The sequence below is a fragment of the Streptomyces sp. WZ.A104 genome (genome assembly GCF_002382885.1).
Taxonomy (GTDB): Bacteria; Actinomycetota; Actinomycetes; order Streptomycetales; family Streptomycetaceae; genus Streptomyces.
Genome location: NZ_NWVL01000026.1, coordinates 55,861 through 97,683 on the forward strand (window position 1 = coordinate 55,861; position 41,823 = coordinate 97,683).

The 41,823-nt window shown below is 69.7% G+C and carries 24 protein-coding genes, 1 tRNA gene and 1 riboswitch (1 of these 26 only partly in view); of the genes, 12 read left to right on the forward strand and 13 right to left on the reverse strand.

The features are described from left to right. From CIB93_RS16235 to CIB93_RS16265, 7 genes are all read right to left on the reverse strand, one after another. Positions 1-1,471: the 5' portion of an ATP-binding protein gene (locus tag CIB93_RS16235; RefSeq protein WP_096627551.1), read on the reverse strand. The gene continues 35 nt to the left of window position 1, outside the view; only the first 1,471 of its 1,506 coding nucleotides appear in the window; it begins with the start codon at positions 1,469-1,471; the stop codon falls past the left edge of the window. 19 nt (positions 1,472-1,490) lie between these two features. Continuing rightward, a complete protein-coding gene (locus CIB93_RS16240; RefSeq protein WP_096627552.1) occupies positions 1,491-1,946 on the reverse strand; it encodes a DUF6238 family protein in 456 nt (151 codons plus the stop codon). 43 nt (positions 1,947-1,989) lie between these two features. Continuing rightward, the gene (locus CIB93_RS16245; RefSeq protein WP_096627553.1) at positions 1,990-3,459 is read right to left on the reverse strand and encodes an SCO6880 family protein; all 1,470 of its coding nucleotides are present in this window, start codon (positions 3,457-3,459) and stop codon (positions 1,990-1,992) included. A gap of 89 nt (positions 3,460-3,548) precedes the next feature. After that, positions 3,549-4,919 (reverse strand): ATP-binding protein, encoded by a 1,371-nt coding sequence (locus CIB93_RS16250; RefSeq protein ID WP_096627554.1) that lies wholly within the window; start codon positions 4,917-4,919, stop codon positions 3,549-3,551. Positions 4,920-4,950: 31 nt separating this feature from the next. Beyond that, positions 4,951-5,637, reverse strand: a complete 687-nt coding sequence (locus CIB93_RS16255; RefSeq protein ID WP_096627555.1) for a hypothetical protein — start codon at positions 5,635-5,637, stop codon at positions 4,951-4,953. Further along, positions 5,637-5,945 (reverse strand): DUF6112 family protein, encoded by a 309-nt coding sequence (locus tag CIB93_RS16260; protein WP_039649441.1) that lies wholly within the window; start codon positions 5,943-5,945, stop codon positions 5,637-5,639. Before CIB93_RS16260 ends, CIB93_RS16255 begins: the two co-directional genes overlap by 1 nt. Before the next feature lie 72 nt (positions 5,946-6,017). Next, entirely contained in the window at positions 6,018-7,145 is a 1,128-nt protein-coding gene (locus CIB93_RS16265) for a C40 family peptidase (protein ID WP_257002220.1), read from the reverse strand. Between the two features lie 638 nt (positions 7,146-7,783). Between CIB93_RS16265 and CIB93_RS16270 the strand changes: the two genes are divergently transcribed. Continuing rightward, the gene (locus tag CIB93_RS16270) at positions 7,784-8,545 is read left to right on the forward strand and encodes a site-specific DNA-methyltransferase (RefSeq protein ID WP_096627556.1); all 762 of its coding nucleotides are present in this window, start codon (positions 7,784-7,786) and stop codon (positions 8,543-8,545) included. 153 nt (positions 8,546-8,698) lie between these two features. Continuing rightward, positions 8,699-9,229, forward strand: coding sequence for a proline dehydrogenase (locus tag CIB93_RS16275; RefSeq protein ID WP_096627557.1), 531 nt, complete (start codon positions 8,699-8,701; stop codon positions 9,227-9,229). 86 nt (positions 9,230-9,315) lie between these two features. Here the strand turns inward: CIB93_RS16275 and CIB93_RS16280 are convergent, their stop codons facing one another. Then, positions 9,316-10,230, reverse strand: a complete 915-nt coding sequence (locus CIB93_RS16280; protein WP_096627558.1) for a DUF5655 domain-containing protein — start codon at positions 10,228-10,230, stop codon at positions 9,316-9,318. A 214-nt stretch (positions 10,231-10,444) separates the two neighbouring features. Here CIB93_RS16280 and CIB93_RS16285 point away from each other — a divergent pair, with 214 nt between their 5' ends. The 9 genes from CIB93_RS16285 (at position 10,445) to CIB93_RS16325 (ending at position 32,601) form a co-directional block, all read left to right on the forward strand. After that, positions 10,445-11,512, forward strand: a complete 1,068-nt coding sequence (locus tag CIB93_RS16285; protein ID WP_096627559.1) for a serine/threonine-protein kinase — start codon at positions 10,445-10,447, stop codon at positions 11,510-11,512. Positions 11,513-11,575: 63 nt separating this feature from the next. Further along, entirely contained in the window at positions 11,576-14,515 is a 2,940-nt protein-coding gene (locus CIB93_RS16290) for a DEAD/DEAH box helicase (protein ID WP_096627560.1), read from the forward strand. Between the two features lie 5 nt (positions 14,516-14,520). Further along, positions 14,521-19,440 carry an Eco57I restriction-modification methylase domain-containing protein gene (locus tag CIB93_RS16295; protein WP_096627561.1) on the forward strand — a complete coding sequence of 1,640 codons (4,920 nt, stop codon included), beginning with the start codon at positions 14,521-14,523 and terminating at the stop codon, positions 19,438-19,440. A gap of 8 nt (positions 19,441-19,448) precedes the next feature. Then, entirely contained in the window at positions 19,449-26,054 is a 6,606-nt protein-coding gene (locus tag CIB93_RS16300) for a DEAD/DEAH box helicase (protein WP_096627562.1), read from the forward strand. Beyond that, the gene (locus CIB93_RS16305) at positions 26,054-28,189 is read left to right on the forward strand and encodes a UvrD-helicase domain-containing protein (protein ID WP_096627563.1); all 2,136 of its coding nucleotides are present in this window, start codon (positions 26,054-26,056) and stop codon (positions 28,187-28,189) included. Before CIB93_RS16300 ends, CIB93_RS16305 begins: the two co-directional genes overlap by 1 nt. 543 nt (positions 28,190-28,732) lie before the next feature. After that, positions 28,733-28,806: transfer RNA gene (locus CIB93_RS16310), tRNA-Met, on the forward strand. A gap of 124 nt (positions 28,807-28,930) precedes the next feature. Next, positions 28,931-29,677, forward strand: a complete 747-nt coding sequence (locus CIB93_RS16315) for a MerR family transcriptional regulator (RefSeq protein WP_096627564.1) — start codon at positions 28,931-28,933, stop codon at positions 29,675-29,677. Positions 29,678-29,963: 286 nt separating this feature from the next. Next, complete coding sequence (locus CIB93_RS16320; RefSeq protein ID WP_179500136.1) at positions 29,964-31,193, forward strand: PP2C family protein-serine/threonine phosphatase; 1,230 nt, start codon at positions 29,964-29,966, stop codon at positions 31,191-31,193. Between the two features lie 209 nt (positions 31,194-31,402). After that, a riboswitch (cyclic di-AMP (ydaO/yuaA leader) is annotated at positions 31,403-31,555 on the forward strand. 11 nt (positions 31,556-31,566) lie between these two features. Further along, complete coding sequence (locus tag CIB93_RS16325; RefSeq protein ID WP_096627565.1) at positions 31,567-32,601, forward strand: M23 family metallopeptidase; 1,035 nt, start codon at positions 31,567-31,569, stop codon at positions 32,599-32,601. 51 nt (positions 32,602-32,652) lie between these two features. Here the strand turns inward: CIB93_RS16325 and CIB93_RS16330 are convergent, their stop codons facing one another. From CIB93_RS16330 to CIB93_RS16345, 4 genes are all read right to left on the reverse strand, one after another. Continuing rightward, the gene (locus CIB93_RS16330; RefSeq protein WP_096627572.1) at positions 32,653-34,134 is read right to left on the reverse strand and encodes a PrsW family intramembrane metalloprotease; all 1,482 of its coding nucleotides are present in this window, start codon (positions 34,132-34,134) and stop codon (positions 32,653-32,655) included. Positions 34,135-34,220: 86 nt separating this feature from the next. Then, a complete protein-coding gene (gene trmB / locus CIB93_RS16335; protein ID WP_096627566.1) occupies positions 34,221-35,156 on the reverse strand; it encodes a tRNA (guanosine(46)-N7)-methyltransferase TrmB in 936 nt (311 codons plus the stop codon). Beyond that, entirely contained in the window at positions 35,149-36,405 is a 1,257-nt protein-coding gene (lhgO, locus tag CIB93_RS16340) for an L-2-hydroxyglutarate oxidase (protein WP_096627567.1), read from the reverse strand. Before lhgO ends, trmB begins: the two co-directional genes overlap by 8 nt. Positions 36,406-36,576: 171 nt before the next feature. Beyond that, positions 36,577-38,268, reverse strand: a complete 1,692-nt coding sequence (locus CIB93_RS16345) for a sporulation protein (RefSeq protein ID WP_096627568.1) — start codon at positions 38,266-38,268, stop codon at positions 36,577-36,579. Between the two features lie 913 nt (positions 38,269-39,181). Between CIB93_RS16345 and CIB93_RS16350 the strand changes: the two genes are divergently transcribed. Beyond that, positions 39,182-41,293, forward strand: a complete 2,112-nt coding sequence (locus CIB93_RS16350) for an asparagine synthase-related protein (RefSeq protein ID WP_107470962.1) — start codon at positions 39,182-39,184, stop codon at positions 41,291-41,293. A 37-nt stretch (positions 41,294-41,330) separates the two neighbouring features. Here CIB93_RS16350 and CIB93_RS16355 read toward each other — a convergent pair. After that, on the reverse strand, positions 41,331-41,823 hold a 493-nt coding region (locus tag CIB93_RS16355; protein ID WP_179500137.1), incomplete at its 5' end, for an NPCBM/NEW2 domain-containing protein.

Genomic DNA, 41,823 nt, shown 5'->3' on the forward strand with positions numbered 1-41,823 from the left:
CGCGCTCGTGCGGGTGGAGCAGATGTTGAGTAATGAACGACCGGCCCGCGACCTTCCACAGGCCGCGCCCCTTGGTGAGGGCGGAGACGGCCTGGGTCTCGACGCCGGTGAGGCCCAACAGGGCGGCGGCGGAGCTGAGTTGGTCGGCTTCCTGGCGGTAGATGATGCGGGTGGAGCAGTCGGTGAGCAGACCCTCGGCGAGCGCGCGGCCTCGGGAGCCGGCGTCGCCCGCGGTGAGCAGGTCGCTGAGGCGGTGGATGACCATCATGTTGGCGATGCCGAGCCCTCGGCTGAGCTTCCACTGACTCTGCATGCGTTCCAGCAGGGCGACGTGTCGCATCACACGCCATGCCTCGTCGTAGATCACCCAGCGCCGCCCGCCGGTGGGGTCGGAGAGCGCGGACTCCATCCACGCGGAGGCACAGGTCATCGCCAGGACGAGCGCGGTGTCGTCGCCGGCGCCGCCGAGCCGGGACAGGTCGATGGAGAGCATGGGCGCGGCCGGATCGAACGCGACGGTGCTCGGTGCGTCGAACATGCCGGCCAGGTCGCCGTGCACCAGACGCCGCAGCGCGTGGGCCAGGTCCTCGGCCGCCCGCCCGAGGCGTCCGGACAGGTCACCGAGCGCGGCGTCGAACCGCTCGGGCGAGCCGAGTGCGTACGCGACGTCACCGAGCAGCGGGGTGGTACCGGCAGCTTCGGCGCGTACGACGGCCTGGTCGAGTGCCACGTCGAGGGCGGTGTGCTCCATCGGGTGCAGGTCACGCCGCAGAACGGTCTTCGCGAGCGAGCCGAGGAGCAACAGGCGCCGCTTGCGGACCTCGCCGGCCCAGTCCTCCTCGCTGACGCCGTACGGCCTGGCGGGGGCATCCAGCGGATTCAGCCGGCCGGGAAGACCGGGGCCCAGGGCGATGGTCTGCCCGCCCAGCGCCTGGGCGACCACGGTCCATTCGCCCTTGGGGTCGCACGGCACGTAGATGCGGTAGCCGAAGGCGACGGCGCGCACGGCGAGGGACTTGGCCAGGGCGGACTTGCCCATCCCGATGATCCCGGCGAGCAGGATGTTCGGGTTCGTGAAGCCGTCGAGCCGCCCGTACAGCGCGAACGGGTCGTAGGTGAAGGCGGCCTCCGCGTGCACGTCGCGGCCCACATAGATGCCCTGGGCGCCCAGACCGCCCTCGGCGAGGAAGGGGTAGGCGCCGGACGCGGTGGCGGTGGTCATCCGGTGGGCGGGGAGCTTGAGCCGGCCGCCGCGGGCGGAGGTGGGACCGGGGCGTCCGGCGGCCGGGTAGGTGGCGCGCAGCTCGGGATCGATGCCGGTCGCGGTGCGGCGGGCTTCTGGCCGGGCGGCGTGGCGGGCCTTGTCGCGGGCGGCAGCGAACTGGTCGCGTGCGGCGCGGGCCGTTCGGCGGTCGGTCTTGCGGGGGACGAACAGCGGGCTGGCGCTGGCGCGGGTGGTTCGGGTGGGCATGGCGGTGGTGCTCCGGTGGTCAGTGGCGGGTGAGGCCGGTGAAGGGGTCGCGCAGGTCGGCCGGGGTGTGGTCGCGGCGGACGCGGGTGGCGGTGGCCAGGTGGCGCTGGCACACGGTGAGGTCGGGTGCGCCTTCGGGAAGGCGGGCCCGGCACGCCTCCCGCGTGGGGAGGCGGCCGGTGAGTCGCTGTGGGGCTGCGTGATAGGCGGCGTGGAGGTGCTCGGCTGCCTGCCACAGCCGGACACGGCAGGCCCTCAGGTGATCGCCCTCGACGCCGGCCACCGGGGCGGTCCGCGCGGTGTGCGCATCCAGCAGCCCGTACAGGGCGACCAGGTGGGCGTGCAGGGAGTCCAGTTCGGTGCGGCTGGCGGCGACCGGGGCGACGGGCATGTTGATGGCCCGGTGGAAGTCGAGCGCGGCGGTGGCGAACGGGACAAAGTCCGAAGCCAGTTCGGGCAGGGGCTCGGTCGGCATGGGGTGCCCTTCGGTAGAGCGCGGTCGGTGGTGCTGGGCCGCGCTACGGGCGAGCGAGCGGCAGAGCGGCGTTGGTGAAGGCTTCGGCCTGCTGCCAGGTCAGCAGGCGCAGGTCGATGAGGGCGGCGACGGCCGCGGTCTCGACGGCGGCGCACGCGGCGTTGAGCTCCTCGCGGGTGTCCGCGCTCACGGTGAGCAGGCCGGTGAGGGCGACGTCGGCGTGTCCGGCGATGAGCTGGCGCTCGCGCTGCTTGATGTCGGCGTACTCGACCGAGTCCTCCTCGGAGTCGACCTGGCCCTTGCGGGCCCGCTCGGCGGCGTCCGCGATCACGGTGGCCTTCTTGCGCTGTACGTCCTTCAGGGCGGCGTCCAGCCCCTTGGGCTCGTAGGTCAGCGAGAGGGTGCGGCGCACGCCGGTGGTGAACAGGAGCTGGTGGAGGAAGCCGGGGCTGGTCTCGATGCGCGGCCAGTTCTCGATCCAGAACGTGGCGTGGTGGGCCGAGTCGGTCTGGATACGGTCGGCCTTCTCGACCAGGACGACCGGTCCGGCGGCAGTGGGGTTGGCCTGCGGACGGCCCGAGTCGGACCACCGGTCGAGGCCAGCCGACGCCTTGGGGTCGTACGCGGTACGGATCACGGCGGCGATCTCGCGCGCGGGCAGCCAGCCATTCGGTGTGAGCCCGGAGGTACGGGCGGACTGGTCGAAGGTGGAGGCGAGCTGGGCCAGTACGGCGAAGGCTCCGGTGAGTCCGCCGCCGGCCTGGTTGATCAGGCGGCGGGCGGCCTTGAGGTCGAGGGCGAGGGCGACGTACGCCTCGTGCGGGGCGGCGGCGGGGCCTGCGGCGGCCAGCAGGTCGCCGTAGATCGGACCGGCGAGCGGGGTCTGGGCGTTGCCGTGCTCCTGCCAGTAGCGGTTGAGCGCGTCGCCGGAGTCGGGGACCGTGCGCTCCAGCACCTGGACGCGGGCGATGTGCCCGCTGCGCGAGAGCGCGGCCAGCGTGCGGCCCCAGCCGGAGACGTTGCCGGCCTGGGCGGCCGGGTCGAGCAGGGCGAAGGCGCGGGAGGAGACCTTCACCACGGCCGTGAGGGTGCCGTGGTGCGGATCGTGCACCGCGCCGAGGCGGCCGTCCGATGAGGACACCACCCGCAGGGACGCGGCCGTGCCGGGCAGGTGGAGCAGACCCTCTCGCCGTGGCCGGGTGGACGGCCGGGCGAGCCAGACCAGCTGCCCCCGGAAGCGTCGGAGCGCGTATCGGATCGCGATCGGCGCCCAGTCGGCGAGCGCCCATCCGCGGTGGCGGATGAAGACTGCCGCGAGGACGACGGCCCACAGCGGTACGAGCTGGAGCGCTCCGGTCACACCGGAGGTGAGCAGCACCCCGAGCAGGAGCAGACCGCAGGTCGCGACGACGATCAGCTGAGGGGCCGACAGGCCGAGCAGCACGCCCCGGCGCGAGCGGTGAGGGAACTTGACGGTGGGCGGACCGTCGGGGTGAGAAGCGTCAGAGAGCATGGCGAAGCCGTCCTTGGAACATGAGGAGAAGGAAGAAGAGGAAGACGGGGTGGGCCGGGCGGGCCTCGGCCCACCCCGTCAGCTCCGGGCTACGAGCCCGAGCGGTCCGCTGGCCCGGGATAGATCCACCGCTGCGGGGTGGCGCCACCCTGCGGAGGAGGACCGCTGCGCCGCGGTGCCGGCGGGTCCAGGTGCGTGACCTGCGGCGCAAAGACCGAGGCGCCCTGTGGCGTAGGCCCGGAGAGCGCGGGCGCCGAGTCGGACGCCTCGCTGCCACCGGGGCGCTGGATGAGCGGGACTCCGCGGTCGCCGTCCGTGGGAGGACGGCGGATCAGCGCCCGGCCCTTGTCGCCGGTCGCGTTCGGATCCTCACCGAAGCGGAAGTGGGTCTGCTTCGGCTTGGCCTCACCACCGGATCCGCCCGTCGGGTCGATCCCGGAGGCGACGCCACCGGAGCCCTGGCCTGGCACCTTCGCCGGCCCCTGCGGAGCCCGCATTCCCGTGCCTGCCTGGACCGCGAGCTGCCCCGCGGTCTTCGCTGCGCCTGCGGCGACCGCCATGCCGGCGACACCGGTGCGGTGCAGATCGTCGTGGCCACCGCCGTCGGCCGCCCAGTGCACGAACTTGTACGTGGCGTAGGGGCAGAGCAGCACCAGGACCATCACGACGATGCCCGCGATCGCGTCCGACAGGGCGCTCAGCCCGTCGCTCGCGTCGGTCTTGCCCATGGCGGAGACACCCAGCAGGAACACGATGGTCATCAGGAGCTTGGAGACGATCAGGGTGCTGGTCGCCTCGATCCAGCCGCGCCGCCAGCGCCGCGCGACCTCCCAGCCGCCGCCGGCCCCGGCGAACACGGCCAGGGTGACCAGGACCAGGATGCCGACCTTGCGGGCGACCATCACCGCCCAGTAGAGGAAGGCGCCCACCGCGCAGCCGAGTGCGACGATGGCGGGGACGCCCCAGCCCAGGCCGTACATCGCCCCCAGCTCGTTGACCTTGATGATGCGGCGTACCGCGTCGTCCACGGAGCTGTTGGCGGCCTTGAACAGGCCGGCGCTGAGCGCGTCGACCACAGTGATCGCGACGGTGGTGCAGGCGATGGCGGCGAACGCGAACAGGACGCCGGCCACTGTTCCGTATACCGCCTGAGCGAGGGCGCGTTCGTCCCGGCGCCAGGCGGCGCGGGTGAGCTGGAGGCAGAACGTGCCGACGGTGAGGATGAGGCCGATGGGCAGGATCAGCTCGTAGTTGCTCCTGAACCACTCGGCGTTGAGATCGATGGCCGTGGTCCGGTCGACGGCCTTCGACGCCAGATCCGCTGAGGCCTGGGCCATCTCGCCCATCGACTTGGCGATCCAGGCGCCGATGCCGTCGGTGACGGCTTCGCCAGTCGCGCCGACGACACCGCCGACGGTGTCACAGACCGTACTCATCAGAGGAAGGTCGCAAGCTCCCATGAGGGTGCCTCCTTTCGCAGGTTGAGGGCGATCACGGCGCGACGTTCGGCAGGACGCCGACCAGGGCGCAGTCGCGGTCCGGTCGGCACTGGACGGCGAGGGTCGTCGAGCGGGACTCGGCTCCGGCACCGGAGCCCTTCCAGGCGATGGACTGCTTGCCGGTGACCGTGACGGCGTAGACGTACGCCTCCGTGATCGCACCGGGGTCCTGGGCCAGGGCGGTCTTGAACGCCTGCGGGAAGTGGCCCTCGCCGACCGTGGCGCCGGCGTGCTGCCCGTTGTCGTGCATCCGCGACCACAGCACCGGACTGGGCACCTGGTCCGAGACGGACTTCCAGTCCGCGTACTTCTTCTCGTCGGTCATCCACCGCTTGAGGCCGGCCATGTGCTCGGCCTGCGAGAAGGACCGGGTGTCGTACGTCCACAGGACCTTGGTGGCGGCCTTGGCGAACTCGATCGGATCCGTCGTCCTGGGCGGCGCGACCACCGCCACCCCGGCGTGCGTGGTGGCGGCAGGGGAGGGCGACGTCGAAGAGGACGCTGGCGCGGGGGTGGCCTTCGGCGCGGCCGGGCTCTCCGCACGGGTGACGTACGCGACCAGACCGGCGACGGCCAGCAGGACAGCGAGGACGATGCCGCCGATCGAGGCGCGGCGCAGAACCGAGGACGGGGCTCCGTGCCTCCGCCCCCTGGCGGAAGGGAAACGATTCTTCGGCATCAGTGAACCTGCGTCCCCATCGCCGAGAAGAACGCGACGACGCCGTTGGCCGCGCCGAGCAGGAGGGCGCAGCCGGCGGCGACGACCGTGCCCTTCTTGCCGTTGGCCTCGGCCTGGTGGCCTCCGCTGTGGTGGCCCCAGGCCCAGACGATGGCGGAGATGGCGAGGGCGCCGACCGTGGCGATGATGCCGAAGAGGTTGATGCTGCCCATGACCTTCTTGAGGACGTCGAGGCCGGGCAGGCCGCCCTCGCTCGGTGTGACGCCAGGGTTGTACGCCAGCATCTGGGCGTGCTGAATGAGCTTCATTGGAACTCCAGTACGAACATGGGCGCGCGAAGGCCCGGAAGGGGAGGAGTGAGAGGGGGAGGGGGAGGCCGGTCAGACGATCCGGCGGGCGGCGAGCACGTCCGGCCGCCAGTCAGCGAGGGTCGAGATCTTGACCACGTCACCAGTGCGAGGCGCATGCAGGATCAGGCCGTCACCGATGAACATCCCTACGTGTTCCGGGACTTGGGCCGTGCCGCGGGTGAAGAGGAGATCGCCCGGCTTGAGGGCGTCGACGCTGACCGTCTTGCCCTCCTTGACCTGCGTGTACGTGGTCCGGGAGATCGAGATACCTCCGGCCTTGTACGACATCTGCGTCAGGGACGAGCAGTCACAGCGGCCCATCGGGTCCTGGCCGCGCGGATCGGTACACGTGCCACCCCACTGATACGGAGTGCCGAGCTGGCCCAGCCCCCATCGGATGGCGGTGCGGACCGACGTGGGTGCATCAGCCGGGATCTTGTAGTCCTTGGGGACGGAGCCGGCAGGGATCGGACCGAACCTGGCACCGTCCTCGCCGGTGCCGCACGCGCCGGGCGTCGCATCCGTCGGGTCGGTCTTGTCGCCCGTGTCGGAACTCGACCCTGCGGACAGCGACGTGGCGATGGCCTTCTGCAGAGCCGTGGCCAGCGGCTCCCATTTGGCATACGCGTCGGGGAAGCCGCTCTTCTGGACCGCCTGCGCCGCCTGCGTGACGGTCATGGACTGCCAGCCCGGGACCTTCAGCAGCGCCTCGTAGAACCTCGTCGCGGCGTGCACCGGATCGCGGACCTGCTGGGCCGTCCCCCAGCCCTGGCTGGGACGCTGCTGGAAGAGGCCGAGCGAATCCCTGTCGCCGTAGTCGAGATTCCGCAGCCCCGACTCCTGCAAGGCTGTGGCCAGAGCTACGACCTGGCCCCGGGCCGGCACCTTCATGGCGACGCCGGTGGCCTGGATCGTCTTGGCGTTCGGGATCTGCTCCGAGGGATCGTCCAGCCCCGGGACGGACACTGTGGCCTTGCCGTCGCCCTTGAGGATCGAATCCACCTGCTTGGCGACTGCCGCAGAATCCACAGCCTGTGTATTGCCGTTCGCGCAGGCGGCCTGGGCGCTGGACGCGCCGGCCAGAGCCATCGCGAGCGGGGCGACCAGCAGCAGCGGGCCGAGAGCGACGGCCCCGACTATCGCCGCGCCCGCCTTCACGGCTGAGGGCCGTCCGCCGAACCGAGGGCGCAGGAGCCGGGCTCTGGGGAAGGGCGTGCCTGGGCATGCTGCATCAGCAGCTCCTTACTCGTAGGCAGCGCGGCACCAGCGTTCTCGTCGAAAAGGTCACCGGCACCGCACCGGTCGGAAATTCACAACCCTTGAGATCAGGGAATGGAGGCCCAGGGGTCGGGAGCGGCTAACTCCCGACCCTTGGGCGTCTCTCTACTGGAGGGCGGCAGCCAGCCGCGCTCTTAATCTCACGCGCCACATAGAGAAAACACCTCGCCTAAATATCAGACCGCTTCGCGGATGCTGCCCGTGTCGCCATCTGGACGAGGTAACACGCATCAACACAGCTCAACAGGCGGGAGGGTGACCCCAGTCCGTCGAACACGGCGAGACTGTAGAGACGAATTGCGGCCGCACCAAACGACGCCTTGCACGACGGCCGGGACCCGTGATGTGGCGGCAGAGCGTCATTAGGTGCGGCCGGGAATGGTGGCTACTCTCCAGCCCATCGCTCTCCTCGGGTGGCCTTTTCTTGGGTCTCCGGGAGCGACTTTCGCCGCGTGCGCAGAAATTCCGGGAGCGCGGAATCAGGCGCACGACCGTCTCGCAGAACGAGAGAACCGCACATGTCGTACACCCTGCACCGAGGCGACGCGCTGACCGCGCTCGCTGGCATCCCTGACAACAGCGTCGACGCAGTCATCACCGACCCGCCCTACAACAGCGGCGGCCGAACCAGCAGCGAACGAACCGGTCGCAGCGCCCGCGCGAAGTACACCTCGGGCGACGCCGAGCACGACCTTGCCAACTTCCCCGGCGAGAACCGCGACCAGCGCTCGTACGGCTTCTGGCTCACTCTCCTGCTCACCGAGTCCTACCGGGCGACCGCCGAGTCCGGCGCCGCGCTCGTCTTCACCGACTGGAGGCAACTGCCCACCACCACCGACGCGCTCCAGGCCGCCGGCTGGACCTGGCGCGGCATCGCCTCGTGGCACAAGCCGGTCTCCCGACCGCAGAAGGGCCGACTCAAGCAGTCCTGCGAATACATCGTCTGGGGCACCAAGGGCCCGGTCGACCCCGACCGGAACCCCGTCTACCTGCCCGGCCTCTACACCGCGAGCCAGCCCCGGAAGGACCGCGTGCACATCACGCAGAAGCCCGTGGAAGTGATGCAGGAGTTGGTGCAGATCTGCCCGCCGGGCGGGACCGTCCTCGACCCCTTCACCGGCTCCGGCACGACCGGCGTCGCCGCCCTGCGCGAGGGTCGCAAGTTCGTTGGCGTCGAACTCTCGGAGCATTACGCCAACATCGCCGAAGCACGGCTTCTGGAGACGATGCAACAGGCCGCACGGCGCGAAGACTTCGTTCTCGCTGGACCCGAGGAGTAGGGGCGCCTCGAGCGAACCGAACGTGCCGCCGATGGAGGAGGCCCCCGGACGTGAACGAAACCGTGGCTCAGCGACGGCTTCGATCAGAGTGTTGCGATCACTCCTGCTCCTGATCGAACCTCAACTGAACCTGATCGTAGGCAGAATGAGGCCATGGACGCTGGACTCACCGCGCTGCTTGGCGCCGCCGTAGGCTCACTTGCCACCCTCGGCTCCGCAATGGTCACCGGGCGCGCGGCAGCGCGCTCGCAGTTCGGCCAGTGGCGCCGGCAGCACCGCAGGGACGCCTACGCGAACTACCTGGGCGCGGTTTACGACCGCGATGTCGCCCTGGACGCAGTGCGCGACGCTCTGCGGGCGGACCAGCCGGACCTGCGGGACGTCGACGAGAAGATGGAGCGCTTCGCCGCCCAGGTCCGCGGCGTCCACCGGGCTGCCGAGTTTGTCATCCTCGAAGGTCCGCCTTCGGTGGTGGAGGCGCTCTATGGCGTGGTCCACGCGGCCGACGACCTCGCCGAGGTCATGCGACGGATGGTGCGTGATGCCCACGCGGAGGACACCTCACGCAAGGCGGCGGACACCACGCTCGCCGCCGAGCGGGAGCACCTGCTGTACCAGGCCGTGAAGGGCTTCCGAGCTGCGGCTGCCGACGTCCTCGGCGACAGCCGGATACGCGTTAGCTAGGGACCTGTCCCGGCGGGCGCAGAGCAGAGAAGGGCGGTTGTTCCTCCAGGCAGGCGGAACAACCGCCCCTTCCCATGTGCGGGCAGTCATCCAGCGTCGATGCTCCGCTGGATGAGCTCGGTAGCCCGTGCGAGGTCCTCCCGCGAGCCGATTCGGACCTCGACGCCGCCGCGGATCCCCAGGACCCCCACGCCGCGCATGTCCCGGGAGAAGCCGTCGTGCAGCTCCACGGTGTCCGGATCCAGCTTCAGGTTGACGACGAGCAGCCGGTTGCGCGGCTGCAGACGCACCGTGGCGACGTTGTTGATCCGGCGGTAGGCGATGTAGTGGAGCTGTGGCTCCTTGCGCACGTCCTGGTGCGACAGCAGCAGCTCGTCGAGGTCCGCGTACAGGGCCTTAAGTTCCTCGGGTGACTCGTCGAGGTACTGCTGGACCGACTTCGGCGCCACCGACGCGGCGCGTACGGATCCCGACATCCCGCCCCGCGGAGAGGCGCGGGTCCCGCCGGCCGACGCGATGAGCTGCAGTGTGAGCACGTCCTCAAAGACTCGGTACGTCACGAGGTCGATCCGGTGGCCGATCATCTCTACCGCCACTGTGTCGTGGCGCGTGAAGGCACCAGCGACGCAGACGATCCGAGGAGCACTCCAGTCGATCTCCCCGGCAGTCTGGTCTCCGAGCTTCTCCCGGGTCAGGCTCTCGAACTCGTGATGGTGGTCGTGGAGCCACCACAGGTATGAAAGTCCCTGGCTGATGACGTTCTGGTCGCGGTTCCGCTTGTACTCCACGATGACCGGCGTGCCGTTCTCGTCCAGGCCGAGGGAGTCGATCCGGCCTCCGTGATGGCCGGTTCGGTACTCGGTGGCCAGGAAACGGATGCCGAGCATCGCCTCCATGTTGGCCTCGATCAACCGCTGCAGCTCGACCTCCACCCCCACGGCCGCCCCCGGCACCTCCGTCGCCTGTCGGCCTCTCACCCTGAAGACCTTCAGGTTGCTCATGAGCCTCCCCGCCCCACCTTGATCGCTGGGAAGGAACAATCGAGGTCGGGGGGCGTTTATTCCGGCATGGGTCGGTACTCAAATAGGACTCGGTCGAGATCGCGAGAGGGCACGAGCGGAAGCCCGTGCCGCTGATAGCCTCTCGTTGTTGACTTGTGGTTCTTCGTGTGTTGTGCGTCACGTGTGTGCGCTCGGACACGGAACGGGGGCGAGGGTGTTCGAGCCGCTGCGGGACAAGGACCCCCGAGAGATCGCGGGTTTCCGGTTGACCGGGCGTCTCGGCCAGGGCGCGATGGGTGTCGTCTACCTCGGTTACCGCAGCCCTCGTCCTGTGGCGATCAAGGTCGTGAAGCCCGCGCTGGCGGACCAGCCGTACTTCCGCCAGCGCTTCGCCCAGGAACTGGAGGCCATCCGGCGAGTCGGCGGATTCCATACCGCCGCGCTCGTGGACGCCGATCCCGACGCCGAGCAGCCGTGGATCGCGACCGAGTACATCCATGCACCCTCGCTGGCGAGGCTGCTCGACCAGCATGGGCCGGTCAGTGAGCTCGGAGGCTGGTGGCTGGCCGCGAGCCTGTCCGAGGCGCTGATCCACATCCACTCCGTCCACCTTCTTCACCGCGATCTGAAACCCAGCAACGTACTGGTGACGACCCACGGCACGCGCGTGATCGACTTCGGTGTCTCCCACGTAGGCGGGGCGACCGGGCTCACGTCCGGAGACTCTCCCGTCGGAACGCTCGCGTACATGGCCCCGGAGCAGGCGAAGGACTCCCGTAAGGCGAGTGAGCCGGCCGACGTGTACAGCTTGGGCGCGACGATCGTGCATGCCGCGACAGGGCATCCACCGTTTTACGCTGATATGCCAGTTCAGCGGATGCTTGATACGGATCCTGACCTCTCCGGCCTGCCGGAGAGCCTGCGAGACGTGGTTGTCAGTGCACTGTCCTACGCTCCGGAGGACCGGCCCACGGCCCAGACGGTGCTTGAGGCAGCCATGGACCGGTTGCTGGAGCATGCCGTGACAGTGAGCGGTCCAATGCATCCGCCGCTGCCTGACACGTTCCTCATGGACGTGTTGCAGGTGGAGGGGACTCCTCCCGTGCCGCCGCCAGCGGCGGTGCAGGCTCCAGGGAATCCCGGGGCGGTTGCGGAGGAACCGGATATTCCGGCCTTGCCCGCCGAACCGGCCGCCGCGGGTGCGTCCAGCGGCGGGGGCGAGCCGTGGGCCGACCGCTGGCGTGGGAAGATCCGCGACCGCCGTTCCGACTTCGGCGGCTGAGACCGTCGGCCGCGCAACAGCGCATAACGAGGCAGTGTAAGAGTGAGTGAAGGAGAGAGCCCGGTGACCAGCGTGGTAGGCACCGCCAAGTTCGCCCCGGGCATGCAGGTGCGCGCGAGGGACGAGGACTGGCTGGTCGTCGAGGTGTCCGAGACGGCACAGGACGGGACAAGGCTGGACGTCCGAGGGATCTCCCCGCTCGTACGCGACCAGCGAGCTGTCTTCTTCGCCCACGAGTCGCTGGACAAGGTCACGCCCCTTCGGCCCGAGGACACCGACCTGGTGGTCGACACATCCCCGGAGTGCCGGCGCTCCCGACTGTTCATCGACGCTCTGATCCGCAAGACCCCGCTGCCGCTGGCCGAGCAGCGCCTCGCGACCGTCGGCACGCACTTGGTCGACGACCTCGCGTACCAGAGGGAGCCCGCCAGAGCCGCGCTGAAGGGGCTGCGGCCCAGGTTGCTCATCGCCGATGCGGTCGGGCTGGGCAAGACGCTGGAGGTCGGGCTGCTCCTCTCGGAGCTCATCCGACGGGGGCGGGGCGAGCGCATGCTCGTCGTGACACCCAAGGCGATCTTGGAGCAGTTCCAGCACGAACTGTGGACGCGCTTCGCCATCCCTCTCGTACGCCTGGACTCCAGCGGTATCGAGCGCATCCGGCGGAACATTCCAGCCGGTCGCAATCCCTTCTCGTACTACAAGCGTGCGATCATCTCCATCGACACGCTGCGCTCCGACCGGTGGCGCAGCCACCTCATGCAGGTCACCTGGGACGCCGTCGTCATCGACGAGTCCCACAAGCTGATCAACAAAGGCACGAAGAACAACCGGCTCGCGGGACTGCTCGCACCGAGGACCGATGCTCTGATCCTGGCCAGCGCCACGCCGCACAACGGTGAGCGTGAGTCGTTCGGGGAGTTGCTGAGCCTGCTGGACCCGACCGCCATCCCCGACACCAGCGACTACGACGAGTCGCAACTCGGTCACCTCTACGTGCGTCGGCACAAGATGTCGCCGGATGTGTCGGCGGAGATCGGCCACAAGTGGAAGAGTCGCAAGAAGCCCGAGGCTTTCGACTGCCCCGCGAGCGACGCAGAGCAGAGGATCTTCGAGGAGCTCTACGACGTCTGGATCAACCCTGGGCAGGGCCGGTCGGCTCCGGTGAGCGGCAAGGGTGCCCGCCTCTTCCCCTACACCCTTCTGAAGGCGTTCCTCTCGTCACATAGGGCGCTGGCCGAGACGGTGAAGAACCGGATCGAGGCCATCGACAAGGACATCAAGGAGAACCCGGACAAGCGGGAGCAGCGTGCCGCTGAACGGTCGGCGCTCGTAAACCTGGGCGAGCTCGCTGCCGAGCCCACGGTTCAGGAGGCTGCCAAGTTCCGCCGTCTGGTGGCCGAGCTGAAGGGCCTGGGGGTCGGCCCAGGGTCCGGCACTCGCGTCGTCGTCTTCTCCGAACGCCGTGCCACGCTGAAGATGCTCCACGAGGCCCTGCCTGCAGAACTGGGCTTCGAGGCGAGCACGGAGAGGACCGGCGGCGCGATCCGACAGCTGCACGGAGGGCTGTCCGACGATGAGCAGCAGAGGATCGTCAAGGACTTCGGCCTGGCGGACACCGACCTTCGGATCCTCCTCACTGGCGATATCGCATCCGAGGGCGTCAACCTGCACCGCCAGTGCCACCAGATGATCCACTACGACCTGCCTTGGTCGCTGATCACCATTGAGCAGCGCAACGGCCGCATCGACAGGTATGGGCAGGAAGAGCACCCGGAGATCCGCGCCCTGCTGCTGGTCCGCCAGGACGAGGATCCGGCCGTCCCGTCTGCGGACCGACTAGTGTCGCGCCGACTGCTTGAGCGCGAGTACGAGGTTCACCGCACTCTGGGCGAGGCCGCCTCCATTCTTGGCCTGCGAGATGAGGACGCGGAGGAGGACGCGATCAAGACGGGCCTCGCGGACGGCAAGACGTTCGACGAGATCGTCCCGGCGCAGCCGGACGACCCCTTCGACCTCTTCATGGCCCAGCACACGGTCGACGGGACGGGATCGCATTACCACGTGCCCCAGTTGTTCGCCTCCACGCGGGCCTTCGTGGAAGAGGCGCTCGACGAGGTGTACGACGAGAGCCCCCAGGCGAAGATCGGCATGCAGTGGGCTGAGGACCACCCCGAGATGCTCTCGTTCAGTCCTGATCGTGAGCTGCAGCGGCGGCTCCTCGTGCTGCCCCAGACCTACCTTGACGAGCGCGGCGTTCTTGAGGAGCTTCGGGTCACATTCGACCAGACATTCGCCCAGCAGCGGCTGGAGCGCGCCCGGGAACTGAGCGGTGAACGGCCCAAGGGCACGATCACCAAGCAGACGCGGCGCGAGACGTCCGGATGGCCGGACGTCAGTTTCGTGACCGACCAGCACCCGCTGGTGGAGTGGCTCACCGACAAGGTCCTGGTCCGCCTCACCCGCAACACCGCCCCCGTCATCACGGCCAACGTCGACGGCCCCAAGTTCCTGATGCAGGGCATGTACTCCAACGCCAAGGGCCACCCGACGGTCCTCGCCTGGTCGTGCGTGAGCGGCCTGGAGCACGGAGCCCCCGAGTTCGACGACGACCTGGTCAAGGTGCTGAATGAGGCAGGGGTGGCGCCGAAGATGCTCAACCGCCCCTTCGCGGGAGACCTGGACGTGCTGCGGGCCTTGGTGCCGGACGCTGTCGCGGCCACCCGCCGGCATCTGACCAAGCTGCGTGCCATCCAGGAAGAACCACTCATCGAGCGGTTGGTGGAGTACGAGAAGCGCCTGCAGGCATGGCGCAAGGCGAGCGAGACGGCCTTCGAGCAGCTCACCTTCGGTTTCCGCCGTGACGATGCAGAGCAGCGCGTCGAGAAGACGGCCATAGAGGTCGAGCAGCTCATCGAGGACCTGGCCACGCAGGGCGAGGCGATGGTCCGCGTGATCGGGGTCCTCGTCCCGGCCACTGGGACCGGCGAGAAGAAGGAGGCGTAACCGCCATGGCATTCGAAGCGATCGTCAACCGCGGTGAGTACATCTCCGCCCACTATCTCGCCGAGGTCTTCTCCAAGGACCTCGTGGACCTGCGTAAGCGCTGGACGGCGGCCGACCGGGCAGGGTTGCCCACCTCCCGTTCGGGCATGCGAAACCTAGGGCGCAGCTACTTCAAGGCCAAGGTCCGGATCACTGAGAAGGGCGACTCCGACGGATCCGAGCTGCGTAGCCTCAACGACACACTGCTCGCTGCTCTCGCCTACACCTCCCTTAACAGTGAGCAGCCGCGACGCGACGACACCCACGTCAGGATCTCGCGTGGTGCCTTCGAGGTCCTCCACGCCGACAAGGCCAGGGAAGTACCCGTCGCCTTCGCCGTGAAGGGACCGGGCGGTGTCGAACTCGTCGCCCTGGATGTCACGTGGAGCACGGACGCCGAGCTCGTCGTCTCCGACGTCGAAGACGGAGGCGCCGAACTCCTGACCCCCATTGCGCTGGACGGCAAGCAGGAGATCACCAGCGCAGCGGACGCCGTCACCTTCCTCTTCGGCTGCGACGACGCCTACGCGCCGCGGTTTGTACTGCTCCTCGCCGGCGGGGCCGTGCTGCTCGCTGACCGCACGGCATGGCACGAGGGCCGGTTCCTCGGTGTCAGCGTGGATGCCGCGCTCGACCGAAACCTGGCCGGCGACGGCGGCGAACTGGAAGCCGTCTCCGCGCTGTTCGGCGCCGAGTCTCTGTTGACTGAGGGCGGCGCCGCCGGATTCCTCGATAACTTGGTCGATAACGGCCGCAAGCATGCGGTCGGCGTCTCCAAGGAGCTGCGAGAGGGCCTGCGTGAGTCCGTCGAACTGATCGCCCAGGAAATCCTGAATAGGATCCATGACCACCCTGCGGACCCGGCCGAGCTCGGTGACCGCGACGAACTGGCCACCCGACTCACCCGTGAGTCACTGCGTTACCTCTATCGCATCCTGTTCCTGCTGTATGCCGAAGCCCGCCCGGAACTGGGGATCCTGCCCAGCAAGGACGATGCCTACCAGGACGGATACGGATTGGGGCGACTCGGCGAGCTGGTCTCCTACGACCTGCCCGAGGAGTCCCAGGACAGGTTCCACTTTTACGAATCCCTGGACCTGCTTTTCCGTCTCGTCGACCAGGGCCACCGTGCTCTGGAAGACCGTGAACTGGTCGACCGCGAGACGCTGGACGCCGACGGCATCCGCTTCGAGTCGCTGCGCAGTGACCTGTTCAAGGCCGACGCCACCCCGCTGATCGGCACCGTGCGCATCGATGACGAGAAGGTGGACACCCGGCTGCGCAACAAGGTCCTTTGGCAGGTACTGAACCTGCTGATGCTCAGCCGGGGCAAGAACGGCAAAGGCTTCATCTCGTACGCCCAGCTCGGCATCAACCAGCTGGGAGCGGTGTACGAGGGGCTCATGTCGTACACCGGTTTCTTCGCAGATGAGGACCTGTACGAGGTCGCCAAGCCGGACTCCGACGGCCTGGCCGGCACCTGGGTCGTCCCGCAGAGCGAAGCCGAAAACTATGACGACGACGTCTTCGTCAAGCGCCGCGACCCGATCACGGGCGCGTTGAAGCGCGTCGAACACAAGAAGGGCTCGTTCGTCTACCGTCTCTCGGGCCGTGAGCGCCAGCGCTCCGCCTCCTACTACACCCCCGAAGTTCTCACCCGCAGCACGGTCAAGCACGCCCTGGCCGAACTCCTCGACCAGAATGGCGAGACTACCGCCGCCAGGGACATCCTCGACCTGACCGTGTGCGAGCCGGCTCTCGGCTCGGGGGCCTTCCTCAACGAGGCGATCAACCAGCTCGCGGCTGAGTACCTCAAGCGTCGCATGGACGAACTGACCGTCGAGCGGGGCCAGGAAGTGCAACTCCCGCCGGACCGCTATGAGGCGGAGCTGCAGAAGGTCAAGGCGTACCTGGCTCTGCACAATTCGTACGGCGTGGACCTCAACCAGACCGCCGTAGAACTGGCTGAGGTCTCGCTGTGGCTGAACGCGATGCACGAGGGCCTGAAGGCTCCGTGGTTCGGCCTGCATTTGCGACGCGGCAACTCCCTCATCGGCGCCCGACGGGCGCTGTACGAGAAGGGGGCGCTGAAGCGGAAGGCATGGCTGACCACAGTGCCGATCGACCGACCTCTCCGGGAGGACGCCGAAGACAGTGCCTATCGCGCTGGCGAGGAAATCCACCATTTCCTGCTTCCAGCCAAGGGCTGGGGTGCGGTCGCGGACGCCAAGCAGGCCAAGGAGCTTGTACGGGAGGAGCGGGACAGGCTTGCGGAGTGGCGCAAGAAAGTGGCGACCACTCCGTCCGTGACGCAGACCAAGCGGCTGCTGGCGCTCGCGGGGCGTGTTGAGCGGCTGTGGGAACTGACCAAGCGCCGACTTGTCGTGTCGGAAGCTGAGGTCCGCCGGGAGGTCGACGTGTGGGAGGTCGACGAAGAGCGGCCTCTGCCGCAGTCCTCGGGGGCTGTCTCGCGTGAGCAGGTCGAGCAGGCACTTCAGCAGCCGGGCGCCCCGCGCGGACGGCTGAAACTGGTGATGGACGCGTGGTGCGCTCTCTGGTTCTGGCCCGTGGGACAGCTGAATACCCCGGAACCGCCGACCTTCGAGGAGTGGCTAGAGTTCTGTGAAGCTGTTCTTGGGGTACCTCCAGCGAAGGCGAAAGCGAAAGAGGTGTCAAGCAACGCAGCACGTAAGCGAGGGGTCGCTGCTGGTCTGGAGGACAATCTTGGCCTGTTCGCCGACATTGGAGACTTCGAACAGCTTGCACTAGATGACGACTTCGACCGCGTCATGAGCCAGTGTGCGGACATGCCGACGGTGGCGCTTCGTTTCCCTTGGCTCGGCGAGGTCGACGCGATTGCTCGGCGGGAAGGATTCTTCCACTGGGAGCTGGAGTTCGCACATATCTTTGAGCAGGGTGGGTTTGATCTCCAGGTAGGGAATCCACCTTGGGTCAAGTTCGAGTGGGATGACGACCTTGCGGTCGCTGAGCATGATGCCTGGTTTGGGCTCGCCGATAATGCGCCTGTTCAGGCAAAGGCTGAGCGCAAAGAGAAAGTGCTATCCGAGTCGTCTGCTCTGGGTGCCTACTTGCTTGATCTGGCCTCATGGGCCGGGGTCAGCGAACATCTGGGATCCTCAGTGGACCACGCACTTTTGTCCGGGATGAAAACGAACCTGTACATTAGCTTCATGGAGCGGGCGTGGCGCAACATTCGCCAGCATGGGTCTATCGCGCTGATCCACGAAGAGAATCACTTCACCGTGCCGAGTGGAGGGGCGTTCCGGGCGGCTACATACGCTAGGCTCCGGCGCCATTTCCAATTCGGAAACAACATCCTCTTGTTCGAGGATGTAGATAACAATAAGAACTTTGGCGTTAGTGTCTACGGTCTGCCGAGAGATATCAAGTTCCTGCAGATTGCGCGAGCGGTTCACCCGTCGATCGTCGATCAGTCGTTTGACCACAAGGGGCAAGGCGAGCTGCCGGCGATCCAGTTCCCAGAAGGTGGCTGGGATATGCGACCGCATGTAAAGCGCATCGTGCGAGTGACGCGTGAAACTCTTGCTGACTGGGCGGCGCTGGTGGACCCGCCCGGCACGCCTGCAGAGCAGGCGCGGACGCTCCGTCCTGTAACGGTTGCCGAAAACGAGGTTCTCCGCGCGCTCTCGCGATTTCCGGCGAGGGTGCAGGGGAGGAAGTTCTGGTGGTCGCTGGAGCTCGATGAAGGGAAATCCAAAAAGGATCGCGTGATTGAGTGGAGGACTCGCAGGCCAGATTCTTGGGAAGAGGCGGTGTTGCAGGGGCCGCACTTCTCTGTCGCGACTCCATTTGCCAAACAGCCAAATCGGGAGTGTAAGTCCAATAAGGACTACTCGGTGTGGGACCTGGAGTCGATTCCGGAAACAGTCCTGCCGCGGGTGAACTATGCGCGATCGTGCACTCGCGATGAGTTTCTAGCGGCGCTGCGTTCCTGGGAGGGGACTCCCTCACGTGAGTTCTTCCGTCTTGCCTGGCGGAACATGGTGACATCCAATACGGAACGATCTCTGCATGCTGCTCTGATCCCCCCTGGCCCTACGCATGTTCACACCGTTCACACTCTCGCCTTCGAGTCTAATAGAGGAACGGGTGTTCTGGCTGGACTATGGGCCTCCCTTCCGATGGATTACCTCGTGAAGGTTTCGGGAGCATCAAAGGTCAGCATGGAAATGGCGCGAAGTTTCCCGGCTCCTTTCGAGCATCCCCTCACCGTCCCGCTTCTCCTTCGTACGCTCCGTCTCAATTGCCTGACCCGCGATTACGCGCCCTTGTGGAAAGAGCTGTTCGAGCCCGCCTGGCTCTCGGACCGATGGACGGCCCCTGGGCCGTCTCATCTGAAGATCCAAGGCGTCGAGCCGTCGTGGTCTATGGCGACGCCGCTGCGCACGGAATACGACCGGCGCATGGCGCTGGTCGAGATCGACGCGATCGTCGCGGTGATGCTCGGTCTGACCGCCGAGCAGCTTTGTGCCATGTACCGGTCGCAGTTCGCGGTGCTCCGTAAGTACGAGTGGGAGATGTTCTTTGCCGCGGACGGGCACAAGATTGGTGCGGCGACCCACAACGTCGGGATCCGCCAGACCCCGGAGGAGGCTGCTTTCGTCAAGGCGTGGGTGAAGGCCGCTCGCGCCGACGATCCGACGCCCGAGATGCCCGAAGGCTGGGTGAAGCCCGACCGTGAGGCCGAGATGACCCGCGCCCACGCGGACTTCACGGCCCGGTTGCTCGCTGGCGAGTACGGGGACTACGCCGCGTACGCCGCCGAGCACGGGGATCACGGAAACCTTCTCGGTGAGCCCGAAGCCGAGCAGGCTCCCTCTGACGTTCCGGTAGAAAGCAGGTAAGTCGCGTCATGCTGCCCTCTCTGGTCGCCGAGGACCTGCGTCGAGCCCTGGCCACCTACCTGACGACGAGCTTCGCGCTTGCCGATGACGACGTGCGCGAGGAGCTGGACGCGTTCCTGGAGAGGCCGGAGAGTCGGCTGTTCCGCGGGCCGTATCTGCGGGTTCGTACGCCCTTCCGGGAGGCTACGAAGGGGTGGGAGAAGGCGCTCGACTGGAGCCCGACGGGCCTCACGCCGTACACCCACCAGGCTGCTGCCTGGCAGCGGCTGTCCTCGAAGGCAGGGCGTCAGCCCGAGCCCACCATCGTCACCACGGGTACCGGATCGGGTAAGACCGAGTCGTTCCTCGTGCCGATCCTGGACCACTGCGCACGGGCCCGGGCGGCCGGCCAGCGGGGCGTGAAGGCTCTGCTGCTGTACCCGATGAATGCTCTGGCCGATGACCAGGCCCGTCGTATCGACGAGTACCTCGCCTCCGAGGAGGCGCTGAAGGACGTCACAGCAGGTATCTACATCGGTGGGGCCTCCGGGCCCCGGTCGGGCTCTGACGAAGATGACAACGAGCCTGGCTCGTACGGCCGCGACACCGGATCGACCTCCCTCGCCGGAGACCCGACCGTCACGAAGCTGATCATCGATCGGGACGCGATCCGAGCGGATCCGCCGGACATCCTGCTCACGAACTACAAGATGCTGGATCTCCTGCTGCAGCGGATCCCGGATGTTCCGCTGTGGCAGTCCGGCACCTTGGCGTATGTCGTCCTCGACGAGTTCCACACTTACGACGGTGCCCAGGGCACCGATGTGGCGATGCTGCTGCGCCGCCTCGGCGCGGCGACCGGAGCGGCGCGTGAGGGCCTTCCGCTCGGCGACATCACGCCGGTGGCGACGTCGGCGACGCTGGGCGGTGGAGTGCCCGACGGCCCCGTCGCGGCCGGGCCCGAGCGGTCGGACCGCGAACTCCTGCTGGAGTTCGCGGAGAAGGTCTTCGGCACGCCCTTCCTGGACACCGCGCTCATCGGCGAGGACCGGCTGCTGCCTGGTGAGGTGGTGGACGTACCGGACTTCCTCCTTCCCACACCGACGCCCGTTGATCTGGCGGCGCTTCCCGACCCGCTCGACGACGAGGCGGCTCTCGTGGAACTGGCGCGGGTCATGCTCGGCGAGCCGATCACCGACCCGCTGCGGATCGGCGCCAAGTTGAAGCAGCACATTCTGGTCAAGGCCATCCTTGACGTTGCCGGTAGCATCCCGGTGACGGTCCCGGACATCGCGCGTGAGTTCGCGCAGCGCGGCGGCGGCCCTGCCTGGGACGAGGCCGCGCGAAGCGACTCACGCCTTGTGGAACTCGCGTTCGCGCGGATCCTCGCGCTGATCTCTCACGCTCGCACTCCGCATCCCGAAACGGGAAAGCCCGTCCCTTTCCTGCGTGTTGAGGCGCAGCTTTGGGTGCGCGAGGTCCGGCGCGTCATCCGGGCGGCGACCGCTGAGCCGCACTTCCGCTGGTACGACGACGACGGCCCGACGGGCGACTCTCGGCCGAACCCGGCCAATCTGGCCATCTACCAGCCGACGGAGGTCGACAGCGCGGGTGAGATCGGCGACCGGGAGGACGTGTCGCGCCGTCCTGTGGGCCCGCCGTACAGGCGTCACCTTCCGGCGGTCTACTGCCGTCACTGCGGCCGGTCGGGCTGGGCTGCCTTGTCCACCGAACTGGAGTGGCAGCAGCTCAAGACGAACACGCTGGACATCTACAAGGCTTCCGCGCAGAAGAAGCGGCCGGTGCGCTGGATGCTGCGTGCTCGCCCGGACGAATACCCGGTGCTGCACCTGCACGCGGAAAACGAACGGCTGTTGACCAACCCGGCTGAGGACACTGTCGCGGTGATCACCCCCCAGGGGCCGTTGGCCGTCGGCGCCGATGAGGAGTGCCCCTCGTGCGGTCTCGACGACGGCATGCGGTTCCTCGGCGCGGGCACGGCCACTCTCGCGTCGGTCACTACGACGCAGCTGTTCTCGGAGCGGGGGCTCGCCAAGAGCGAGCGGAAGCTGCTGGTGTTCACCGACGCGGTGCAGGACGCCACACACCGGGCTGCGTTCATCGCGAACCGCAGCTTCGGGTTCACCCTCCGCGGACTGCTGACCAAGCACCTTGTCCCGGGACAGCCGATCGCCGTGCACGATCTCGCGGCCGATGCCGCTGAGGCCGTTGTCATGGCCGCTGGTGGGGGGGAGCGTGAGGAACTCGCCTCGATCGTCCCACCTGACCTGCGCGAGAACCCGGACATCCGGACCCTCCTCGACGAGTCGGACGACTTCAGCGACGCCGGCGCGGAGATGCTCCACAGCCGCCTGGTCTTCCAGACCCTCCTGGAGTTCGGCCTGCGCTCGCGTCTGGGCCGCACCCTGGAACTGACTCGCACGGCCGCCGCCGAGGTCGACCTCAAGGGCCTCCCGGAGCTGTGCGCGGAGTTGCGGGAGCGGCATCAGCGTCTTCCCGGGCAGATCTCCCTGCCAACGGATGACGCGGCGTACGAGGTCTTCCTGCGTGGTCTGGTGGAGCGGCTGCGGCTGCGCGGCGCGCTGTTTCACCCCTGGCTGCAGGAGTACATCCGCCAGGCCGGTGCGAGGCGCTGGCCGATCTGGGGCGGAAGGCCCACCGGCATGCCGGCCTTCCCACGTGGGCTCGCTGCACCCGCCTTCCCGGTAGCCGGCGGCGTACGCACCACCGGCTTCGACTCGCTGACCCGGGACAACACGTGGTTCGCGGACTGGGGGCACCGCACACTTGGCTGTGACCGGCGCGAGGCCCGCGCGGTCACTGAGCTGGCTATGAACTTGCTCGCACAGCGAGAGATCCTGGCCACCTACCACGCCGAAGGTGGGGCGCTCGTCTACGCACTCAAGCCGCGCAATGTGATCGTGTACCGCATCGACGACAGCGCCTCCTCCGACGAGGACGGTGTCAACGCGTGCGGCGTACGCTGCGACACCTGCACCTGGCGGCAGACCGTACCGCCGGGGCGGCGCGCGCAGTGGCTGGGCACCGCGTGCCTGCGGTTCCGCTGCTCGGGGCACTTCGTCGAGGACGACCGCGACTACACATCCGACTACTACCGACGGCTCTACACCTTCGACCGGCCCGGCGACGTGCTGACTGCCGAGCACACGGGGGCACTGAGCCGGGAGCGGCGCGAGCGAGTCGAGGCCGCGTTCAAGAATCGGGCATCGGCCTTCGACCCGAACGTGCTCACCTGCACACCCACACTCGAACTCGGCATCGACATCGGCGACCTCTCGGCAGTGCTACTCGCCTCGATGCCGCCCGGGCCGGCCAACTATGCACAGCGGATCGGCCGGGCGGGACGCAGCACTGGCAACTCCCTAGCGGTCACGTTCGTCCCGCGGGGCGCCCGCAGCCACTACTACCTGCACACCCCGGAGCAGATGCTGGCGGGCAGGATCATTCCGCCGGACTGCTACCTGGACGCCTCCGAGATCCTTCGACGCCAGTACCTGGCCTTCCTCTTCGACCGCGCCGCCGACCGGAGCCTGTGGGAAGGCACGGTGATCCCCGAGCGTCCCATGCCCCCGCGTATCGGTGAGCTGTTCGGGCAGGGGCTGGCCGAAGATGGATGGTTCCGCCGCTTCCTCGACGTCGCCAGCGCCCGCCACGCCGAGCTGTCCCAGGCATTCATCAAGCTCTTCCCGGCGATGAGCCCGGCCGCACGCCAGGGCGTGGAGTCCTTTGCGGCACAGGAGTTGGAGGTGGCCGTCGGGGCCGCCGCGAGCGCGTGGAACAAGCGGGTGGCCGCCCTGCGCGCGAGGATGCGGCAGATCGGCCGGGCCTTCGACGCCCTCGCATCAGCGTCGGGGGATCCGGAACGTGACAAGCAGCGGCGCCAGCTGTTCGCCGAGCAGCGGACCGTACGTAAACGCCGAGATGACCTCGTCGCGGAGAACTCGATCAACGCCCTCGTGCGGCTGGGCCTCCTGCCCAACTACACCCTCCACGATGACGCGACCGTCCTCGACGCCACCTTGTGGTGGCGCGACAGCGACGGCGAGTTCGACGAGAGCTCCACCGACTACGGGCGAGGCTCACGCCTCGCGCTCACCGAACTCGCCCCTGGCAACATCTTCCACACCGACGGTTTCAAGTTCATCGTCAACGGCGTGGACCTCGGCACCGGAACCGGCGGTGGCGAGGACGCCTACGCACTGTGGCGGTTCTGCCCTGAGTGCGGATTCGTCGCAACAGAGGAGACCGGACTCGACGTCACCGCCTGCCCGCGCTGCAAGGCCCCACAGATCGCCGACCCCGGCGCCGTGCACAAGGTACTGGTGCCCGAGCGGGTCCTCGCGCGTGAACGTCGGGAGGACGCCCGCCTCACCGACGAGCGCGACGAGCGCGAACGCCGACAGTTCGACGTGATCACCTTGGTCGACATCGATAAGGACCAGGCCCAGGGGCTCAGGGCGTGGCGTCGCATCAGCAAGACAGTGGAGAAGGCCCCGCCCTTCGGCGTCGAGTTCGCCCGGGTGGCGACCATCCGCACCATCAATCTGGGACCGTCCGCTGCACCGGGCTCGACCCACGTGATCCGCGGCGACGAGCTTCAGGCTCCTGGATTCGAGACCTGCCTGGAGTGCGGGGCGGTGAGAGGCGTGCACCCGCAGGCTTGGGACCCCTCCGCTCAGCGCGTCGGCACCCGGCACGCGTACTGGTGCTCCCACCGCGATGACGGCGTGAACCACGAGCCGACCGAGAAACTGGTCCTGGCCCATGAGCTGACCACACAGGCTCTGCGTATCCTGCTGCCCGTCTCCACGATGGATCTCACTGAGCGCTTGGTCTCCTTCAAGGCGGCGCTGCTACTGGGCATCACGAAGCACTTCGGCGGAGCCCCCGACCACATTCGCGTAGTTACCGACAGCATGCCTGGGGACAGCCGGGAGCTACGTAGGCGCTTCCTCGTCTTGCACGACTCCATGCCCGGCGGCACCGGCTACCTTGAACACCTCGCGGACCCGAAGGTGCTGCACCGCGTCCTGAGCCTTGCCCAGACAGCTCTCCGGGACTGCCCCTGCCACAAGGAGGGACAGCGAACTCCCTGCCACCGCTGCCTGCTGCCCTATGTCTCCAGCAGTGAGCACCCGCACGTCTCCCTTCGCATCGCGAAGGAACTCCTGGACGAGATCCTCAAGGACTGGGACGTCGAGCGCGTAGACACGCTCTCCGGCGTCCGCATCGACCAACTGGTCGACAGCGAGCTGGAGGACCGGTTCGTCCGCACGCTCATCACCTGGGGACGCCGCGAGGAGGAGGACGGCTCGGTCACCGCCAAGGCCGGCCAGCGCGGCATCGAGCACGAGCTGCGTTTCATGAGAGGGGATACAGCCACGCGCTGGCGCATGCGGGATCACGTGCGGATGGACACGGCCGTGCGCTGCGAACCCGACTTCCTCCTGGAACGCACTGATGGCCCTAGCGAACGTGTCGCTGTCTTCCTTGACGGATTTGCCTTCCACGCCAGCGAGCGCGTCAACAGCATCGCCGACGACGCGGCCAAGCGGGCGGCTCTCCGAGCCGAGGGAATCCTGGTCTGGCAACTGACCTGGGGCGACGTGATGGCGTGGGCGACGGCGGTCGGCGGCGCGGTTCAGGGGCAGAAGGTGCGCACCCCGGCTTCGCCCCTGCACGCAGAACAAGCGCTCGGGCGAGCCCGCCAGATCCACCAGAGCCTGGTCGGCGAGGCCCGACCTGACGACACCCTCGACCCCGTGCTGCGCAATCCGGTGGAGACGCTGCTGGAGTTCCTCACGGATCCCGATCGGGCCAAGTGGGCGAGGCGAGCAGCCGGCCTGCTGGGCGGCTTCGGAGCGGTGGCACAGCCGCAGCCCGTGGACCGCGAGGAGATCGGGCGAGCGCTTCATGACATCCTGCGCGGCGCGGATCTGCCTGCCGCACCTGGGACCGCGGAGGCGTTCGGGATCGAGGCCCGCACCACCGGCCAGGTACGGATCATGGGCCTGCTGGACCGTCGGCCAGAACCGCGGACTGGACGGCCGGACATGCGCGCATGGTCCGCGCTGACGGTGCTCGACGATCGGTCGGAGGCCGTCGCCGACGACGACCACAAGAACCGTTGGACGGACTGGCTGCGCTGGTCGAACCTGCTGCAGTTTCTCCAGCCTGCAGCCAGCGACGAATTGCCGCGCTCCTTTCACCAGGTAGCAGTCTCCACCAGCGACCAGGTGGACCCGCACACCGTGGCGTTGCTGACCAGCGCTTTGCCCACGGAAGGCGGGGCCCCTCCGGCACTGCCGCCCCAGTGGGCCGAGGCACTCGAATGGGCATCGAGCAAGGTCGAACACGTCCTGCTCGCCCTGGTCGAGGAAGCCCGCGAGGGACGCATCGATGTGCCCGAGGTCGGCTACGAGTACGGAGACCAGGCGCTGCTGGCTGAGCTTGCCTGGGAGGATGAGAAGGTCGCGATCTTCATCGATGTGGACGAGGCACGGGACGTCGCGTTCGAGAACGCTGGCTGGTACGTGGCCCAGGCCGGCGCCGTGGACGTATCCGAGCTCATCAAGAAGTTGGAGGGGAACTGATGTCCGGCGCCAAGGTGATCATGGCGGACGTCTTCGGGAAGTCCTACGACGCGCTGGACGGCTCTGTCCAACCGCTCGTGCTGCAGTTCATCATGAAGATGCAGCGTGACCCCGACTCCAACGGCCTCAACCTCAAGCCCCCGAAGGGCGCCAAGGACAAGAGAGTCCGCACCGCGCGCGTCACCGACAACTACCGCGCCGTGCTCATGCACTACGCCGACCGCGTCTACTACCTGGTCGCCGTCCTGCCGCACGACGACGCGTACGACTTCGCCGCGAACATCCTCTTCGATATCAACAAGGTCACAGGTGGTATCGAGCTGATCAATTTGGGCAGCCTGTACGGCACCCTCAGCGGGCAGTCGAAGAGTGCGGATAGCAAGGCGGACAAGAAGCCGGCGCTCTTCGAGGGCGTCTCCGACGCCGACTTCGAACGCCTCGGCGTTCACTCCTCGATCGTCCCGGCACTCCGTGAGATCCACAGCGAGGACGCCGTTCTCGGCATCGTCGAGACCCTGCCGAAGCTGGCCCGCGACGTGATCCTGTGTCTCGCCGACGGCATGTCCGTCGAGGAAGTCTGGGAACAGGTCAGCTCCCTTGCCGCAACTGAAGACGAGGTCGATCCCCAGGACTACGACTCCGCCATCGAGCGTCCAGCCACCAAGGAAGCGTTTGTGATCACCGGCGACATCGCCGAGTTCGGGCGCATCCTGACCGAGCCGCTCTCCGCCTGGCGGATCTTCCTCCACCCTGCACAGCGGAACCTGGCTGAACGGAAGACCCCGTACAAGGGCCCTGCGCGCGTCACCGGAGGCCCCGGCACCGGCAAGACCGTGGTGGCGCTGCACAGGGTCAAGGCCCTCGCCGAGCGTCTGCCGCCTGGCCAGGCCATCCTTCTGACCACCTTCACCACCAACCTCGCCAACCTCCTCAAGTCCCAGCTCAAGGACCTTGGCGGAGCCCAGCTGCTGGCCAAGGTCGATGTCCGGAACATCGACAAGGTCGCCTACGGCACGGTGAAGGAGACCTTCGGTCCGGAGGCCCCCAGTCGGCTCAAGGACAGCGACGTCCTCAACCGCTGGATCGAACTCGCCCAGGAGCAGGCCGAACCGCATTTTGACGGCCGCTTCCTCGACGCCGAATGGAAGCAGGTCGTCCTCGCCCAGGACATCCGCAGCCGAGACGAGTACTTCGCTGCTCGACGGGCTGGCCGCGGCCGACGGCTGAACCGGCCCGAGCGCGCCCAAGTCTGGACCCTTATTGAGGAATTCGAGCGCAGACTCGACCGCGAGAAGGCCGCCGGCGTCATCCAGCTGGCCGCCCAGGCGGCCCGGATCGCCTCCGGCTGGTCCGACGAGGAGCGGCCGTACCGGCACATCGTCGTGGATGAGGCGCAGGACCTGCATGCGGCTCACTGGAAGCTGCTGCGCGCCCTGGTCCCCGAAGGTGACGACGACCTCTTCATCGTGGGCGACGCACACCAGAGGATCTACGACAATCGGACATCTCTCAGCGCTCACGGGATCAACATCCGCGGCCGATCCCGCCGGCTCACCCTCAACTACCGGACCACCCGGCAGATCCTCGCCGCCTCTCTGAACCTGCTCGGAAACACGGACTTCGACGACCTCGACGGGAACCCCGAGCAGCTGCGCGGATACCGCTCCGTCCTCTCGGGCTCCACCCCTGAGACGAAGGCGTACCGGACCCCCGGCGCAGAGATGAAGGCGCTGGCGCAGCGCGTCGACGGATGGCAGCGGGAGGGAATCAAGCCGCATGAGATCGCGGTAGTGGCCCGAACCCACGCGATCGCCGACGCCGCCCTTCAAGCCCTGCGCGAGGCCAGGCTCGCGGCCGTGAAGGTCGAGGACTCCCGCGTCCCCGAACCTGACCAGGGCGTCCAGGTCATGACCATGCACCGCATCAAGGGCCTCGAGTACCGAGCCGTCGCGGTCGTCGGGGCCGGCGCGCAGAACATGCCGCTGCCCACCGCCCTCACCCCGGAGACCGAAGACAAGCTGCAGAACGCCGCCGACCTGCGCCGTGAGCAGTCGCTGCTCTTCGTCTCGGCGACCCGTGCCCGGGAACAGCTGTCGATCACGTGGTCGGGTCGGCCCAGTCGGTTCTTGGAGTAAGCCGATGCGTAGTGGAGGGCAGTTGCTGGTGTTGTCCAAAGCTGACAACATCGCTTGAGCCTTCCAGCTGAGGTCGCTGTCCGGGGCTGCAGCGTCACCGGAGGAGACTGGGGGAGCGCAAAGGGAGCGCGGACGCCTTTGGACGGTGCATCACCGGGCATGAGCGGCCGGACGATGACATGTACTCTGATCTGCGAAAACGGGATTTCATGTCATGACGCAGCACAGGGCGTCATGATCCCGAGTGAGCTTTTAATCCGTTGGTTGTGGGTTCGAGTCCCACACGGCCTACCTTTCGGACCCCGCCCCTGGAGTGCCTCCGGGCGGGGTCTGCTGTAGGCGGACGATGCCTCGTATCGCCCCCGCATGGCTCGCAGTTGGAAGAGGCGGCCCACGCTGCCCGGAAAGCCCTGGACGTGCCCTTCGCCGCGGTCCTTCTGCTGTGTGCCGCGGAGGGCGGAGCCGGTCGGCCGGCGGAGGCAGGCGACAGAGCGGCAGGTGGTCGAGTGCGCTCCCCGTATGCCGTAGAGTGGTGTTTACCGACGCGGGGTGGAGCAGCTCGGTAGCTCGCTGGGCTCATAACCCAGAGGTCGCAGGTTCAAATCCTGTCCCCGCTACTGAAGATCCAGGCCCGGCACGCGCACAGCGTGCCGGGCCTGAGTCGTTTCCGGGGAACGGCACCGAACCGCCCGGCCCGGGACGCTTGACCTTGACGCAGCGTAAAGATCTAGCGTTTCCGGCATGGAGTGGTCCATCCAGGAAATCGCCAGAAAAGCCGGCACCACGAGCCGCACGCTCCGGCACTACGGAGACCTCGGTCTCCTCACGCCGAGCCGGGTCGGGAGCAACGGCTACCGCTACTACGACCAGGACGCCCTCGTCCGGTTGCAGCGCATTCTGCTGCTGCGTGAGCTCGGGCTGTCGTTGCCCGCCATCAAGGACGTACTGGAGGGGCAGCGGGACACGGCGGTGGCGCTGCGGGCGCATCTGCGGCTGCTCGAACAGGAGCAGGCGCGCATCGGGCGGCAGATCGCCTCGGTGCGGACCACTCTCCACAAGACCCGGGAGGGGATGGAACTCATGGCTGATGAAGTGTTCGACGGGTTCGACCACACCGTCCACGAGCAGGAGGTGACCGAGCGCTGGGGCCGGAAGGCGTACGAGGAGGGCGACCGGTGGTGGCGTTCGCTCGGGGCGACGGAGAAGAAGGCGTTCCAGGACGAGCAGGAGGCCATCGCGCGCGACTGGGGGCGGGCCAAGGAGGCCGGGCTCGCCCCGGACAGCGAGGAGGCGCAGGACATCGCGCGGCGGCACTGCGCCTGGCTGGCGACGACGAGGGAGCCGAGCCGTTCGTACGTGATCGGGCTCGCCGAGATGTACGTCGCCGATCCGCGCTTCGCGCAGAACTACGACCGCCACGCGGATGACACCGTCACCCTCGTACGGGACGCGCTGACCGTCTACGCGGAGCGCTCGCTCTCCGACTGAGCCGACGGGGCGGGCCAAGCGCCCTGGGCGGGCTGAGCCGGCTGGGAGGGGGCTGGGCGGGCCGGGCCGGCTGAGCGGGCTGGGCCGACTGGGGGGCGGCCTGGGACGGCTGAGTGGGCTTGGACCGCCTGGCCGGCCGTCGGCCGTATCGGTCACCGATGGCCGGTCCTCGTCCGGCTTCCCCCTATTTGGCCGATGAGGAGTCGCCGCCCGGCGCGGCTCCGGGAAGCCTGGACGGGGCGCGGTACCGTCCGCAGCCGTGGGTGGACCGGGCAGGAGTGCACAGGTGGGGTTGGCCGAGGAGCGGCGTGGGCGCGTGGCCGGGAGCGCCGGTGGCCTGAGCCGCGCCGTGCTCGGGTCCCCGGACGGGGCGGTGACGCCCGGTGGCAGGGGCACCCGGCGGTTCGTCCGGCTGCTGCCCGCGCTCCTGATCGTCGGCGGGCTGCTGTTCGACTCGTTGGCTCCGCCCAACTTCACCGCCGTTCCCCTGTTCGTGGCGGCGCCGCTGATCGCCGCGCCGTTCTTCTCCCGGTCCCGGACCGTCCGTACCGGCATCGCCTCGCTCCTGTCCGTCATCGCGATGCGGCTCTCCGACGGGACGTCCACCCAGGTGGTCCCGGTCATCGAGACCATCACCGTGCTGACCGCCGCGGTGCTCGCCCTCGTCATCAACGGGGTCGTGCGGCGCAGCAACGAGCAGCTGGCCTCGGCACGGGTCATCGCGGAGACCGCGATGCGCGCCGTCCTGCCGACACCGGCCGAGCGGATCGGCGGGCTCCAGGTGGCCGCGCGGTACGAGGCGGCCCAGGCGGACGAGTTCGTGGGCGGTGACCTGTTCGCCGTCGCGGACACCCCGTACGGCGTCCGTCTGGTCGTCGGCGACGTGCGCGGCAAGGGGCTGGGTGCCGTCGAGACGGTGGCGGTGATCATCGGGGCGTTCCGGGAGGCCGCCGAGCAGGAGAGGTCCCTGGAGGGCGTCGCCCAGCGGCTGGAGCGGGCGCTGGCGCGGGAGGGGACGCGTCGGTACGGGCTGGATGCCATGGAGGGGTTCATCACCGCCGTACTGGCCGAGATCCCGCCCGGTTCGGCCATCGTGCGGCTGGTCAACCGGGGGCATCCCGAGCCGGTCCTGCTGCACGCGGACGGCGCCCTGGAGGTGCTCGCGCCCTCCGTGCCCGCGCTGCCGCTGGGGATGGACCTGGGGGTGTGGCCGGACCGGTCCGACGAGTGGGCGATGCCCGCCGGCGCCACCCTCCTCGCCTTCACCGACGGCCTGTCCGAGGCCCGGGACGCGAACGGGGTCTTCTACGATCCCGCGGCCCGGCTGCGCGGCCGGATCTTCCCCGGTCCCGAGGAGCTGCTGTCGGCGCTCACCGACGACGTACGGCTGCACACCGGGGGGCGGACCACGGACGACATGGCGCTGCTCGCGGTGGGCCGGCCGGCGGAGGGGCAGCCGGAGCGGCGGACGACGGTGAAGATCGTGGGGCGGGGCGATGACACGGTACGTAACTGAAGCGCGTCGCTCCGCATAACATTTGACGCAACGTCAGAAAGAGGGGTGCGGCTGAGGCGCGGTCAAGTCGCCTGATTTAGCCCACTTCTGCCCTGTAAGTCCCCGTCGAGTTCGTTAATGATTAGCAGGAACAGCTTGGAATCGGGACCGTGTGTCTATTAACGTTCGATAACGCAGCGCGGTCGTCCCAGCCGTCGTCAGGACGGCGCCGCGCGCGAGCGCCGAATCCCGCAAGGGAACCGGGGAACCACCTACATGGGGTGAATCGGACGCCTGCGTCTCGTGAGAGACGGAGGGGCCCGTAGGAGACCTTCCTGCTCCGAACCCGTCAGCTAACCCGGTAGGCGAGAAGGAAGGAAAGGAGTGCGCCCACGTGGCGTCCAACAAGCCTGCCCCTGAGGCCCCGTCACCCTTCAGTGCCGACACCTTCGGTGGCGCGGAGCGGTCCGTGGGGGAGTGGAATCCCACCGAGGAGTCCATCCGGCCCGTGCGCGGCAGGCACCGCGTAGCCAAGCAGCGTGGTCTGGCCCGTAGCTCCACCGTCCTCGGGGTCGGCGTCATAGCGGCCGTCGGAGCGGGGGGCATGGCCACCGCTCAGGACAAGGCACCCGTCTCCATCTCTCTTCCCGATTCCATCGCGGACAACCTTCCCGACGCCAAGTCCCTTCCCGGCGTCGGGTCCTTCATGTCGGACGACGTGGAGGCCGCCCCGGTCGCCGCGGCAGCGCCGCTCACCTCCGCGGGGCTCACCAGCGCCGAGGCCGAGCAGGGCGCCACCGACGCGGGCGAGGCCCTGCGCGCCCGGATCCTCCAGCAGGCCGAGCAGCAGCAGGCCAGCGCGGATGCCGAGGCCAAGGCCGCCGCCGAGAAGGCCGCGGCAGAGAAGGCGGCCGCCGAGGCGAAGAAGCAGCAGGACGAGGCCGAGGCCAAGGCCGCCGCCGAGAAGAAGGCGGCGGAGGAAGCGGCGAAGAAGAAGGCGGAGGCCGAGCGCCTCGCCAAGCTCGCCGCCAGCTACTCCCTGCCCACCTCCTCGTACACGGTCACCTCGACCTACGGCCAGTCCGGCGCGCTCTGGTCCTCCGGTCAGCACACCGGCCTCGACCTCGCCGGGGCGACCGGCACGCCGCTCAAGGCCGTGCACAGCGGCACGATCAAGTCGGCCGGCTGGTCCGGTTCGTACGGCTACCGCACGGTGCTCGAACTGGAGGACGGCACCGAGATCTGGTACGCCCACCAGTCCTCGATCGACGTCTCGGTCGGCCAGAAGGTCACCACCGGCGACACCATCGGCCGCATGGGCGCGACCGGCAACGTGACCGGTGTCCACCTCCACCTGGAGGTTCGTACGGCGGGCGGCTCGGCGATGGACCCGATGGCCTGGCTGAACAGCAAGGGCCTCTCCGTCTGAGCCTCCTCCTCACCCCGGAACCCCGGCAGCCCTGACGCACACCCCCCGACGTCAGGGCTGCCGGTACTCGTTTCCGTACCCGGGCCCGTAGGCGTGTGCGTACGCGTAGCCGTGCCCCTGCCCGGGCCCGTATGCGTAGCCGTGCCCATGCCCGTATCCGGGCGCGTAGCCGTGGCCGTATCCGTGCCCGGGCCCGTAGCCGTGGCCGGGCACGTGTCTGTATGCGTACTGCGGGCGGGTCGTCAGGCGGGCGGCCTCGGTGAGGGCCGGTGCCGCGATGTCACGGCGCTGCCAGAGGTGGTGCAGCAGCTCCCGTTCCCGTGCGGCGAAGCCGGGGCCCGCCGCGCCGTGCCGGGCCCGGCGGCGCAGGCCCGCCAGGGACGTCGCGAACGACTCGTACTCCGCGACCGCGCGGGCCGCCGCCCGGCCCCGGAGCCGGTCCCGCTGCCAGTGGCGGGCCAGGTCGCGGGCGATGCCGCGGGCCCGCATCGAGGAGAGCGCGTGCGGTTCGGCGGGGGTGAGCCAGCCCGCCGCCGCGTATGCGGGCAGTTCGGCCGCGAGCGTGCGCAGCTCCCGCTGGCGCGAATGGATCGCCAGCCAGGTCACCAGGCCGAACGCCGGGACCATGACGATTCCGTACACCGCGTAGAAGCCGTACGGGCCGAAGGACGCCGAGCCGTTCCACAGGGCGTGCAGGCCCATCGCCAGAAGCAGGCCGAGCAGCGGCAGGGCGATCCGGCGGACCCGGTGGCGGCGGGCGCTCACGGCCGCGAAGCCGAAGCCGAGGCCGGTGAGGACGGTGAACAGGGGGTGCGCGAACGGCGACATCACGATCCGTACGAAGAACGTCCCCACCGTCACCGAGGCGAACCCCGAACTGCCCTGGAGCTGGTCCTCGCCGAAGGCGTTGCCCAGATAGAGGATGTTCTCGGTGAACGCGAAGCCCGTCGCGGTGAACCCGGCGACCACGATCCCGTCCACCACCCCGCTGAACTCCCGTCTGCGGAACACGAAGATGAGCAGCACGGCCGCCGCCTTCGCGCTCTCCTCGACGATGGGGGCGATCACCGTCGCCCCCAGGGTGTCGGCGCTCGCCGGGTCGGCCGTCGCGGTGGCTATCCAGCGTGTCGCGAACGAGTTGGCGATGATCGCGACGAGTGCGGCGGCGCACGCGCCCCAGGCGAAGGAGAAGAGCAGATTCCGCCAGGGGCCGGGCTCGACCCGGTCCAGCCAGCGGAACGCCGCCATCAGGAGGGGGACCGGGAGCACCGCCAGCCCGAGCCCGACGAGGAAGCCTTCCGGGCCGGTCTGCTCCCGGACCAGGGCCAGGATCACCAGCCCGCACAGCACGAGCGCCAGGATCACGGCCCCGGCGCGGAACGTCCTGCTGCGCCACACCATGCCGACGTGGCGCGGCCGGTATCGCCACTGGCCACGCTCCGGCACGGCGCCCAGCACCTCGTCGAGCCGCTGCTCGTGGAGGACCGGAACGGCCGGCCGCGCCTGCTGATGCTGCACGGAAGGGTCGGACACCATTCGACCCTAACGAGGGGCACTGACACCCGGCGATGGCGCATCCGGCCAGGACGTGGCCATATGGCCATCGTGGGCGGTGTGCGTCAGATGCGGGCGAACAGCAGGTCGTGGACGACGTGCCCCTTGTCCAGGCCCTGCCCCTCGAAGCGGGTGAGCGGCCGGAACGCCGGGCGCGGGGCGTATCCGCCGTCCGCCGCGGTGTTCTCGAAGCGGGGGTGCGCGGTGAGCACCTCCAGCATCTGCTCGGCGTACGGCTCCCAGTCCGTCGCGCAGTGGACGATCGCGCCGGGCTTCAGCCGGGGGGCGACCAGATCCAGGAACGCGGGCTGGATCAGCCGCCGCTTGTGGTGCCGGGCCTTGGGCCACGGGTCGGGGAAGTAGACCCGCAGGCCGTCGAGGCACTCGGGGGCCAGCATCTCGCGCAGCAGGATGACCGCGTCACCGTTGGCCACCCGTACGTTGGTCGAGCCCGCCTTGTCCGCGAGGCCCAGCAGGTTGCCCTGGCCCGGGGTGTGGACGTCGACGGCGAGGATGCCGGTGCCCGGGTCGTCGGCCGCCATCTGCGCGGTGGCCTCGCCCATGCCGAAGCCGATCTCCAGGACGACGGGCAGCCCGTCGAACAGCTCGTCCAGGTCGAGGACGCGCTTGCCGTCGATGTCCAGGCCCCACTTGGGCCACAGCCGCTCCAGGGCGTCCTGCTGGCCGGTCGTGACCCGGCTTCGGCGCGGCTGGAAGCTGCGGATCCGGCGCTCGTGGTGCGAGCCGGCGGGGTCGGCTGCGGGGCCGCCGGGGAAGCGGGGCTCCTGGCGGAGCCTGCGCTGCCGCTCGAAGGAGGCCTCCCGCAGCGCGGCCGCTTCGTCGGCGGTCACCCCGTCGGCCGCGGCTTCGGCCTCGGTGGCTGCCACGTCGGCTGCCGTGGAGCCGGTCGCGGGCGCGGTGACGGCGGGCGCGTGCTCGGGCGTCGCGGCCGTGGCTTCGGCGGGCGCACCGGGGGCGGGGTTCAGGGGCTGCTCAGACACAATGCCCCGATTCTACGGCGGGCGGCTTCCACCCCGTTTCCCGTGCCCGGCGCAGCGCCCGCCGCGCGACCTCCCGTCCGATGGGCAGGGACGCCGTCGCCGCCGGTGACGGGGCGTTGAGCACATGGACGGTGTGCGGGGCCTCCCGGATCAGGAAGTCGTCGACCAGCGTGCCGTCCTTGAGCACCGCCTGGGCCCGGACTCCGGCGGGTGACGGGCGCAGGTCCTCCTCGGTCACCGCGGGCAGCAGCCGCTGGACGGCCCGGGTGAAGGCGGACCGGGACAGTGAGCGGTGGACCTCGCCCGCCCCGTAGCGCCAGTGTCTGCGGGCGATCTGCCAGGTGCCGGGCCAGCTCAGCGTGGACAGCAGTTCGCCGGGGCGCACCACGGGCCAGGCATACCCCTCGCGGGCGAGGGCGGGGACGGCGTTCGGGCCGACGTGGACGGAGCCGTCGAAACCGCGGGTGAGGTGCACGCCGAGGAAGGGGAAGGCCGGGTCGGGCACCGGGTAGACCAGGCCCCGCACCAGCTCGGGGCGGGCCAGCGCGTAGTACTCGCCCCGGAACGGCACGATCCGCACCCCCGGGTCGTCGCCCGCGAGCCGGGCCACCCGGTCGCAGTGGAGTCCCGCGCAGTTGACCAGGACCCGCGCCCGGACGACCAGGCCCTCAGCGGTGCGCACCGCGACGCCCCAGGGGCGGCGGTCCATGGCGGTGACCTCCGCGCCGTACCGCACGAGGCCGCCGGCGGCGGTGACCTCGGTCGCGAAGCGCGCGGCGACGGCGGTGAAGTCGCAGACGCCCGTCGTGCCGACGCGGATCGCCGCGAGGCCCCGCACCTCGGGTTCGTACTCCGCGATCTGCGCCGGGCCCAGCTCCCGCACGGGCAGTCCGTGTTCGCGGCCGCGCTGGACCAGGCCGTGCAGCCGGGGCAGCTCGGAGCGCTCGGTGGCCACGATCAGCTTGCCGGTCACCGCGTGCGCGATGCCGTGCTCCGCGCAGAAGTCCGCCAGCTCGGCGGAGCCGCGGAGCGCGTACCGCGCCTTGAGCGAACCGGGGCGGTAGTAGATGCCGCTGTGGATCACGCCGCTGTTGCGGCCGGTCTGGTGGCGGGCGGGGCCGCTCTCCTTCTCCAGGACCGTCACCCGGGTGCCCGGAGCGGACCGCGTGATCGCGTACGCGGTCGACAGACCGACGATCCCGCCGCCGATCACCAGCACATCGCAGTCGTACGCCGCGTGCGTCATCATCACGCCACCTCCCACCCCGATAGTGCACTGACCCACTGACAACGGGCTCAAACCCGTCGTGGGCAGGGCGTGGCGCACACTTCGCCCGGGCCGGTCCCCGGTCGGCATCCCCGCTCGGCCCCGGGCCGACCTGGGACCGGCCCCGGGCCGATCCGCTCGGTCCCGGGCCGCTCAGCCCTGGGCCACCAGCAGCGGTCGGGCCCGCTCCCGCAGCTCGGCGACGCGGGGCTCGTCCCCGTACGGTTCGAGGCGGTGCAGCAGGTCGCGGACGTACTCCGTGGTGCGGGCCGAGGAGATCCGTCCGGCCACCTCCACCGCGCGGGTGCCCGCCGCGCAGGCCGCGTCCAGGTTGCCCGACTCCAGCTCGGCGACTGCGGAGACGACGAGCCGCAGTCCGTGGCTGCGGACGAACTCCTCGGTCGGCCGGGACAGGGCCTGTTCGGTGAAACGGCGGACCTGGCGTGGGGCCTTCAGGTCCCGGTAGCACTCGGCGGCGTCCGCGGCGAACCGGTCGTAGCCGTAGAAGCCGAGCCAGGAGGGGTCGGAGTCGCCCGTCCTGGACCGTTCCAGCCAGCTCTCGGCGCCCTTGAGCGCGGCCCCCGCGGCCGGTGCGTCGCCGGCCTTCGCATGGGCGCGGGCCTCCACCAGCCGGAAGAAGCTCATCGTGCGGGCGGTGGCGAGTCCCCGGTTGCGCTCCACGGCGGCCTGCGCGAGGTCGACCCCTTCGTCGGCGAAGCCGCGGTAGGTCGCCTGGAGGGACATCGAGGCGAGGACATAGCCGCCGAGCGGGACGTCGGCGGCGGCGCGGGCCAGGCGCAGGGCCTGGATGTAGTAGCGCTGGGCGGCCTCCTGCTGGCCGGTGTCGAAGGCCATCCACCCGGCGAGGCGCGTCAGCTCGGCGGACGCGCCGAACAGGGCCCGGCCGACCTCGTCGGTGTACGAGCCGAGGAGCAGCGGCGCCGCGTCGACGCGTAAGCACTCCGGGACCATGGAGGAACGCCAGTCGCCGCCGCCGTACTTGGAGTCCCAGCGCCGGGCGTCCTGGGCCGCCTCGCGCAGCTTCGTCACATCGCTGTGGCCGACCCGCAGCGGCGAGGCGTCCGTGGACTCAGGGCCGGGCTGTACGGGGACTCCAGGCTGCACAGGGCCCCCGGGCTGTACGGGGACTCCCGCCGCTACGGGGAGCCCCGGCTGTACCGGGACTCCCGGTTGCAGGGGAACTCCCGGCTGTACGGGAACGGAGCCGGGCGCGGCCGGGGCGCTCCCGGTGTGGAGGATGTGTGCGCCCCGGCTGTCGGGAGCGGCCCCAGGCGCGCGGGAGCCCGGTCCGTGCGGGGCGTCGGGGGCGCCGCCGCGTGCGCCGGGAGCCGTTGCCTGTGCCGCCGTCGGGTCCCGGGCCACCGACGGATCGGCGGGGGTTATCAGCCAGCGGGAGGCGGGGGTCGCGTACGCGCTCACCGCGAACGAACCGGCCAGCGACTGCCAGATCCCGCCGCCGCCCCGGCGCCCGGCCAGATCCAGTCGGTACAGCTCGGTCGCCGATCTGACGGCCTCGCCCACGTCCCGGGGGAAGGCGAGGCCGACCTCCGGGGCGGGGTCCGCGTCGGCGAGACCGATCTCGTGCAGCGGGACCGGCCGGCCGAGTTTGGCCCCGATCGCCGCCGCGATGAGATGCGGCGCCGCGCCCTGCGGCACCATCCCCTTGGCGACCCACCGGGCCACCGAGGTCTTGTCGTAGCGAAGTGTCAGACCGCGCTGTGCTCCGAGGTCGTTGACCCGCCGGGCGAGCCCGGCGTTACTGATTCCCGCGAGGGCGAGAACTGTGCCGAGTTTCTCGTTCGGCCCGCGTTGCTCCCTGGACATGCGCCACCCCTCGACACACAGACAGCCGCCGCGTCACCGAGGACGGCGCGCGGCATTCGTACCGATGCCTCCCCAGGTTCGAACCCTCGTACTCCGCCTGCACACGCATGTGGCCGAGCCCCGAGGAATATGCCCCCCTGTCGAGAACACCAGTAAACACAGCGTAGTTCTCCCTATCCCTACCGTTAAGGGGCAGACGTCCGGATGGCGGGATTGTTGTCCGTGCGGGCGGTGCGGGCGGTCGTGGTGGTGGTGCGCGGGCCGGGGCGCGGCGTGCTCCTGGTGTGTGGCCGTGCGCCCGGCCGTGCGCTCTGGCCCGGCCCGCAGTGGAGCGCTTGGCTGGGGCCTGCGTGGGTCGGCCCGCTGCACTGGACTCAGTGGGCTGGGGGATACCGCCGCTCCATTCCCCGCGGGCGGCGGACCGGTCCGGGAGGTGAGGCCCACCTCCCGGACTGTGCGTGAGAGGGGGCGCCGAGGGGGGGGCGGCACGGTATGCGCGCGCGGTGGCGCCTCAGGAGAATGGCCGAATAGCGACGGTCCGGTGAGGGTTTGGCCAACGATCAGACTATGGCCGGATATCGACGCTGTTTCCGGGCGGCGCCGGCCCGTTCCCTTCTCTTTGGGAGCGTGCCGGGGCGGCGCCGGGGTGCCGCCTCGCCCGTCGGGTCCGGCGGGTCACAACTCCCGGAACATACGCTTCCGTTGCTGTGCTCGCGGTGAAGGTCGCAGCGAAGTCGCGGTGAGGCGCGGCGAAGTCGTGACGCGGGCCGTGCCGGGCCTTTGCCAGGGGCGCATGCTCTTCCGGCGTGCGCTGCCCGTACCCCCTCTCGTGCGGCGTTGTCGTGGCAGCATGTCCGCAGCGGCGTTTCGTTCATGCAGGTGCGCCGTTTGTCCACAGCCTGTGGAGGCGGCGATGCGTTGGTTGGTGGGATGGAGCAGTATCGCCGCGAGCTTCGGCACCGTCGGCGCCGTCGGAAACAGCGGTGAGGGGCGCACGGTTCACCCCGTCGGCTCCCAACTCCTCTGGGGAGACCCGGATCCGCTGTGGGCGGTCGGCGACTGGCGCCCCGACGAGATCCGCGTCATCGGCGTCGCGACCCCCGAAGGCGCGCCCACCGCCCGTCTCGCCGTCCTCGGCTGCTGCGGGGCCACCGACGAGCAGCTGCGCGTCGGCCTCCTCGCCGCGCGCGGCGGTGCGATGCGCCATCTCACCGCCTGGCCCGGCAGTTACACCGCCGTCGTGCAGATCGGCCGCCGCATCACCGTCGCGGGTGACCTGGCCGGAGCCCGGCCCGTCTTCCACACCCCCTGGGCGGGCGGCACCGCCTACGCCACCGCCGCCCTGCCGCTCGCCGACCTCATCGAGGCCCAGCTCGACATCGGGCACCTCGCCGCCCTGCTCGCCTGCCCGGAAACCCCCGAGGCCCTCGGCGACGGCACGCCCTACGTCGGCGTGAAGAGGGTCCCGCCCGGTCACGCGCTCATCCTGCGGGAGGGCTCGCGGGAGATCACCGGCTACGAAGCCGTCGCCTCGCTCGCCGTCGCCGCACCCCAGGCCGACCCGGTGCACGCGGTGGAGGGCGTACGGGACGCGCTCGTCGAAGCGGTACGCGCCCGGCTCACGGCCCCGCGCCACGCTCCGGGAACCCTGCCGCCGGACCCGGGGCCGGTCCCGGGCATGGGCCCCGCCGACCGCCGCGCGGCCCGGGGCGCCCCGGTGGCGGGCATCGGCGCCGACCTCTCCGGAGGCAGCGCCTCCGCCACCCTGGCCCTGCTCGCCGCCGGGCTGCCCGGACTGCCCGGTACCCCCCTCGGCCACGGCACCGGCGCGGGGGAGCGGCTGCTCGCCGTCACCTTCAACGACCTCACCACCCGAGGCAACGAGGACGAGCTGGAGCGGGCCCGCGCCATCGCCGCCAACCCGCGCCTGCACCACGTGGTCGTCGCGGCGGGCGAAGAGGCCCTGCCGTACGCCTCGTTGGGTGCCGGCCCGCTCACCGACGAACCGGCCCCCTCCCTCGTCCTCGCAGAGCGCCACCGCCGCCGCCTCTCCGCGGGCAGCGCCGACCACCTCGTCGGGCACGGGGCCCGGCAGGTCCTGGACGCGCACCCGGCCCGCCTCGCCGACCTCCTGATGGACCGGCGCCGCCGCCACCTCCTGCGCCCCGTCGCCGCCCTCACCAAGGCCGAAGGCCCCACGGCGCACTCCCTGTTCGTCCCGCTGACGGTCTACCGGGCCGCCCGCCGCCTGGCCCGTACGTCGTACCGCACCGGCCTGGAGTACGCCGCCGGACGCCTGCCCGACGCCAACCGCTACGCCCCCGGCCTCGCCACCCCCGCCGACGCCTCGCTCGCCGCCCTCGCCTGGTCGCGCCCGGGGCCCGCGGCGCGCTGGCTGACGGGGGAGGCGCTGGCCGAAGTATCGGTTCGTCTCCAGGAGGCTGCGATCCGCCCGGCGTCCGTGCAGCGCCCCGGTGAGGCCCGGGCCCGCGCGGCCCTGGCCCGGGGAGCGGCCGACCACCGCATCCTGGAGCAGGCCGCGGAGATCCGCAGCCAGCGCCTGCACGCCCCGTTCCTCGACAACCAGGTCGTCCGGGCGGCCCGCGCCCTGCCCGAGTCGCTCCGCGTCCAGCCCGGCGCACGGGCCGCGATCCTGCGCCGGGTGCTCGGCGGGGCGGGCATCCAGGACCTGCCGCCCGGCTGGGGCACGCCCTCCCAGGCCACCTCCACCGCGGTCACCCGCACCGGCCTGCGCACCGCGCTGCCCGAGCTGATGGCCCTGTTCGACGCCCCGCTGCTCGCGGACGCGGGCCTGGTCGAGGCGCGCGTGGTCCGCAAGGCCCTGCGCGCCGCGTCCGAGGGGGAGCCGCTGCCGCTGGACGGCCTGGCGGACCTGGCCTCCACGGAGTTGTGGCTGCGCCGCCTGGTGACCCGCCGGGGCACTTGCTGGACGGGCACGGCGGCCCCGCGCCAGCGCGCGGTGGCGGGCGGAGTGATCCCGGCCAGGCGTACGCTCCAGCCCTGACCGGAACGCCCCGCCGGGGAGATCCGGACAGGGAGCCTCAGGCGCAGCTGATCCGGGACTCCGCCCAGTCGGCCAACGCCACCCCGCCGAACGGTGAATCCGGCTCCACGACGAGCCGGATCGAGGACTGCCCGGCGAGGGAGACGCTCACCGGGACGGCGGGATCGCCACCCCGCATCACGGGGGAGCGCCACAGCCGCGCCCCGTCCCCGTCGAACACGGAGAAGCGGACCGCGCCGAGCCCCATCGTCAGGTCGTCGACCCCGACCATGGCGTCGTAGCGCGTGCACGGGCGGTTCAGCCGGATGGTCACCGACGACTGGGCGTGCACGGTCACCCCATGGGCGTACCGCGTGGAGGCGATCGCCACGTTCGTCCGCTGCCAGACCCAACTGCTCTGGCCCATCTCCACTTCCGGCTCGGCGTGGGCGCCGAACAGCGAGTACGCCAGCTCGCTGACCTGGTACACCTCCGGGGCGGGTGGGGGCGGCGGCTTCGGGGCCGGGGTGGGCTTCGGGGACGGCGGCGGG

Excerpts from the sequence above, each read along its gene's own strand:
- CIB93_RS16250 (WP_096627554.1), bottom strand. The coding sequence starts at position 4,919 with ATGGGAGCTTGCGACCTTCCTCTGATGAGTACGGTCTGTGACACCGTC.
- CIB93_RS16305 (WP_096627563.1), top strand. The coding sequence starts at position 26,054 with ATGTCCGGCGCCAAGGTGATCATGGCGGACGTCTTCGGGAAGTCCTAC.
- CIB93_RS16300 (WP_096627562.1), top strand. The coding sequence starts at position 19,449 with ATGCTGCCCTCTCTGGTCGCCGAGGACCTGCGTCGAGCCCTGGCCACC.
- CIB93_RS16255 (WP_096627555.1), bottom strand. The coding sequence starts at position 5,637 with ATGCCGAAGAATCGTTTCCCTTCCGCCAGGGGGCGGAGGCACGGAGCC.
- CIB93_RS16240 (WP_096627552.1), bottom strand. The coding sequence starts at position 1,946 with ATGCCGACCGAGCCCCTGCCCGAACTGGCTTCGGACTTTGTCCCGTTC.
- CIB93_RS16260 (WP_039649441.1), bottom strand. The coding sequence starts at position 5,945 with ATGAAGCTCATTCAGCACGCCCAGATGCTGGCGTACAACCCTGGCGTC.
- lhgO (WP_096627567.1), bottom strand. The coding sequence starts at position 36,405 with ATGATGACGCACGCGGCGTACGACTGCGATGTGCTGGTGATCGGCGGC.
- CIB93_RS16275 (WP_096627557.1), top strand. The coding sequence starts at position 8,699 with ATGGACGCTGGACTCACCGCGCTGCTTGGCGCCGCCGTAGGCTCACTT.
- CIB93_RS16280 (WP_096627558.1), bottom strand. The coding sequence starts at position 10,230 with ATGAGCAACCTGAAGGTCTTCAGGGTGAGAGGCCGACAGGCGACGGAG.
- CIB93_RS16295 (WP_096627561.1), top strand. The coding sequence starts at position 14,521 with ATGGCATTCGAAGCGATCGTCAACCGCGGTGAGTACATCTCCGCCCAC.
- CIB93_RS16315 (WP_096627564.1), top strand. The coding sequence starts at position 28,931 with ATGGAGTGGTCCATCCAGGAAATCGCCAGAAAAGCCGGCACCACGAGC.
- CIB93_RS16270 (WP_096627556.1), top strand. The coding sequence starts at position 7,784 with ATGTCGTACACCCTGCACCGAGGCGACGCGCTGACCGCGCTCGCTGGC.
- CIB93_RS16245 (WP_096627553.1), bottom strand. The coding sequence starts at position 3,459 with ATGCTCTCTGACGCTTCTCACCCCGACGGTCCGCCCACCGTCAAGTTC.
- CIB93_RS16345 (WP_096627568.1), bottom strand. The coding sequence starts at position 38,268 with ATGTCCAGGGAGCAACGCGGGCCGAACGAGAAACTCGGCACAGTTCTC.
- CIB93_RS16350 (WP_107470962.1), top strand. The coding sequence starts at position 39,182 with ATGCGTTGGTTGGTGGGATGGAGCAGTATCGCCGCGAGCTTCGGCACC.